Here is a 57671-nt window from a genome sequence, read left to right on the forward strand (position 1 = left end):
CGGCCAGCGGGTTGCCGTGCGGCGACCAGCCGAGCGCGAAGGCGATCACCGTCAGCAGGGCGATCTGCAGCAGCTCGGTGACCAGCACGGAGCAGGTCTTGGCGGCCAGCAGCGCCCAGCGCGGCAGCGGCGAGGCGCCCAGCCGCTTGAGCACCCCGTAGCGGCGCTCGAAGCCGGTCGCGATGGCCTGCCCGGTGAAGGCGGTGGAAAGTACGGCGAGTGCCAGGATGCCGGGGGTCAGGAAGTCCACCGACTTGCCCGCGCCGGTGTCCACGATGTCGACGCCGCTGAAGACGACGAGCAGCAGGGCCGGGATCACCACGGTCAGCAGCAGCTGCTCGCCGTTGCGCAGCAGCATCTTCGTCTCCAGCACGGCCTGCGCGCGGATCATCGCGGCGGTGCGGGCGGCGCCCGGCGCAGGTGTGAAGGAGCCGGCCGCGTACGCCGTCCCCGTGGTGGTGCCCGTGGTGGCGGTCATCCGCGCAGCTCCCTGCCGGTCAGTTCCAAGAAGACGTCCTCCAGGGTGCGGCGCTCCACCGAGAGCCGGTCGGGCAGCACGCCGTGCTGGGCGCACCAGGAGGTGACGGTGGCCAGCAGCTGCGGGTCGATCTTGCCCTCGATGCGGTAGCTGCCGGGCCCGAGCTCGGCGGCGGCGCTGTCCGCGGGCAGCGCCTTGAGCAGGGACGCCAGGTCGAGGCCGGGGCGGCCGGAGAAGCGCAGGGTGCCCTCGGCGCCGCCGCGGCACAGCTCCTCGGGGGTGCCGCGGGCTATCGACCGGCCGCCGTCGATGATCACCACCTGGTCGGCGAGCTGTTCGGCCTCGTCCATGAAGTGGGTGGTCAGCACCACGGTGGCGCCGTCGGCGCGCAGCTCGCGCACCAGGTCCCAGGTGGCGTGCCTGGCCTGCGGGTCAAGGCCCGCGGTCGGCTCGTCGAGGAAGACCAGTTCGGGGCGGCCCACCACGGCCATGGCCAGCGCGAGCCGCTGCTGCTGCCCGCCGGACAGCCGCCGGTAGGTCGTGCGGCCGCAGGATTCCAGGCCGAGGCGCTCCATGAGCAGCGCCGGGTCGATGGGGTGGGCGTGCAGCGCGGCGGTGTGCCGCAGCATCTCCTCGGCGTGCGCGCCCGGGTAGACGCCGCCGGCCTGGAGCATCACGCCGATCCTGGGCCGCAGCGCCGCGCCCTGGGTGACGGGGTCGAGCCCGAGCACCCGTACGGAGCCGCCGTCGGGGCGCCGGTAGCCCTCGCAGACCTCGACGGTGGTGGTCTTGCCCGCGCCGTTGGGGCCGAGCACGGCGGTGACGCTGCCTCGGGGCACGGCCAGGTCGAGGCCGTCGACCGCGGTCCTGGTCCCGTACCGCTTGACCAGACCGGTCACCTCGACGGCGGGCTCGTTTCGCATGCGGACGAGTCTAGGGAGCCGGGACGGGCGTTTCGGCGGCAGGGCGGAATTAGGTGACCCTAAGTGATGCAGCACACCGTGCCCGGCAGCGGAGCGGCTTGCTTGGCTCTGATGAATTACGCAACAATGGGGTTGTGAAATACGTCGGTGGTGCCGCTCAGGGGGCGGCGGAGGAGCAGACGACCGGGGAGCGGCGCACCCGCAACCGGGTCGCCCGATCCATCCTGGACCACGGACCGTCCACCGCGGCCGACCTGGCGCAGCGGCTCGGCCTGACCCAGGCCGCCGTCCGCCGCCATCTGGACGCGCTCGCGGCTGAGAATGTGGTGGAGCCCCGCGACCAGCGGGTCTACGGCCACCGCGGCCGCGGCAGACCCGCCAAGGTCTTCGCACTCACCGACTGCGGCCGGGACGCGTTTGACCAGGCCTACGACGTACTCGCCGCCGACGCGCTGCGCTGGATCGCCGAGTCCGCCGGAGGCGGGCAGGACGGCCAGGCCGCGGTTTCGGCCTTCGCCCGTGCCCGCGTCGCGGGGCAGGCGGAGCGCTACCGTGCGATTGTGGACGCGGCGGCCCCGGAGGACCGCACCCGGGCACTCGCCCGTGCGCTGTCCGCCGACGGGTACGCTGCCACCACCCGCAGCGCCCCCGGTTCCGCCGGTGAGCAGCTGTGCCAGCACCACTGCCCGGTCGCCCATACGGCCGAACAGTTCCCCGAGCTGTGCGAGGCGGAGGCCGAGGTCTTCTCCCGCCTGCTCGGGACACATGTCCAGCGGTTGGCCACCATCGCGCACGGCGACGGCGTGTGCACCACCTTCGTGCCGCAGGCCCCGCACCCGACCGGTCCCGATCAGACCGTTCGGCCGGCTCGACCCGATCAGACCCAGACCACCGACCAGGCATCTGCCAGCACGTCCGGGAGGAACCCCGCATGACTGCTCCCACGGAGACCACTCACCCGGAGCTCGAAGGCATCGGCACGTACGAGTACGGCTGGGCCGACTCCGACGTCGCGGGCGCGGCCGCACAGCGCGGCCTGTCCGAGGCCGTCGTCCGTGACATCTCCGCGAAGAAGTCCGAGCCCGAGTGGATGCTCAAGCTCCGGCTCAAGGGTCTGCGGCTGTTCGGCAAGAAGCCCATGCCGACCTGGGGCTCGGACCTGTCCGGCATCGACTTCGACAACATCAAGTACTTCGTGCGGTCGACGGAGAAGCAGGCGGAGTCCTGGGAGGACCTGCCCGAGGACATCAAGAACACCTACGACAAGCTCGGCATCCCCGAGGCCGAGAAGCAGCGGCTGGTCGCCGGTGTCGCGGCCCAGTACGAGTCCGAGGTCGTCTACCACCAGATCCGCGAGGACCTGGAGGAGCAGGGCGTCATCTTCCTCGACACCGACACCGCGCTGCGCGAGCACCCCGAGCTGTTCCAGGAGTACTACGGCACGGTCATCCCGGCCGGCGACAACAAGTTCGCCTCGCTGAACACGGCGGTGTGGTCCGGCGGCTCGTTCATCTACGTGCCGAAGGGCGTGCACGTCGACATCCCGCTGCAGGCCTACTTCCGGATCAACACCGAGAACATGGGCCAGTTCGAGCGGACGCTGATCATCGTCGACGAGGACGCGTACGTCCACTACGTCGAGGGCTGCACCGCGCCGATCTACAAGTCCGACTCGCTGCACTCGGCGGTCGTGGAGATCATCGTGAAGAAGGGCGGCCGCTGCCGCTACACGACGATCCAGAACTGGTCGAACAACGTCTACAACCTGGTGACCAAGCGCGCCGTCGCCTACGAGGGCGCCACCATGGAGTGGGTCGACGGCAACATCGGCTCCAAGGTCACCATGAAGTACCCGGCGGTCTACCTGATGGGCGAGCACGCCAAGGGCGAGACGCTGTCCATCGCCTTCGCCGGCGAGGGCCAGCACCAGGACGCCGGCGCCAAGATGGTGCACATGGCGCCGAACACCTCGTCGAACATCGTCTCCAAGTCGGTGGCCCGGGGCGGCGGCCGTACCTCCTACCGCGGTCTGATCGAGATCGGCGAGGGCTCGGCCGGATCGAAGTCGAACGTGCTGTGCGACGCGCTGCTGATCGACACGGTCTCCCGCTCCGACACGTACCCGTACGTGGACGTGCGCGAGGACGACGTGTCCATGGGCCACGAGGCGACCGTCTCCAAGGTCTCGGACGACCAGCTCTTCTACCTGATGAGCCGCGGCATGACCGAGTTCGAGGCGATGGCGATGATCGTGCGCGGCTTCGTCGAGCCGATCGCCAAGGAACTGCCGATGGAGTACGCCCTGGAGCTCAACCGGCTGATCGAGCTGCAGATGGAAGGCGCCGTCGGCTGACACGGCCCCCCATCACCCCGTCCGCCCCCTACCCCCGGGTTCCACCGGTGAGCGAGCCGAAGGTCGCGCCGGTGTCGAAAGGGAGAACGCGCGGAGGTCCCCGAGGAACGAGGGGATCGAGCACGATCGACCGTCGACACCGGATCCGAGCGACCGGAGGCGAGCGAACACAATGAGAGAGAGCTGTACGACAAGCCATGGCTGACAACACCCCTGCGGGCAGCACCACGGACGGTGCCATCACGGTGGGACAGCCCGCCGACGCCCGGGTCAGCGCGGCCCCGTCCTATGACGTGGCCGACTTCCCGGTGCCGCACGGCCGCGAGGAGGAGTGGCGCTTCACTCCGCTGGAGCGGCTGCGCGGCCTGCACGACGGCACCGCCGAGGCCACCGGTGGCCTGCGCGTCGAGGTGGCCGCGCCGGACGGTGTCACGGTGCAGACCGTGGACCGCACCGACCCGCGGCTCGGCAGGGCGGGCAAGCCGGTCGACCGGGTCGCCGCCCAGGCGTTCAGCTCCTTCGAGAAGGCCTCGGTCATCAGCATCCCCAAGGAGTCGATCCTGACCGAGCCGGTCAGGATCGCCATCCACGGCGACGGCGGCACGGTCTACGGCCACCAGGTCATCGAGGTCGGAGCCTTCGCCGAGGCCGTCGTCGTCATCGACCACACCGGTGAGACCACGATGGCCGCCAACGTCGAGTACCTGATCGGCGACGGTGCCAAGCTCACCGTGGTCTCGGTCCAGGACTGGGACGACAACGCCGTGCACGTCGGCCAGCACACCGCGCTGATCGGCCGCGACGCCACCTTCAAGTCGGTGGTCGTCACGCTCGGCGGCGACCTGGTGCGGCTGCACCCGAGGGTGGTCTACGGCGCCCCCGGCGGCGAGGCGGAGCTGTACGGCCTGTACTTCACCGACGAGGGCCAGCACCAGGAGCACCGGCTCTTCATCGACCACGACACCCCGCACTGCCGGTCCAACGTGGCCTACAAGGGCGCGCTCCAGGGCCAGGACGCCCACGCGGTGTGGATCGGCGACGTGCTCATCAGGGCCGAGGCCGAGGGCACCGACACCTACGAGCTGAACCGCAACCTCGTCCTCACCGACGGCGCCCGGGTCGACTCGGTGCCGAACCTGGAGATCGAGACCGGCGAGATCGTCGGCGCGGGCCACGCCTCGGCGACCGGCCGCTTCGAGGACGAGCAGCTGTTCTACCTGCAGTCCCGCGGCATCCGCGGCGACGAGGCCCGGCGCCTGGTGGTCCGCGGCTTCTTCGGCGAGCTGGTGCAGCAGATCGGCGTCGCCGACCTCGAGGAGCGGCTGATGGCCAAGATCGACGCCGAACTGGAGGCGTCCGTCGGATGACCACCACCGACTCGTACGTACGCGTCTGCGCGCTCGGCGACCTGGCGGAGGACACCCCGCACCGGGTCGAGATCGACGGTGTGCCGGTCTCCGTGGTCCGTACCTCGGGCGATGTCTTCGCGATCAACGACATCTGCTCGCACGCCAACGTCTCGCTCTCCGAGGGCGAGGTCGAGGACTGCCAGATCGAGTGCTGGCTGCACGGGTCGAGCTTCGACCTGCGCACCGGCAAGCCGTCCGGGCTGCCCGCCACGCGGCCCGTCCCCGTATACCCCGTCAAGATCGTTGGGGACGACGTGCTCGTCTCCGTCACCCAGGAGTCCTGAGTCACCCATGGCAACGCTTGAAATCAACGACCTGCACGTCACCGTCGAAGCCGACAACTCCACCAAGGAGATCCTCAAGGGCGTCGACCTGACCGTGAAGCAGGGCGAGACCCACGCCATCATGGGCCCCAACGGCTCCGGCAAGTCCACCCTCGCCTACTCGCTGGCCGGGCACCCCAAGTACACCGTCACCGGCGGCACCGTCACCCTCGACGGTGAGGACGTGCTCGCGATGACCGTCGACGAGCGCGCGCGGGCCGGCCTCTTCCTCGCCATGCAGTACCCGGTCGAGGTGCCCGGCGTCTCCGTCTCCAACTTCCTGCGGACCTCCGCCACCGCCATCCGCGGCGAGGCCCCCAAGCTGCGCACCTGGGTGAAGGAGGTCAGGGAGGCCATGGAGCGGCTGAACATGGACCCCTCCTTCGCCGAGCGCAACGTCAACGAGGGCTTCTCCGGCGGTGAGAAGAAGCGGCACGAGATCCTGCAGCTCGAACTGCTCAAGCCGCACATCGCGATCCTCGACGAGACCGACTCCGGTCTCGACGTGGACGCGCTGCGCGTGGTCTCCGAGGGCGTCAACCGGGTCCGCGAGGGCGGCGAGGTCGGCACCCTGCTGATCACCCACTACACGCGCATCCTGCGGTACATCAAGCCCGACTTCGTCCATGTCTTCGCAGCCGGCCGGATCGCCGAGTCCGGTGGTGCCGAGCTGGCCGACAAGCTGGAGGAAGAGGGCTACGAGTCCTATGTGAAGGGCGGCTCCGCGTGACAGTGAGCCCGTCGGCAGGCCGGGTCTTCCCCGGCCTCCTCGACACCGAGGCGATCCGCAAGGACTTCCCGGCCCTGGACCGGGTGGTCCACGACGGCAGGAAGCTGGTGTACCTGGACAACGCGGCGACCTCGCAGAAGCCGCGCCAGGTGCTCGACACGCTCAACTCGTACTACGAGCGCTCCAACGCCAACGTCCACCGCGGTGTGCACGTGCTCGCCGAGGAGGCCACCGCGCTGTACGAGGGCGCCCGCGACAAGGTGGCCGCCTTCATCAACGCGCCCAGCCGCGACGAGGTGATCTTCACCAAGAACGCGTCGGAGTCGCTGAACCTGGTGGCGAACATGCTCGGCTGGGCCGACGAGCCCTACCGGGTGGACCGCGACACCGAGATCGTCATCACCGAGATGGAGCACCACTCCAACATCGTGCCGTGGCAGCTGCTCTCGCAGCGCACCGGTGCGACGCTGAAGTGGTTCGGGCTCACCGACGACTTCCGGCTCGACCTCTCCGACATCGAGCAGGTCATCACCGAGAAGACGAAGATCGTCTCCTTCGTGCTGGTGTCCAACATCCTCGGCACCGTCAACCCGGTCGAGGCCATCGTGCGCCGCGCCCAGGACGTCGGCGCCCTGGTGCTGATCGACGCCTCGCAGGCCGCCCCGCACACCGCGCTCGACGTGCAGGCGCTCGGCGCCGACTTCGTGGCCTTCACCGGCCACAAGATGGTCGGCCCGACCGGCATCGGGGTGCTGTGGGGCCGCCAGGAACTGCTGGAGGACCTGCCGCCCTTCCTCGGCGGCGGCGAGATGATCGAGACGGTCTCGATGCACTCCTCCACCTACGCCCCGGCGCCGCACAAGTTCGAGGCGGGCACCCCGCCGATCGCCCAGGCGGTCGGGCTGGGCGCGGCCGTGGACTACCTGTCGGCGATCGGCATGGACAAGATCGCCGCGCATGAGCACGCGCTGACCGAATACGCGCTCGAAAGGCTGCTCCAGGTCCCCGACCTGCGGATCATCGGCCCGACGACCGCGCAGGACCGGGCGGCGGCGATCTCCTTCGTGCTGGGTGACATCCACCCGCACGACGTCGGCCAGGTGCTCGACGAGCAGGGCATCGCGGTCCGGGTGGGCCACCACTGCGCCCGTCCCGTGTGCCTGAGGTACGGAATTCCTGCGACCACGCGGGCGTCGTTCTATCTGTATTCAACCCCTGCCGAGGTCGACGCCCTGGCCGAGGGGCTTGAGCAGGTCAGGAACTTCTTCGGGTGATGGTGGTGCTGCTGTGAAGCTCGACTCGATGTACCAGGACGTGATCCTGGACCACTACAAGCACCCGCACGGGCGCGGCCTGCGGGACGGCCAGGCCGAGGTGCACCACGTCAACCCCACCTGCGGTGACGAGATCACCCTGCGGGTGCGGCTCGACGGCGGCGTGATCGGCGACGTGTCGTACGAGGGCCAGGGCTGTTCGATCAGCCAGGCCAGCGCCTCGGTCCTCAACGACCTGCTGGTCGGCAAGGACGTCGCGGACGCGCAGAAGATCCAGGAGACCTTCCTGGAGCTGATGCAGTCCCGCGGCCGGATCGAGCCCGACGAGGCGATGGAGGAGGTGCTGGAGGACGCCGTCGCGTTCGCCGGCGTCTCGAAGTACCCGGCGCGGGTCAAGTGCGCGCTGCTGAGCTGGATGGCATGGAAGGACGCGACGGCGAAGGCGCTGTCCGGCACCACACCCGAGGAGACCGCATGACTGACAGCACAGAGGTCGCTCTCAAGCCGGCCTCCGAGGAAGAGATCCGCGAGGCGCTCTACGACGTGGTCGACCCCGAACTGGGCATCGACGTCGTCAACCTGGGCCTGATCTACGGCATCCACGTCGACGACACGAACGTGGCCACCCTGGACATGACCCTCACCTCGGCCGCGTGCCCGCTCACCGACGTGATCGAGGAGCAGGCGCAGACCGCGACCGAGGGCATCGTCAGCGCCCTCAAGATCAACTGGGTCTGGATGCCGCCGTGGGGCCCCGACAAGATCACCGACGACGGACGCGAGCAGCTTCGCGCGCTCGGCTTCAACGTCTGAGCGCCGCCCCCGCGGACGGGGGCGAGCACTGCCAGGGGCGCGGGAGACCGCGCCCCTTCGTCATGCCCGGGTCCATGAGCCGCAGGTGCCCGTCCGCGGACGGCCGTTGACGGCATCCGCCGAAGTTGCGAAAGTTGTCGCAACATCAACCGGAGGGCGGTCCGCATGACCTCGGCGGCACCAGGCGGCGGCACGACCGCACGCGAGGAGATGCGGGCCTACGCGACGGGGCTGGCCGACGCGCTGCCCCCGTACGCGAGCCAGGGCGGCGCCCGGATCCGGCTCGGCGTCAACATCGCCCACCACGACGACACCGCGGCCGACCTGGAGGGATACGCCCGCCCGCTGTGGGGCCTCGCCCCGCTGGCGGCCGGCGGCGGCGACTTCGCGCACTGGGACCTGTGGGCGCGCGGCCTGGCCGCCGGCACCGACCCCGCGCACCCCGAATACTGGGGCGCCCCCGAGGGCATCGACCAGCGCACCGTCGAGTCCGCCGCCCTCGGCTTCGCGCTGGCGCTGGCGCCGGACAAGCTCTGGGACCCGCTCAGCGGCGAGCAGAAGGACCGGGCAGGCGCCTGGCTGGCCCGCTTCCTCGACGCCCGCACCCCCGAGAACAACTGGAACTTCTTCCCCGTCATGGTCTCCCTCGGCCTTGACCGGGTCGGCTACGCCCACGACCGCGAGGCCCGGCACGCGCGCCTCGACCGGCTGGAGACCTACGCGCTCGCCGACGGCTGGTACAGCGACGGCCCCACCGAGCAGCGCGACTACTACATCCCCTGGGCCATGCACTTCTACGGCCTGATCTACGCCGCGCTGGCCGGCGACGAGGACCCGCGGCGCAGCGCCCGCTTCCGGCAGCGGGCAGGAGAGTTCGCCCTCGGCTTCCGGCACTGGTTCGCCGACGACGGCTCCGCCGTGCCCTACGGGCGCAGCCTCATCTACCGCTTCGCGCAGGGCTCCTTCTGGGGCGCCCTCGGCTACGCCGACGTCGACGCGCTGCCCGCGGGCGAGGTCAAGGGCCTGCTGATGCGACACCTGCGCTGGTGGCGCGACCGCTCGGCGTCGACCTCGCCCGAGGGGCTGCTGACCATCGGCTACGGCTACCCGCAGCCCGCCGTAGCCGAGCAGTACAACGGGCCCGCCTCCCCGTACTGGGCGATGAAGGCCTTCCTGCCGCTCGCGCTGCCCGAGAGCCACCGCTTCTGGACCGCGCGGGAGCAGCCGCTGCCCGACCTGCCCGACACCCTCGTGCAGCCGCCCGCAGGGGCCGTCCTGCTGCGCTCCGGCGGCGACGTCACCCTGCTCAGCGGGCGCCAGCACAACACCTGGGCGCGCGGCGGGCCCGCCAAGTACGCGAAGTTCGCCTACTCCACCCGCTTCGGCTTCAGCCTGCCGGCCGGTGAACTCGGCCTGGTCCACGGGGCGTACGACTCGGTGCTCGCCGTCAGCGACGACGAGGGCGAGCCGGTGCACTTCCGGGTGCGCGAGACCTGCGAGGACCCGGCCGCCTCGGGCGCGGACGGCGCCAAGGAAGGGATCGAGGACGACGGCACGGTCCGCAGCACCTGGCGGCCGTGGGCCGACGTGGAGATCACCACCTGGCTGTCCGCGGCCGCGCCCTGGCACCTGCGCACCCACCGCATCCGCACCGGCCGGGCGCTGCACACCGCGGAGGGCGGCTTCGCCGTCGACCGCGAGGGCGGCCTCGGCGCCCGGGAGGAGGACGCCGGGCGCGCGCTCGCGGTCGGCGCGGGCGGCGACCTCAGCGGGCTGCTCGACCTCGGGCCCGACGCCGCCCGGCAGGGCCGCGTGATCGAGGCGCTGCCCGGCACCAACGTGCTGGCCCGGCGCACCGCCCTGCCGACCCTGCTGGCCCACCTCCCGCCGGGTGAGCACTGGCTGCGCTGCGCCGTCCTCGGCGCGGGCCCCGCGGAGGCGGCCGCGTGGCAGGCCGCGCCGCCTGAGCCGCAGTACTGACCGCTCAGCCGTCCAGCGCGTGGCCCGTGGTGGCGTCCACGTGGTCGGGGACCTCCTCGTGGCGGTCGCCGACCGACAGCGTGCCGGTCGGCTCGAAGACCAGGATCGAGGCGCCCGACGGTGACGAGGGCCGGTGCTCGGTGCCCCGGGGGACGGTGAAGACCGAGCCGCGGGGGAGCAGCACCGTACGCTCGCCTGCCGGCTCGCGCAGCGCGATGTGCAGCTCGCCGTCGAGTACCAGGAAGAACTCGTCGGTGTCGTCGTGGGCGTGCCACACGTGCTCGCCCGCGACCTTGGCGACCCGCACGTCGTAGTCGTTGACGCGGGTGACGATGCGCGGGCTCCACAGGTCGTCGAAGGAGGCCAGGGCGGTGGCGAGGACTGTCGGTTCGTTGCTCATGGTTCATCCTGACCCGGTCCGCCGGCGCTGCGGGAGTGCTAGGAATTGCACATGCCGCAAGAATCCTTGCACCGGGTCGTGGTCGTGGTCGACGACAACTCCAACCCCTTCGAGCTGAGCTGCGCCATCGAGGTCTTCGGCCTGCGCCGGCCGGAGCTCGGTCGCGACCTCTACGACTTCACCCTCTGCGCGGCGCGCCCCCGCACCCGGATGCGGGACGGCTTCTTCACCCTCGGCGCCGTCCCGGGCCTCGAGGCCGCGGACACCGCGGACACGCTGATCGTCCCCAACCGGCCCGACGTCGACGTGCCGCGACCCGCCGCCGTACTCGACGCGATCCGGCGGGCGCACCGGCGCGGCGCCCGCCTCATCGGCTTCTGCAGCGGCGCCTTCACCCTGGCGGAGGCCGGCGTGCTCGACGGGCGCCGCGCCACCGCCCACTGGCAGTGGGCCGACGACTTCAGGACCCGCTACCCGGCCGTACGGCTGGAACCCGACGTGCTCTACGTGGACGACGGGGACATCCTCACCGCCGCGGGCAGCGCGGCCGCGCTCGACCTCGGGCTGCACGTCGTCCGCCGCGACCACGGCGCCGAGGTCGCCAACTCGGTCAGCAGGCGCCTGGTCTTCCCCGGCCACCGGGACGGCGGCCAGCGGCAGTTCGTGGAGCGGCCGGTGCCCGACCTGCGCGACGAATCCCTCGGGCCGGTCCTTGCCTGGGCGCTGGAAAGGCTCGACACCCCCCTGACGGTCTCGGACCTGGCCGCCCGCGCGGCGGTCAGCCCCGCCACCGTGCACCGCCGCTTCCGCGCGCAGCTCGGCACCACCCCGCTGGCCTGGCTCACCGGCGAACGCGCCGCCCTGGCCTGCCGCCTCATCGAACGCGGCGAATCCCGGCTCGACCTCGTCGCCCGCGCCAGCGGCCTGGGCACCGCGGCGAACCTGCGCGCGGTCCTGCACCGCGCCACCGGCCTGTCCCCGTCCTCCTACCGCCGCCGCTTCGGCCCCGCCGCGGGCTGAGCGGACGGGCGTGGCGGCCGGGGCACCGCGGCCGCGGCGGGCCGGGTGCGCGCATCCGACGACGACGCGTTAGCGTCATCCGTATGAATGACTCCCGTGCCTCCGGCGCCATCGGCGTCGGACTTGCCACCGTCGCCGACGACGGCACCGTGCTCGACACCTGGTACCCCGCCCCGCAGCTCACCGCGGAGCCGGGCCCCGCGGGCACCGTGCGGCTGACCGCGGAGGAGGCCGCGCAGGCCCTGGGAAGCGCTGCTCCCGCCGCGCTGGGTCCCGACCCGCGCCGCGGCGTCGAGGTGGTCGCCGTCAGGACCGCCATCGCCTCCACCGACGACAAGCCGCTCGACGCGCACGACGCGTACCTGCGGCTGCACCTGCTCAGCCACCGCCTGGTCCGCCCGAACCAGCAGAACCTGGAAGGCCTGTTCGGCGTGCTGGCGAACGTCGCCTGGACCTCGATCGGCCCGGTCCCGGTGCCGAACCTGGCCGCCGCCCGCCTCGCCGCCCGCGCCGAGGGCCTGCACCTGGCCGTGTACGGCGTCGACAAGTTCCCCCGCATGACGGACTACGTCGCCCCTTCCGGCGTGCGTATCGCCGACGCCGGCCGGGTGCGGCTCGGCGCGCACCTCGCCGAGGGCACCACGGTCATGCACGAGGGCTTCTGCAACTTCAACGCGGGCACGCTGGGCACCTCCATGGTCGAGGGCCGTATCTCGCAGGGCGTGGTGATCGGCGACGGCTCCGACGTCGGCGGCGGCGCGTCCATCATGGGCACGCTGTCCGGCGGCGGTACGCAGATCGTCTCGGTCGGCGAACGCTGCCTGCTCGGCGCCGAGTCGGGCCTGGGAATCGCGCTCGGCGACGACTGCGTCGTCGAGGCCGGCCTCTACGTCACCGCCGGCACCCGGGTGACGCTGCCCGACGGCCAGATCGTCAAGGCCGTCGAACTGTCCGGCGCGGACAACCTGCTCTTCCGCCGCAACTCCACCACGGGCAAGGTCGAGGTGCTCCAGCGCACCGGCTCGTGGGGCGGCCTCAACGCGGTGCTGCACAGCCACAACTGAGGGCGCGGCCGTACGCGACGGCCCCGGGCGCGACGTCAGCCGTAGAGGCGCTGGAGTCCGTAACCGGGGCCGTAGTACTCCTCGAGCGCCGCGAGGTCCTCGTCCTTGCGGTCCTGCCCGTGCGCGATCCGCGCCCGGGACGGCGCCGCGTCGGGCTGCCAGCCCTCCGGCTTCCACAGCGAGCTGCGCAGGAACGCCTTCGAGCAGTGGTAGAAGACCTCGTCGATGTCCACCAGCACCGCGAGCGGCGGCCGGTGGCCCTTGACGGTCATGCGGTCGAAGAAGTCCGCGTCGCTCACCAGCCGGGCCCGCCCGTTGATCCGCAGCGTGTCGCCGCGGCCGGGGACGAGGAAGATCAGCCCGACGTGCGGATTGGCGAGGATGTTGTGGAAGCCGTCGGCCCTGCGGTTGCCCGGCCGGTCCGGTATCGCGATCGTCCGCTCGTCGAGCACCAGCGTGAAGCCCGCGGGGTCGCCCTTGGGCGACACATCGCACGAACCGTCCGCCGCTGAGGTGGCCATCAGCAGGAAGGGCGTGGCCGCGAGCCACGCCCGGTCCAGCGCGTCGAGCTCCCGCCGCACCTTCCCCGCGTCCCGGGCGGTCGGCTCCCCGAGCAGCTCACGCAGCTCGGCTTCCCCGGTGATCTCGCGCATCCCTTACCCCCTGGGTCCGTCGTTCTCCCTGCACCGACCATATCCGCGCTCATCCGTGCCGGTCCCGTGCGAGCGGGATTCCCACCTGCTCAGCGCCGCCGGGTGCCGCCCCGCAGGGACGACACGACGAGGCGGCCGTAGCGCGTGGTGAGCGCGGCGGCGGTCGCGCCGAGCGAGGCGGTCAGCGCGAGCACCAGGTGCCAGGGGCGGGAGTCGCCGAGCACCTGGAGGATGGAAAGGGCGGTGCCCAGCGGCAGCCCGAGCACGGTCAGCACGCCGAGCGCGCCGGCGATCTGCTGGCTCTCCTGGGTCTGCACCAGCCGCGAGTAGTCCGCGGCCTCCGCGAGGATCTGCTCGAAGCGCTCGGCCAGCCGGTGCTTGTCCTGGAAGGCGAGCAGCAGGCCGTTGGCCGGGCCGTGGGCGCTGAGGTGCTGGCGCCAGTAGGTGCTGCGGAACAGCGCGATGCGCTGTTCGAGGGCGGCGACCCGGCGCGCCAGCCCGGGGCCCTCGAAGACGGCGGACAGGTCGTCGGTGAGCTCGTCGATGTGGTTGCGCTGGGCGGTGCCGAGCAGCAGCGCGTCGAGGTAGACGGTACGGGCGTTGTACTCGGCCCAGTCGTAGAAGTCACCGGCGCCGGTGTCGGGCCGGTGGCCGAGGAACGCGGCGCCCTGGCGGAGCACGAGCGCGCTCCAGTCCGCGGATATCCGCCGCACCTCGGCCCGCATCTCCGGCACCGACTCGGGGGCCGCCGGGAGGTCGTCCGGCACCGAACGGGAGGCCAGTGAACGCAGGAACTCGTCCGCCACGGGTGGGAGTTCACCGCTCTCCTCGTCACGCAGGGCGAGCGGCCCGAGGCCGGGTCCAGGGGCCAGGAAGGTCACGGTGTACGGCCGCGACAGCGCGAAGGGGCCGGCCGGGGCGGTGGTGTCGGCGACCCCGGCGAGCAGCGCGGACGGCGCCATCGCGCCGCCGAGCGGGTCGGTCTGCCCGGCCTGCCTGCGGTGGCTGAGGGCCCGCAGCAGCGGCAGCACGGGTGTGCCGCCCTCGACGGTGAAGTGCAGCACCGCGAGGGCCTGCCGGGCGGCCCGCGCGGTGGGGGTGCGCAGCAGTTCCATGCCGTCCAGCCGCAGCGGGTCGGCCGTGTGCGAGGTCCACAGGTGCCAGCGGTGCTCGTACAGGGCGCGGGCGGCCGCCGGGGTGAACAGCCCGCGCCTGCCGTCCGCGTCGGCGACCTGCCGCCCCACCGTGAACGGCAGCGGCCCCGCCGCCCAGGGCGGATCCTCCGCGAGCCGCACCGGCAGCAGCACGGTGATGTGCTGCCGCTCACCCGCGGCCGCCCCCTGCGCCGCCGAAGCCAGCCGCCGCGCTTCCCTCGCACTCACCCCCTCACCCTCCCACCGCCGGCCGCGGTCCCGCGCCCTGTCCGCGCAACGGGCCCGCCCGGGCCGACTCCCGGTGCCGGGGCTGTCGCGCGGAGCCGGCGGCGGCGCGGGGCCGCGGCGGCGGCCTTGTCACCCCCGGGGGGACACCGCCCGTGGGGAATCCGGCGCTCCTGAGGGCCTACGCTGAGTGCGCGCGGCGGCGCGGTCCGCCGTCGTCCTGGAGCCCGCACGCCGAATGGGAGCTGTCCCGATGTCCGCAAGTCCTCTCGTCCTGCCGCCCGTACGGCTGCTTCCCGCGGACGAACTGGCGCAACAGGCGCTGGCCGTGCCGCTGCTCGACCGCGCACTACGGCTGGCCCGGTGGGCGGCGCCGGAGCGGGCGGTGGACGCGATGGGGGAGCTGCTCGACGCCGATCTGGTGGCCGCCGCGGAGGAGTTGGGGCTCGCCGAGGGGGACGGGGACGGCGAGGAGGACGGGCTGGGGGAGGCCGCGCAGGCCTGGGCCGTCGCCGTGGACACCGGACTCGTCGACCTGGAGATCGACGAGGAGGCCGAGGAGTCCACCCCGCCGGGCGAGGCGGCGGGCCGGGCGGTGCAGGGCGAGGCGTACGAGCGGGTGACCGCGGGTGACCCGCAGGACGTGCTGGAGCTGTGGCTCGCCGCGGCCGAGGCCGCGCTCGCCGAGGCCGCCTCGCCGGACCTGGAGCAGCTGCGCGACCTCGTGGACGACGGCGAGGGCCCGGCCGGGGAGGAGCCCGAGTGGGACCCGGACGAGGAGGCGGAATTCCTCGACACCGCGCTGGCCAACCTCTACACCCTGATGGCGCTCGACGACGGCACGCAAGCCGACCAGGGCGCCGTCCCGCTGCCGGTGCTTGCCGCCTCGCTCGTGGTGCCGGACGAGATGGAGCAGCCGAGCGACGCGGTCCTCGAAGAGGTCACCGAGGTCATGATGCGGCTCGACGACCACTTCCGGCTGCTCGCCCCGGCCGGCCTGCTCGACTACCAGCCGGTGGACGAGGCGCTGATCGAGGAGCACGAGGAGTCGGGGCCGCCCGAGCCGGGCGAGGAGCTGGACCCCGAGGAGATCTCCCGCTACGGGCTGGTGCGGCTGACCCCGCTCGGCGTGCACGGCCTGCGCCGGCTGCTCGTCGACGCGGGCGCGTCGGCGCCCGTGGTGGGCGACCTGGCGGGCGCGGGCGGCACCGAGCTGCTGGACGCGATGGCCGGCTACCCGGACCACGCGGCCCGCGCCGAGGCCGAGTCGTGGCTCGCCGACCGCAAACCGGTCGACGCGGCACGTGAGTTGCTGGCCGCGGGCCGCGGCGAGGACGAGGGCGCGCCGTCGCGGCGGCTGATGTGCCAGCAGACCCTCACCCTGGTGGGCGCGGAGGCCGAGCCCGCGCTGCGCGAGGTGCTCGACGACCGGCAGCTCGGCGGCCTCGCCCGGGTCTGGCTCACCGAGAGCGGCGCGTCCGACGTCCCCACCCCCGACGCCGACATGATCTTCTGGCTGACCATCGACACCCTGGCCGCCCAGCTGGCCGCCGACGACGACGTGGAACTGCTGTCCGACCTGGTGCGCGACCTGGTGGCGCGGCACGACGGCTTCTTCGACACCGCCTGGCGCGTGGAGCACCCGGCGACCGCCGACGTCCTGGAGGCGATGGGCCGGCTGCACCCGGACCGCAAGGCCGCCAAGGACGCCCGCAAGGCCGCCTTCAAGGCCCGCTCGCGGGACGGTTCCTGAGCACGGCGGACCGCGGGCGGCCGTGGGGCACACGGCGGCCGGGCGTACCGGCCACGGCAGGCGGGGCGACCCGGGCGCACGGTCCCGGCTGCCCCACCTGCCCCGTGTCTTGAATCCCCCTTTACGAGTTCTTGGGCCGACTATGGAGCCGCCCCTCGCCGTATCCGCTGCGTTCACCGGGAGTTGGCCGCCGGGCGGGAGTGTGGCCGCCGCACGCACGCGACGTCGCGACCCCAGGGAGCCACCGTGCCGCTCAGCCGCAGAGACTTCGTCCACCGTTCCGCGATCACCGGTGCGGGCGTCGCCCTCGCCGGCGCCGTCGACGTCCTGGCCACCGCACCCGGCGCGCTCGCCGCCGAAGCCCCGGCAGGGCACGGCGACCACCACGACGACGACCACGGCCACCAGCACGGCCACCAGCACGGCCACTGCCCGGAACTGGGCTACGGGCCGCTGATCGCCGACCCGGCAGGGCTGCTCGCGCTGCCGGCCGGCTTCGCGTACCGGATCGTCACCCGTACGGGGACGACCACGCTGGACTCGGGCGAGACCACCCCCTCCAACCACGACGGCACCGCCGCCTTCGCCGGTGAGCGCGGCGCCACCCTGCTGGTCAACAACCACGAGATCGGCGGCCCGCTGACCGCCGCCGCGCACCCCGTGCCGCACGTGGCGGGGCTGGTCTACGACCCGGCGGCGGCCGGCGGCTGCACCGTCGTGGAGGTGCCCAGGCACTGGCGCGGGGACGAGGCCGGCCGTGGCAAGGGCCACGCGGAGCCGGTCACCGAATGGGTCGGCATCGCCGGCACCGCCACCAACTGCGCCGGTGGCGCGACCCCTTGGGGCACCTGGCTGACCTGTGAGGAGACCGAGGACAGGGCCGGCTCCAACGGCATGACCAAGGACCACGGCTACGTCTTCGAGGTCGACCCGCACGACCGGCGCGCCAACCGCGACCCGAAGCCGCTCAAGGCGCTGGGCCGTTACGCGCACGAGGCCGTCGTGGTCGACCCCAAGCGCGGCCACCTCTATCTCACCGAGGACGCGGCCGGCCCCAACGGGCTGCTCTACCGCTGGACCCCGCCGCACGGCTTCCACCACGGCCGCGGCCGGCTCGCCACGCTCGGCGACACCGACGGCGTGCTCCAGGCCTTCCGCTGCTTCGACTCCGGCGGCCGCTTCGTGGACGACCTGTCGCGTGCGACGAAGATCGGCACCCGCTACGGCGTCGACTGGGTCGACGTGCAGGACCGCGACGCGAAGACCACCTCGGTGCGCAAGCAGTTCACGGAGGGCCAGGTCACCAGGGCGCGCAAGCTGGAGGGCATGTGGTGGGCGGACGGCGGCACCTATGTCGTCTCGTCCTTCGCCCGCGCGGAGAGCCCGGTCCAGCACGACGGCGCCGTGTGGTTCTACGACCCGTCCCGCCGCACCCTGACCCTCAAGGTGCTGCTCGGCGTCAACGCCACTCCGGAGCAGGACGGGCCGTTCGACGGGCCCGACAACATCACCGTGTCGCCGTACGGCGGCCTGATCATCGCCGAGGACGGCGTCGGCGTGCAGCACCTGTTCGGCGCGCTGGACGACGGCCGCACCTATCCGCTGGCGCGCAACGAGCTGAACATCGGCACCGAGGAGGAGCCGGAGTACAGCGAGTTCACCGGTGTGACCTTCTCGCCCGACGGCGACACGCTCTTCGCCAACATCCAGACGCCGGGCATCATGGTCGCCGTCACCGGGCCGTGGCGCCGGCAGACCGCCCGCCGCTGACCCGCTGACCTACGGGCCCCGCTGACCCGCGGGCCGGACGGCCGCCCCGGAGTGCGCCTCCCGGGGCGGCCGTGACGTTTTTCCGCGGCTTCAGCAGCCGTTGAGGACCGAGCTGAGCGCCGACTTCTCCGCGCTGTCCACGGTCAGCCCGTAGTAGTGCTTCACCTGCACCCAGGCGCGTGCGTAGGTGCACTGGTACGAGGCGCGGGGCAGCCACTCGGCCGGGTCGTCGTCGCCCTTGGAGCGGTTGGACGACGCGGAGACCGCGATGAGCTGGGGGCGCGTCACGTCGTTGGCCAGGCCCTGCCGCTGGGCGGTGGTCCAGGCCCAGGCGCCGGAGGCCCAGGCCTCGGCCAGCGGGACGACGTGGTCGATGTCGAAGGTCGACGGGTTGGTCGTCGTCGCACCGTCGTAGGCGCTGGTCCAGTTGCCCGAGGTGGACTTGCAGGAGCTGTCGGTCACCACGCCGCTGCCGTCGCGCTTGAGCACGTACTCGCGGGTGTCGCAGGTCCCCGAGATGGTGATCCAGGTCGGGAACAGGTCTCGGTTGTAGGTGGAGGCGTGGCTCTCCGCGGTCGCCGTCATCCCCGAGAGGTAACTGCGGGCGGTGGAGGCGGCGATGGGGGTGGGCAGCGCGGCCTGCGCGGTGCCGCTTCCGGCCAGCAGGGCGGTGGCGGCGAGCGCGGCGGCGCCGGCGATCGAGCCTATTCGGTACGCGAGACGGTTTTCGGGCATGGCTGAGCGCTCCCGTGGCTAGGGGTGGGGGTGGTGCGGGCATGCCTCACCAGCGTCCCGGCCAGGGGTCTATGCGGGTAGACGGTCAGCGGTAAAATTTAGGTGACCATGACATTTACAGGCATCGGGCAGGAGAAGTGCATGCCAACGGCCCGGCTCCGCGGGGGAGTCCGGGCCGTGGCGGGTCGTCGTCGGTCGTGGTCGGGCCGTGGCGGGAGGCGCTCAGAGAGCGGCGGCCCCCGGTTTGACCAGGGACTTGGCGGTGCGCGCGTCCACGAAGCTGCCGAGCGCGGTCATCTCCCACTCACCGGAGAACTGCTTGACCAGCTTCGCCATCAGCACTCCTGTGCGGGCCTCGCCGCTGGTGAGGTCGAAGCGCACCAGTTCCTCGCCCGAGGCGGCGTCCAGCAGGCGGCAGTACGCCTTCGCGACCTTGTTGAACTTCTGGCCCGAGTACGAGTTGACGGTGAAGAGCAGCCCGGTGGCCTCGGGAGGCAGCCCGCCGAGGTGCACGGTGATCGACTCGTCGTCACCCGAGCCGTCGCCGGTGAGGTTGTCGCCCGAGTGCTGGATCGCGCCGTTGAGCACGGTGAGCCGGCCGAAGTAGCAGGTCTCCAGGTGGTTGCGCTGCGGACCGTAGACGATCACCGAGGCGTCGAGGTCGATGTCCCGGCCGCCGAAGGCCGGCTCCCAGCCCAGGCCCATCCGGACCGAGGACAGCAGCGGCTTGCCGCCCTTGACCAGCGACACCGTCTCGTTCTTCCGCAGGTTGACCCGGCCCTTGTCCAGGTTGATCCGGGCGGGTGCCGCGGGCGGCGCCGCGGGGGCGGGCGGCGCGGCCGGCGGGGGCGGCAGGTGCGCGGCGGCAGGACCCGAGGGCGGGGCGGCCTGCGGGGCTGCCTGCTGGGCGGGGGCCGCGGCCGGCTCCTCGACGTTCACGCCGAAGTCGGTGGCGATGCCCGCGAGGCCGTTCGCGTAACCCTGGCCCACGGCGCGGACCTTCCAGGCGCCGCCCCTGCGGTAGACCTCCACCACCACGAGGGCGGTCTCGGGGCCGAGGCCGGACGGGGCGAAGGTGGCGATCACCGAGCCGTCGTCGGCATTGCGCACGGTGGCCGTCGGGACCGTGCCGGCGAACGCGCCGCCGCCGTCGAGGCTCGCCGTCACGACGATCTTCTCGATGCCGGCGGGCACCGCCTCGGTGTCCACCGTGATGGCGTCGGGACCCGACCCGCCACCCGAGCGGTGTGTCACCCCGGGGCCGCCCTGCGGCTGGTTGTAGAAGACGAAGTCGTCGTCGGAGCGCACCTTGCCGTCGGCGGTCAGGAGCAGGCCCGAGACGTCGAGCCGCACCGGTGCGGCCACGTCGACGGCCACACGGGGAACGGACAGCGGCACATTCGAGCCAGGCGTCATTGCGGTCATGTCCCGCTAACGACCGACTCGGCTTTGCGGTTCCATTACCCGGCCGCAAGGGGGGCGGCCCGCAACTCCAGGCCATCGGTGGACCGCGCGGGCAGCGCGAACGCCGAGGCGGCCTCCGGCGGGAGCGGGCGCAGGCCGAGCAGGCCGTGCACCACGGAGGCGGTCAGCGCGTGCCACAGCCCGGCGTGCCGCAGCATCGCGTGGTCGCCGCCGTGCACCACGAAGCGGCACACCTGCGCGCCCGCCGCTCGCGCGCGTACCGCGGCGTGCAGCGAGTCCCGCGGTGCGGTGATCCGGTCGGACGTCGCGTGCACGAAGACCAGCCGGCGGCCGGCCAGCTGGTCGACCGGGTCCTGCGGCGGGCACCAGGCGGCCAGGGCGACCACGCCGGCGACATCCGGCTCGGAGGCGATCCGCAGCGCGGCCCGTGCGCCCATCGAGTGGCCCAGGAGCACGGTGGGGAGGCCGCCGGTGCGCTGCCGCAGCGCGGCCAGCGCGGCCGCCGCGTCCTGCGCGGCGTCGGCGCGGTCGCCGTTCCATCCGCGGTGCCGGTAGCGGGCCTCGGCGACGACCAGCCCACCGCCCGCCGCGACGGCCTTCACGAACGGCCGCATCCGCCAGGAGGGCGGGTTGAGCCGGGAGGGGTGGCGCATGCCGTTCTCCGCGCCGCCGTGCAGCACCAGGACGGCGCCCTTCGCGTCGGGCGCGGCCGCGCGCATCACGATCCGGGGATCCATCCCCGTACGGTGTCACACTCGCGGTGCCCGCACCGGGCGGTGCCCGCGGGCCCCCGGGCCCGGGTCAGTGGGGCCAGAGCGGGGGAGCGGTGCAGAAGGCGCCGCCCAGGTTGGCGTGGGCGGGGTCGGCGGGGTCCAGGGGGCCCTGGGCGGCGAGCAGCGCGGGGGCGAAGGCCTCGGAATCGTCCTGGGGCTCGTAGCCCAGCGCGCGGGCGGGTCCGAGGTCCCACCACAGCCGCGTGTTGGCCGAGCTGCCGTAGACCACCGTGTGCCCGGTGACGTCCGCGGTCAGCGCCGCGTCGAGCAGCCTGGCACCGTCCGCGGGGCTCATCCAGACGGACAGCATCCGGACCGTGGTGGGCTCGGGGAAGCACGACCCGATCCGGATCGACACGGTGTCGATCCCGTGCAGGTCGGCGTACAGCTGGGCCAGGTCCTCGCCGAAGCACTTGGACAGCCCGTAGAAGGTGTCGGGGCGCCGGGGCGTGTCGATCGGGATGAGCGGGTCGTCGCCCTGCGGGCGCGGGGTGAAGCCGACCGCGTGGTTGCTCGAGGCGAAGACGATCCGCCGCACCCCTTCCTCGCGGGCCGCCTCGTAGAGGTTGTGGGTGCCCTCGATGTTGGCCCGCAGGATCTTGTCGAAGGTGGACTCCAGCGAGATGCCGGCGAGGTGGACGATGGCGTCGACCCCGCGGACGGCCGCGCGCAGCGCGTCGCGGTCCGCGAGGTCCGCGGTGATCGCGTCCGGCTCGCCGTCGATCGGCAGCATGTCGAGGAGCCGGAGCCGGTAGCCGTGGGCGGGCAGCAGCGCGCGCATGAGGGTGCCGAGACCGCCGGCGGCGCCGGTGAGCAGAATGGTGCGGGGAGTGGGCATGGGGAGGTCTCCTCGGTCTCACCGGCCCCGGGGGGCCACGGGCATGGCGTGCGCGGGCGGTCGCCGCCGGTGCGGTCGGCCGGCGGCGGTGCCGCGGGGAGTATATCCGTGGCTCGGGTTCAGGTATATGGACGAGGGGGATCCTTCGTGCACGCGTCTGACCTGTGCTCGTCGGCTTGACCCGCGTACGGATGCTCGCTTAGCGTGGCAGCGTTCATGAATATAGACGTGAATCATATGCGCGCACAGACCGGACCTTCAGGGGGAACCCGATGACCTCACCCTCACTCGCCGAGCGTCTCGACGGGCTGCTGTTCTTCCCCGTGACGGCCTTCGGCCCCGACGGCGGGCTGGACCTGGACGCCTTCAGGGCGCACGTGCGCGCGGGCGTGGACGCGGGCGCCGCGGCCGTCTTCGCCTGCTGCGGCACCGGGGAATTCCACGCGCTGACGCCGGAGGAGTTCGGCGCGTGCGTGGCCGCGGCGGTCGAGGAGACCGCGGGCCGGGTGCCGGTGGTGGCCGGCGCGGGCTACGGGACGGCCCTGGCGATCCAGTACGCAGGGATCGCCGAACGGGCGGGCGCCGACGGGCTGCTGGCGATGCCGCCCTACCTCGTCGTGCCCGACCAGGAGGGCCTGCTGCGGCACTACACCGCGCTGGCCGCCGGCACCGGGCTCGACGTCATCGTCTACCAGCGCGACAACGCTGTCTTCGCGCCCGCCACCGTCGTCGAACTCGCCAAGGTGCCCAACATCATCGGCCTCAAGGACGGCCTCGGCGACCTGGACCTGATGCAGCGCATCATCAGCGCGGTCCGCACCGAACTGCCCGGCGACGGCTTCCTCTACTTCAACGGCCTGCCCACCGCGGAGCTGACCGGGCTCGCCTACCGCGGTCTGGGCGTGACCCTCTACTCCTCCGCCGTCTTCGCCTTCTCGCCGGAGATCGCCCTCGCCTTCCACCAGGCGCTCACCACCGGCGACGACGCCGTCGTCGACAGGCTGATCGACGGCTTCTACCGCCCACTGGTCGACCTGCGCAACCAGGGCCGCGGCTACGCCGTCTCGCTGGTCAAGGCGGCCGTACGGCTGCGCGGCCTCGACGTCGGCGAGGTCAGGCCGCCGCTGTCGGAACCCTCCGCGGCGCATGTGAAGGAACTGGCCGAACTGATCGAGCAGGGCCTCGCACTGCTGGGAGAGCGCTGACATGCGGGCCTCCGCCTTCGTCTACCCCTGGGACGTGATCGGCGACCCGGCCGCCGCCGGGCGGATCGCGGAACTCGGCGTGCAGCAGGTCACGCTGGCCGCCGCCTACCACTCCACCCGGGCGCTCACCCCGCGCCACCCCCGGCACCGGGTGGTCACCGCCGCGTACGCCGCCGCGCTCTACCCGCCGGACGGGAAGCGCTGGCAGGGACGCGAACTGCGGCCGTACCCCGCGGGCGGATGGGCCGGGGCGGATGACGCCTGGGCCGCCGCCGCTGCGGAACTGCGGGCGGCCGGCCTCGACGTGCACACCTGGGTGGTGCTCGCCCACAACTCCAGGCTCGGCGCCGAGCACCCGGACACCAGCGTCGTCAACGCCTACGGCGACCGCTACCCGTGGGCGCCCTGCATCGCCCGGCCGGCGGTCCGCGAATACCTGCTGGACCTCGCGGCCGAAGCCGCCGTACGCCCCGGCGCGGGCGGCACGGAACTGGAGTCGCTCGGCTGGTACGGCCTGGCGCACCTGCACGCCCACGACAAGATCGGCGGTGTGCCGCTCGGGGACGCCGCCCAGTACCTGATGTCGCTGTGCTTCTGCCCGTCCTGCCGGGACGGCTACGCCGGTCTCGGCGCCGACCCGGAGGAGCTGGCGGCGGCCGTCCGCGGCGCGATGGAGCCGGTGTGGGCGGACGGCAGCGACGCGGCGGGGCTGCCCGGCATCGAGCGGCTGCTCGGCGCCGAGCGGGCCGCGCTGACCCTCGCGTGGCGTACGGAGACGGCGGCCTCCCTCCAGGAGCAGGCCGTCGCCGCGGTCCGTGCGGCCGCCGCCCCCGGCTTCCAGGTGCTGATGCACGCCGATCCGGCCGTCCACCGCTGCGGGGCCAACGCCGGTGTGCGGGCCGACCGGATCCTCGGGCACGTGGACGGCCTGGTGCTGCCCTGCCCCGGCGGCCCGGCGGGCGCCGCGGGCCGCGAGGCGGTGCTCGCCCCGGTCGCCGCGCACGCGGGTCCCGGCACCGTCGTGGCCGCCAACTTCGCGGTGGTGTCCGGCATGGGCGGCAGCCCCGGCACGCTCGCCGCCGACGCCGCGCACGCCGCCGGGCTCGGCGCCACCCAACTGCGGCTCTACCACGCGGGACTTGCCTCGGACGCCGACCTCGCGGCGGTGCGCGCGGCCCTGCTCGCCGGTTGACCGGAGCGCGGCGATCATGGGGGTACCGCCGCGCCCCGGAGCATCACCGGCCGGTGAGGCAGGGGGGTCGTGCATACCCAAGTCGCCACCGGGGCATGGGAGGTTGCCGTGTTCCCCGGATTTATTTCCGGGATATTTCCCGGCGCCGGGGCGGGACGGCTCAGAAACCGCCGCCGACCGTCACCGTGGCGCCCGATCCGTAGCCGGCCGTCACCGTGTAGCGGTCGCCGTCGGTGCCGCCCTGGCCCTGGTCGTGGTTGAACTGGCCGGAGAAGGTGTACGTGCCGGGGCCCAGGGTCTGCCCGGCGTCGAGCGTCCAGCGGTAGACCAGGTCCTGGCCCTCCACCGTCGTGCGGGGCGCGGTGCGGTCCGACACCGACGTCCACGAACCCGTGCTGGTCTCGCCGTTGTGCACGGCGATCCGCAGCTCCACGGTCAGCGACGTCAGGACCTGACTGGTGGTCAGCTCGATGTCGCTCTGCGTCCAGTAGTCGTTGCTCGCGGCCGCGATGCCGCCGTTGGACGACAGCGGCCCGCTGCTCGCCGCCGGCGCGGACCCGCCGGCCGGTGCGCCGGGGGTGCCGGTCGCGGTGCCGTGGGTGCCGGCCGGCGGCGGCTGCGAGGTCGGCGCCGCCGGGGGAGTACGTCCGGCGGCCGTGCTGTGCGGCGCGGAGGTCTTGTGGCGCCCCGAGGCCGTACCGCTGTGCCGTGTGACCGGTGCCCGCGGGACCGCGCTGCCCGAGGTGCCGGAGGCGGCGGGGGGCGGCTGGGTGGTGCCGGTGTCGCCCGAGGTGACGACGGAACCGCCCGGCTGGCTGCCGCCGGTCACGGCGCCCACCGCCAGGCCCCCGATGCCGATCGCACCCGCCACCGCCGCGGTCACCGCGGTCACCCGCATCCAGGGTGCGGCGGGCGGCCGGTCGTGGCCCCTGGCGCCGGACTCGTGCGCGCCGCCCCCCACGCCGTCCTCGGCCATGGCGTGCTCGACCCTGGCCAGCATGCGTTCCCTGTCGGGCCGGTGGGCGTCGGCCGCGTTCCGCAGCCGCTCCGGCAGATCGGTCATCACATTCCCCGTCCCGTACGAGTACGAGCACGAGTCACAGGACCCGCCGCACCCAGCAATCGCTGTGCGCCCGGGCCGATTTCACCCGCAGCGCCGTTTGCCGCGCCGGCCGGGCCGTCCGGTTGCCCGGCGCGCGGCAGGCGTTCAGGACCGGCGGGATCCTGCACGGCCGCCGATCCGGCTCCCTGCACCGTACCGGCATCGGCCGGCCAGGGTTCGAGCAGCCTTTCCAACTCCGCGATGCCGCGGGACGTCTGGCTCTTGACCGTGCCGACCGAGATGCCCAGCGCCGCCGCCGTGTCACGCTCCGACAGGTCGAACGCGTGTCGCAGCACCACGCACGCCCGCTTGCGGAACGGCAGCCGCTGCAGCGCCTCGCGCAGGTCGAGCACCGCCGGCAGGTCGGGCCCCTCGGTGCGCTCCGTGCGCTGCGACCAGAACTGCGCGACCCGGCGCCGCTCGCGCACCGCGCTGCGTATACGGGAACGCGCCAGGTTGGCCACCACGCCGCGTGCGTACGCCACCGGGTGGTCGGCTGTCCGCACCCGGTCCCAGCGCCGCCACAGCGCCACCAGGGCGTCCGCCGCCAGGTCGTCAGCGGCGTCCGCCTCCCCCGTCAGCAGGTGTGCCAGACGGGCGAGTTCGGCGTAATGCCGTTCGAAGAACGCGTGGAACGCGGCGGCATCGTCGTCGACGGCAGTGCCCACGGTCACCTCTTCCTGCCCGGACCTCCCCGCCACGGCGCGGCGAGAGCGTAGCAGCGGGGAAAGGCTCTGGGCAGAGGTCCGGAATCACAACTTCCCGGCGGTAACCGCTGGTGAACGCGGTGTGATCAGGAGATTGCCGGTGGCATCAGCCGCCGGCACGTACACAGCGCTGGACCCGGGTCACCAGCCGGAGGTCGAACTCGCCCTCGGACGTCTCGGGTCGCGAGCGCAGATAGGCCCTGATGCGGTCCTTGACCGCCTCGCGCTCGGCGTCCTCCATCACCAGCAGGTGCGAGTGGGTCGCCACCGTCGCGACCAGCGATTCGGCGGTACGCCGCAGCGTGTGCGGGAAGTCGGCGTCCTGCGCGGCGGAGAAGGCCGGGTGCGGCTCGATCCTGCGGGACGGGTTCGCGGCCCAGCCGAGGAAGGACACCTGGCTCGGCGAGACCTCGCCGAGCCCCGCGATCCACTCGACCCGGTCGTCGTCGGCGTTGGACAGCGTCGCAAACGGGCCGCCGGGCCGCAGCACCCGGGCGATCTCGGGCAGCGCGCGCTCCTGGTCGAACCAGTGGATGGCCTGACCGACCAGCACCGCGTCCACGGACGCGTCCGGCAGCGGGATCCGCTCCGCCGTGCCGACCAGCGCGGTGGCCTGCGGCACGTCGCGGCGCAGTTCGGCGAGCATCGCCCGGTCGGGTTCCACCGCCGTCACCCGGTGGCCGAGCGCGATCAGGACACGGCTCAGCTTGCCGGTGCCCGCGGCCAGGTCCAGGACGTCGAGGCCCGCGTCCGGCTCTCCTGCCGCGGGCGCCAGCGCCCACGCGACGGCCTGCGCGGGGTAGTCGGGGCGGTGCGCGGCGTACTCGGCGGCCGCCGCCCCGAACGAGGCGCTGCGCTTGGCGTACAGCTCCGGGTCGTACCCGGTTCCATCGTTGCCCATGCTCCGACCCTACGGCGGGGCTCCGCAGCCGCCCCCGAGGGGCCCGGTCACAGGCGCCTGGTGGCCAGCAGGAGGCGGTCGCGCGCGTCGAAGAGGGCGTCCTTGATCATCTGCTCGTGCCCTGAGGTGAGCCGCGCCACCGGCACCGAGCAGCTGACGGCGTCCCGCGCGGGCGTCCGGTAGGGGACCGCGATGCCGAAGCAGCGCAGCCCCAGCGTGTTCTCCTCGCGGTCCACCGCGAAGCCCTGCTCGCGGATGACCGAGAGCTCCTCGATCAGCTTCTCCCGGTCGGTGTGGGTGTGCTCGGTGAGCGGTTCCAGCGTCTCCGGCAGCAGCTTGCGCACCTGCTCGTCCGTGTAGGTGGCGAGCAGCGCCTTGCCGAGCGAGGTCGAGTGCGCGGGCAGCCGGCGGCCCACCCGGGTGAACGGGCGCAGGTAGTGCTGCGACTGCCGGGTCGCGAGGTAGACCACGCTCGTGCCGTCCAGGCGCGCCAGGTGGATCGTCTCGCTGGTGTCGTCGGACATCCGGTCCAGCGTGGGCCGGGCGGCGGCCACCACCTCGTCGCCGTCGATGTAGGACGTGCCGACCAGCAGCGCGCGCACCCCGATGCCGTACCTCGTGCCGGTCGCGTCGGTCTCGATCCAGCCCAGGTCGACCAGCGTGCGCAGCAGCATGTAGAGGCTGGACTTGGGGTAGCCGACCGACTCCTGCACGGACGCCAGGCTGTGCATGCCGGGCCGGCCCGCGAAGAACTCCAGCAGTTCCACCGTGCGGACCGCGGACTTGACCTGGGAACCGGCTCCCTCGGCAGCACCCATTGCGCTCGACCCCTCTTGTTCGGCCGGGAGGCCCGGACGTAGGCTCCCCTGAGATTCACATGTGAAGACGTCGTTCAGTATATAGAACGACGACGGTATGCAGTACGGAAATGTGGAGGTTATTCCGGTGGCAGTACCAGTCTGGAGCGTCGACCCCCGTAGCGGGAAGCAGCACGAGCAGGTCGCCGTCGAGGCCACGGCGGAGGATGTCGACGCCGCCGTCCGCGCCGCCGCCGCCGCGATCCCGGCCCTTGCCGACCGCAGCGTACGCTCCCGGCTGCTGCGGGCCGCTGCCGGGGCGCTGGAGGAATCGGCCGCCGAGGTCGTCGCCGCCGCCGACGCCGAGACCGCACTCGGCGTGCCCCGCCTGACGGGCGAGCTGGCAAGGACCGCCTACCAGCTGCGCGCCTTCGCCGACGTCGTGGACGAGGGCGCCTTCCTCGACGTGATCATCGACCACGCCGACCCGGCCGCGCAGCCGATCCCGCGGCCCGACCTGCGCCGGATGAAGATCCCGCTGGGCGTCGTCGCCGTCTACGCCGCGAGCAACTTCCCGCTGGCCTTCTCCGTCCCCGGCGGCGACACCGCCAGCGCGCTCGCCGCGGGCTGCCCGGTCGTCGTCAAGGCTCACCCCGACCACCCGGCCACCTCCGCGCTCTGCGCCGAACTGCTGCGCGGGGCCGCCGTCTCGGTCGGACTGCCCGCCGACACGGTGGTGCTGCTGCACGGCTTCCAGGCCGGTGTCGAGCTGGTCCGCCACCCGCTGGTCGCCGCCGCGGGCTTCACCGGCTCCGTGCCCGGCGGCCGCGCCCTCCACGACGCGGCCGCCGCCCGCCCGCAGCCGATCCCCTTCTACGGCGAGCTGGGCAGCCTCAACCCGGTCGTCGTCACCGAGGCCGCCGCCGCCGAGCGGGCCGAGCAGATCGGCAGCGGGCTCGCCGGGTCCTTCACCCTGGGCGTCGGGCAGTTCTGCACCAAGCCCGGCCTGCTGCTCGCCCCGGCAGGCCAGGACGGCGACCGGCTGCTGGCCGCGCTCACCGCGGGTGCGGCCGACGCGCCGGCCGGCGTGCTGCTCGACGCCCGCATGCGGGGCAGGTTCCTCGAAGGCGCCGCCGCCCGCGCCGCGCTGCCCGGCGCCGCCACCCCGGTCGCCGCCGCAGGCGACGGCGACACAGGGGTACGTCCCGGCTTCGTCACCGTCGCCGCCGCCGACCTCGCCGACCTCCTCCTCGAAGAGTGCTTCGGGCCGCTGACGGTCGTCGTACGGTACGGGTCCGCCGATGAGCTGGCCGGTGTACTCGACCGGCTGCCGGGCAACCTCACCGCGACCGCGCACCTCGGCTCCGCCGAGGCCGAGGAGGAAGGCGGCGCCGCGGCCGCCCTGCTCTCCCGGCTCACCGCTGTCGCCGGACGCGTCCTGGTCAACGGCTGGCCCACCGGCGTCGCCGTCGCCCCCGCCCAGCACCACGGCGGGCCCTACCCGGCCACGACCTCGACGTCCACCTCGGTCGGCGGCACCGCCATCGAGCGATGGCTCCGCCCGGTCGCCTACCAGGACACGCCTGCGGCCCTCCTCCCCGCCGAGCTGCGCGAGGGCAACCCCCTGGGCGTCCCCCGCCGCGTCGACGGAGCCCGCGCATAACGGCTGCGGCCCCTGCCGCCGCCGGGGGAGGGCGGCCCTGTCGCGTCCAGGGGCTGCCCGCCCCGCGAGCCGGACGGGCGGCGCGGCGGACGGGTCCCGTGCCGTAGGGCCGGCGCCCGCGCACGGGGCCTGCGGCCCCGCTGGTGGCGGTGGACCGTGCCCGCGGGTCCCCGCGCCGGGTGGGCCAGGCCCGCCGGGGGAGAGCCGCGCGGGCGGCCCGCGCGGCTGGGCGCCGTCACACGGTGTGCCGGGGGCCGCGCAGGGCGACCGCCGTGGCGACGGCCGTCAAGGAGACCAGCCCGGCCGCGATCAGCAGGCTCAGCCGCATGCCGGACAGGAAGTGCGCGCGGTCCGCGACCAGTGAGCCGAAGAGCGCCACGCTCAGCGCGCCCGCGACCTGGCGGCCCGCATTGAGGACGCCGGCCGCCAGCCCCGCTCGTTCGGCCGGCACCGCCCCCATCGCCGCCGCGGTCAGCGGCGGCACCGCGAGCGCCCCGCCCAGGCCCAGCGGGACCATCGCCGCGGCCAGCAGGCCGGCCGGTGTCCCCTGACCGACGGGAAGCAGCAGCAGGAGCCCGGCCGCCATCAGCGCCTGGCCCGCGATCATCGGCACCCGCGGCCCGTAGCGGTTGGACAGCCGCCCCGAGATCACGTTGACGCTGGAGATCAGCACCGTCATCGGCAGGAACATCAGCCCGGCGGTGAGCGCGGACATCCCCCGCAACTCCTGGAAGAACAGGCCGAGCACGAAGAACATCCCGAAGAAGCCCACGCTCAGCGCCGATCCCGCCGCGATCGAGACGGTGACGACGGGATTGCGGAAGAGCCCGAGCGGCACCACCGGGTGCGGGTGCCGGGACTCGATCACGAAGAAGGCCGCGCCCGCGACCGCCGCCACGCCCGCGGCGGCCCAGCCGGCCCTGCCGCCCTCGATCACCGCGAAGGTCAGTGCGGCCAGCGCGAGCACCGCGGTGAGCTGCCCCGGCACGTCCAGCGGCGCCGGGCGGCGGGCGGCCTGCCGGGCGCGGGATGCGAGCAGCAGCGTGAGCACCGCGAAGGGCAGGTTCACCAGGAAGATGCCGCGCCAGTCCCACGCCGTGGTCAGCGCCCCGCCGGCGACGGGTCCCAGCGCGACGGCCGAGGAACCGCCCACCGCCCACAGCGAGATCGCCCGGGCCCGCCCGGCGGCGTCGGGGTAGGCCTGCCTGACCAGGGCTAGCGACGACGGCAGCACGACGGCCGCCGCCGCCCCCTGTAGCACCCTGGCCCCGATCAGCACCCCGAGCCCGGGGGCGGCGCCGCAGGCCAGCGAGGCGGCGGCGAAGACCGCGACGCCGCCGGTGAAGGCCCGCCCGGCCCCGATCCGGTCGGACAGCGCGCCGGTGGACAGCATCAGCGCGGCGAAGGCCAGCGTGTAGCCGTCCACCACCCACTGCAGCGCGGAGAGTCCGCCGTGCAGGTCGCCGCCGATCGCGGGCAGCGCCACGTTGACGACCGAGGCGTCGAGGGTGATGAGGAAGAAGCCGAGCAGCGCCGCGGCCAGGGTGCGGCCGGCGGACGCGGGTCGCCCGGCGGGTGCCACGCCCCTGGTGGGGGAGGGGAGTTGCCCGGCGGGTGCGGTGAGGTCCTGTGACATGCCCATCAGCCTGGCCGCGCCCGGCGTCGTACAGTAGTGGCCGCAATGCCAAACACCCGGAGGTTCTGGCCATGCCTGTCGCCGCCCACCGTCCGCACCGCGTCGCGGTCATCGGGGCCCAGCCGGTGTCGATGTTCAACCTCGCCGTGCCCGACATGCTCTTCGCCAAGGTCGAGGTGGACGGCAGGCCCGGCTACGAGGTCGAGCTGTGCACCCCGGAGCCGGGCGTGGTCGGCACCAGCGGCGGCGCGGACGTGGTCATCCGCAGCGGTCTCGAAGCGCTGGACCGTGCCGACACGGTGATCGTGGCGGGCACCGGCTCCAAGGCCGAGCCCGACCCGCGGGTGCTGGCCGCGCTGCGCGACGCCGCGGCCGCGGGCAAGCGGGTCGCCTCGATCTGCACCGGCGCCTTCCTGCTGGCCGAGGCGGGCCTGCTCGACGGCCGCCGGGCGACGACCTACTGGACCTACACCCGCGAACTGGCGGACCGCTACCCGGCCGTGGACATCCAGCCCGACGTCCTGTTCGTGCAGGACGGCCAGTTGCTGACATCCTCCGGCTACGCGGCCGGCATCGACCTGTGCCTGCACATCATCCGCACCGACTACGGCGCCGCCATCGCCAACAGCGTCGCCCGCCACGCCCTGGTGGCTCCGGTACGGCCGGGCGGGCAGGCGCAGTTCACCGAGACACCGCTGCCGGCGGAGAAGGGCACGTCCTTCGCCGACACCCGCGCCTGGGCGATGACCAGGCTCGACCAGCCGCTCACGCTCACCGACCTGGCCCGGCACGCGGCGGTCAGCGTCCGCACCCTCACCCGCCGCTTCCACGCCGAGACCGGTCTCAGCCCGCTCCAGTGGCTGCTGCACCAGCGCGTCGAACGGGCCCGCGAGCTGCTGGAGACCACCACCTTGCCGGTGGACCAGGTCGCCAGGGCCAGTGGCCTGGGCACCGCGGACTCGCTGCGCCAGCACCTGCTGCGCCGCGTCGGCCTGACGCCCAGCGACTACCGCAGCGCCTTCAGCAGGGTGACCGCGGCCTGACCGCCGCCCGCCGGTGCCGACCTCGTACAGTGCCGTCATGGGCGACGTGCTGCACATCAGGGGCCGGATCCTGGCCGGACCGGACGACGTACGCGACGAGCTGTGGGTGGTCGGCGGCCGGATCACCTACCTGCGGCCGGCCGCGGAGGCCGTCGCGGTCGACGGCTGGGCGCTGCCGGGCCTGGTCGACGCGCACTGCCATGTCGGCCTCGACGCGCACGGGGCCGTCGACCACGACACCGCGGAGAAGCAGGCGCTCGCCGACCGGGAGGCCGGTGCGCTGCTGCTGCGGGACGCCGGCTCGCCCAGCGACACCCGCTGGACCGACGAGCGCGACGACCTGCCGCGGATCATCAGGGCGGGACGGCACATCGCCCGCACCCGCCGCTACATCCGCAACTACGCCCACGAGATCGAGCCGGGCGACCTGGCCGCGTACGTACGCAGGGAGGCCAGGCGCGGCGACGGATGGGTCAAGCTGGTCGGCGACTGGATCGACCGCGACAAGGGCGACCTCGCCCCCTGCTGGCCGGCCGACGCGCTGGCCGAGGCGATCGCGGCCGCCCACGAGGAGGGCGCCAGGGTCACCGCGCACTGCTTCGCGGAGGACTCGCTCGCCGACCTGGTGGCCGCCGGCATCGACTGCGTCGAGCACGCCACAGGGCTCACCGACGACACGGTGCCGCTCTTCGCCGAGCACGGTGTCGCCATCGTGCCGACCCTGGTCAACATCGCGACCTTCCCCCGGCTCGCGGACTCGGGCCAGGCCAAGTTCCCCCGCTGGTCGGACCATCTGCGCCGGCTGCACGCCCGCCGCCACGAGACGGTGCGCAACGCCTACGACGCGGGCATCGCCGTCTACGCCGGAACGGACGCGGGCGGCAGCCTCCCGCACGGGATGATCGCCGCCGAGGTCGAGGAGCTGGTCACCGCGGGCCTGCCGGTCGAGGCGGCGCTGTCCGCGGCGACCTGGGGCGCCCGCGAGTGGCTGGGCCGGCCGGGCCTGACCGAGGGCGCGCCCGCCGACCTGGTCGTCTACGAGACCGACCCGCGCGCGGACGTGCGGGTGCTGGCCGCACCGCGCCGGATCGTGCTGCGCGGCACCGTGGTGGGCTGACCTGGCGGCGATTGCGCAGGCGGGGGCGGGTCGTGCGGTACGCCGCCGCCGCCGTGTGCGGGCGTGCTGTTGACCGGCCCGTGACGCCGCGCCCGCACCGGGCGTTGAGCATCCTCCGCGCGGACCTGGCGGCACGGTACGTCAACCCGGCCGCGGCCGGTCATCCCGCCGGACGGGTGGTGCGGGGGAACGGCCGTGCCAGGTGATTCGAAGACGCGCACGGAAACCACCCTTATGGGTGAACTGGCAGCGCGTAGCCGCGGATTCACTCTCAGTGCGTAAACATTGCTGCCTTAGCGCCCCGGCAGCTGTCCCCAACTTCCACCTGCGGCCGGGGAATCCATCTTTTCCGCATGCCACCCGTGGGGGTCCCACACCGTGTACCGCACCAACAACCACCGCCTGCCCGTCCGCCGTCCGGCCGCCGCCATCGGCGCGGCCGTCGCCCTCGCCGCGGGCGCCGCGGCCTTCGCACCCGCCGTGCAGGCGACACCCTCGGGCGCCGCGGGCGGCGGCACGTCCAGCGCGGTCGTGCTGCGCGCCGGGCTGGACGTCTCGCTGCTCGGCAGGACCGTCGACGTCCCCGTGAACGTCTCGCTGAACGACGTGCACGCGCCCGCCGACGCACGACAGACCACGCTCACCGTGAAGGTCGGCAGCGGCGTGGAGCACGGCCACGGCGTCAGCATCCTGCGGGCCGACGTCGCCACGGCGAACGCCACCGCCGACGCGCACAAGGCCGAGGGCTACGCCGACGTCGTCCACGCCCAGGTGCATGTGCCGGGGCTGCCGCTGCTGGCCCTGGTCAAGGTCGACACCATTACCGCCAAGGCCACCTGCCAGGCCGGCCACCGGCCCACCGCGCATGCCGAGTTCGCCGGTCTCACGGTGCTCGGAAGGCATATCGCGGTCAGCGCGACCGGCACCACGGACCTGGCGGTGCCCGGGGTGGGCCGGGTCAGCCTGGACCTCAGCAAGACCTCCACCACCTCGGACACCGCGGCGGCCACCGCGCTGCGGCTCAAGGTCCGCCTCAACCCGCTGGCGCTGGGAGTGGCCCAGGTCAGCGGCGAGGTGACGCTGGCCCAGGCGGCCTGCAAGACCCCGCACAAGGGCGGCTCCACGTCGGGCGGCTCGACCACCGGTTCGACGACCGGTTCCACGACGGGTTCGACCACTGGCTCCACGACCGGTTCCACCACTGGCTCGACGACGGGCTCCACGACCGGTTCCACGACCGGTTCCACGACGGGTTCGACCACTGGCTCGACGACCGGCTCCACCACCGGTTCGACGTCGGGCTCCACGACCGGGTCCACCACTGGCTCGACCACCGGCAGCACCACCGGCTCCACCTCCGGCGGCAGCACGGCCGGTTCCACCTCCGGCTCGACCACCGGTTCCACCACCGGCAGCGGCACCTCAGGCTCGACGGGATCCGGCGGTTCCACCGGCGCGTCCGGCTCGGCAGGCACCTCAGGCGCCCTCACCCAGACCGGCCCCGACACCGGCAACCTGGCCGAGACCGGAGCCAGTTCCAGCACGCCCTACCTGGCGATCGGCGCCGCGGGCCTGGTGGCCGCGGGCGGTGCCACGTATCTGCTGACCGCCCGGCGCCGCAGGACCGCGGGCGCCGCCGATTCGCAGGACTGACCGGACGGAGACCGACCCGTAGCAAGGTCACAAGGGGGGAACGAAAGGCAGGAGGGCGGCGCCGTACCACACGCGCCGCCCTCTAGGCTTTGCCCTGACCGGCAACTCGTCCGAGGTCCTGATGAGTTGACGTACGTGTATCCCAGTTCGGCGCTGGGGGCCAAGGACACAGCGGGCGCTGAGCGCACAGGCGGGCGGGGCGGGCATGACGGACGGGCTTTTCGCGGGACGATACGAACTGGCCGAGTTGCTCGGCGCAGGGGGTATGGCCCGTGTCCACCGGGCCCACGACACCCGGATGGGCCGCACCGTCGCGGTCAAGACGCTGCTGCCCGACCTGGCGGGCAATCCTGACGCCCGGCGCCGCTTCGCCCGCGAGGCCCAGGCGGCCGGCGCGCTCAACCACCCCGGCATCGTGACCGTCCACGACCAGGACGAGGTCCGCGACGGAGACGAGGTGGTGCCGTTTCTCGTCATGGAGTACGTGCGCGGCGGCACGCTCTCCCAACTGGTCCGTCAGGCGTCCCACTTCAGTCCGGAGCGGGCGGCGCGGATCACCTGCGACATCCTCGACGCGCTCGCCCACGCGCACAGCCGCGGCACCGTCCACCGCGATGTGAAGCCCGCCAACGTGATGGTCACCTCGGAAGGCGTCGTCAAGGTCGCCGACTTCGGCATCGCCCGGGTCCTGGACGCCGACGCGCGGCTGACCACGACCGGGTCGGCGATCGGCACCCCCAGCTACATGTCGCCCGAGCAGATCAACGGCGCCGAGGTCGACGCCCGCAGCGACGTCTACGCCGTCGGCTGTGTGCTGACCGAACTGCTCACCGGCAGACCGCCGTTCACCGACGGCAACCCGCTCAACCTGATGTACTGGCACGTCCACACCGCGCCCCCGGCACCCTCCAGCCGCAACTCCGGGGTGCCGCAGGAGCTGGACGCGCTGGTGCTCACCGCGCTCGCCAAGGACCCGGCGGCCCGGCATTTCGACGCGGCGGTCTTCCGCGACCGGCTGCGCTCCTGGCTGACCCTCGCCGGCCACGCCGCGCTGCTGGCCGGGCCCGCCGTGCCGCCCGAGGGTGACAGCGCGACCCGGCCGCTGGGCGGCGCGGGCGCCGACCCGCGGGCCACCTACGGCGCCGGGCTCCCGTCCTTCCCCGCCGCCGCACCGGCCGCGGCGCAGCCCGGCACCCCGCCCGCGCCGCACACCCCGCCCGCTCCCGCCACGCCGAATCCGTTCGGCGCCGCCCCGGAGTCGACCCCGCCGCCGGCGGTGGCCGTCGAGCACCCGGCGTACGCGCTCAAGCCGCAGGTGCCGCTGCCGCCGCCCTACCAGCCGAACACCCCGCCGCCGATCAACGGCACAGGCGGCAGCGGGCAGTTCGACCCGGCACGGCGCAGGAAGCGCCGGTGGATAGCCGCCGGGTCCGGGGTGGCCGTCGCCGCCGTCGCCGTGTCCGTGACACTGGCCTTCGCCCCGCTCGGTAGCAAGAAGGACAAGGCAGACCCGACGCCGCCCACCCAGCGGCCGACGACGACGCTCGGCCAGAGCACCGCGCTGAGCAGGCACGGCGGCAAGGAGGGCTCGGGATTCGGCGGCGGTCTCGACGGCGTGGTGCACCCCTCGGACAAGAAGGGCGGCACCCTGAAGATCGCCCAGTCCAACCCCGAGGAGGCCATGCTCGACCCGGCGGCCGTCTACACCCAGCCCTCGTGGAATCTGCAGCGCCTCTACCTGCGCAAGCTGGTGGACTACGCGCCGCAGCCGGGAGCCGGCGGCCGCGAACTCGTCCCTGACCTCGCGACCGACACAGGCAAGGTCAGCTCGGACGGCCGCACCTGGACCTTCCGGCTCAAGCCGGGGCTCACCTTCGAAGACGGCTCGCCCCTCACGTCCAAGGACGTCAAGTACGGGGTCGAGCGCACCTTCGACCGTACGCTGTTCAGCGCCGGTCCCAGCTACCTGGTGGACCTCCTCGACCAGGGCCAGCACTACCCCGGCCCCTACCGCGACTCCGACCCCGACAAGCTCGGGCTCCGCTCGGTGACCACCCCCGACGCCTCCACCGTCGTCTTCAAACTCGCCAAGCCCTACGCGGACTTCCGCTACGTACTGGCGCTGCCCCTGGGCGCGCCGGTCCCCCGGAGCGCCGACACCGGCGACGGCAAGGACTTCCAGAAGCACCCGATGGGCAGCGGCCCCTACCGGGTCGACAACTACGACGCGGGCAAGTCCGTGCACATGGTCCGCAACACGCACTGGAACCCGGCCACCGACCCCATCCGCTCCGCGCTGCCCGACACCATCGACGTGGAGCTGTACACCAGCCAGGAGACCGTCGACCAGGCCCTGCTGTCCGGCAGCGTCGACCTGGACCTGAACGGTGCGGCGCTGTCCGATTCCGGCGAGGCCAAGGTGCTCGCCGATCCGTCGCTGAAGGCCGGCGCCGACCTGATCTCCACCGGGATCACCCGCTACCTGAGCCTCCAGACGAGCGTGCCCCCGTTCGACAACGCGGCCTGCCGCCAGGCGGTGCAGTACGCCGTGGACCGGTCCGCGATCCGCACCGTCTACGGCGGGGCGAACGGCGCCGATGTCGCCAACACGATGCTGCCGCCGGTCGTCGACGGCTACGACCCGCAAGCCCACCCGTTCGGCTCCGCCGACGGCAAGCCGGACCTGGCCAAGGCCCGGCAGGAGCTGACGGCGTGCGGCAAGCCCGGCGGATTCGACGTCACCCTCGCCGCCTCGAACAGTTCGCCCACCTCCCAGGCGGCCCAGGAGGCCCTCCAGCACTCGCTCGCCGCGGTCGGCATCAAGGCCAAGATCGTCCAGCTCCCCGCGGGCACCTTCTACGAGACGCTGTACTCGCCGGCGAAGGTGAAGCAGGCGGGCTGGGGCATGATCCTCAGCGCCTGGGCAGGCGACTGGCCCACCGGTGGCGGCTACCTGCGCGCCCTGATCGAGCCGGGCAGCATCTACAACTACGCGGCGCTCGACGACAGCGACCTGAACGACCTGGTCGAGCAGGCGGACGCCGCCGCCGACCCCGCCGACGGGGCCACCAAGTGGAAGGCCGTCGACGCCGCCGCCACCCGCGACTCCACGCTGGTGCCGCTGATCCACCAGCGGCACCTGGTCTACCGCGGCAGCCGGCTCACCAACGCCTACGAACAGCAGGTGTTCGGCGGGCTCGACGTCACGGCGCTGGGAGTTCAGCCGTAGCGGTGGCCAAAGCGTTGGCGAAACCGTCGGTGGTACGCCGGTCGCGGACCGCCACCCGCAGCCAGTCGGGGCCGAGTCCGGGAAAGGTGTCAGCCCTGCGCACCGCGTAGCCCAGCGCCCGCAGCCGCGTCCTGACCTGCCCCGCGGCCGGCATCCGCAGCAGCACGAAGGGCGCGGCGGGGGAGTCGCCCGCGACCCGCACCGCGGGGAAGTCCCGCAGCCGGGACAGCAGGTACGCCCGGTCGGCGGCCGCCTCCACCGCCGCCGCGGCCGCCTCGGCGAGCGCGTCGGCGCCCACGCACGCCCGCGCCGCCGCCAGCGCGGGCGTGGAGACCGCCCACAGCGGCTGCGCCCGCTCCAGCGCGGCGATCGGCTCCCGCGCACCGAGCACGTAGCCGATCCGCAGCCCGGCGAGCCCCCAGGTCTTGGTGAGGCTGCGCAGCACCAGCAGCCCCGGCACGTCACGGGCCGCCGCCAGCGACTCCGGCTCGCCCGGCACCGCGTCCATGAAGGCCTCGTCCACCACGAGCGTCCGCCCGGGCCGCGCCAACTCCCGTACCAGGGACGCCGGATGCAGGACCGAGGTCGGATTCGTCGGATTGCCGAGCACCACCAGGTCGGCGTCCGCGGGCACCGCCGCCGGGTCCAGCCGGAAACCGTCGGCGGCCGCCAGCAGCACCCGGTGCACCGGGTGGCCAGCGGCCCGCAGCGCCGCCTCCGGCTCGGTGAACTGCGGGTGCACCACGACCGCGTGCCGCGGCCGCAGCGCCCTGGCGAGCAGGACGAAGGCCTCCGCCGCGCCCGCCGTCAGCAGTACTTCCCGCTCGTCCGCCCTGCCGTGCCGCAGCGCGACGGCCCGCCGGGCGGCCCGGCCGTCCGGGTAGGCGGCAAGTCCGCTCAGCGAGGCGGCGATCCGCTCGGCGAGCCACGGCGGCGGGGTGCCCGCGCGGACGTTGACCGCCAGGTCGACCAGGCCCTCGCCCACCTCTGCGTCGCCGTGGTGGGCCAGGTCGTACCCGCCGCCGGCGGCCTGCGCGCCGCGCTCAGTGGGTGTGAGCATGGTGGTGACCGTGGCCGTGCGGGTGGGACGGGTCCTCCGGGTGGTGGTGCGGCTGCTGCGGCTGACCCACCCGGTCCTCGAACCCCGGCATCCGCACCCGGTAGACGCAGCTGTCGCAGTTCATCCGCAGATCGCCCTCGACGGTCTCGCGGTAGCGCTCCATCACCAGCTCCGCCAGCTCGTCCGCGGGGCCGATCACGTCGGCGCACCGCACGTCGACGCCGTCCTGCCCGGCCGCCCACCCCGCGGCCTGCTCCCGCACCCGGTCCGGCAGCACCCCGCTGAACAGGAAGTACGGCAGCACCACGACCGTACGCGCGCCCAGCAGCCGGCAGCGTTCGAGGCCCGCGGGCACCGAAGGCTCGGCCAGCGACACGAAAGCGGTCTCCACCGCCGCGTAGCCCCTGCCCTCCCACAGCAGCCTCGCCACCTTGAAGACCTCGGCGTTCGCATCCGGGTCGGTCGAGCCGCGCCCGACCAGCAGCACCGTCGCGCCCGCCCGGTCGGCGCCCGCGAGAGCCTCGTCGACCCGCCGCTCCAGCACCGCGAGCAGCCCGGGATGCGGCCCCAGCGGCCGCCCGTACGCGTACGACGTGCCAGGGTGCCGCTGCTTCTCCCTGGCCAGCGCCGCCGGGATGTCGCCCTTCGCGTGCCCCGCCGAGACCAGCACCAGCGGCACCGCGGCGAAGTCCCGCACCCCCGCGGCCGCCATCCGCGCGACCGAGTCGGCCAGCGGCGGCGGCGACAGCTCGATGAAGCCGCCGCCGACCGGCAACTTCGGGTGTGCGGCGCCCAGTTGCGCCACGAAGGAGCGGAAGGCGGTCGCGCCCGCCTCGTCACGGGTGCCGTGACCGACGAGGAGGAGTGCGGGAGGCTTCACTGGGGGTTCTCCTTGGCTTCGTGTGCTGCGGCGGGGGTGTAGAGGAGCGCGTTGAGCGCGGCGGCGGCCACCGCGGAACCGCCCTTCTCCGAGATGTTGCTGACCGCGGGCAGGCCCGACGCCCGCAGGTGCGCCTTGCTCTCCGCGGCGCCCACGAAACCCACCGGCAGGCCGATCACCAGCGCCGGAGCGGCGTCCAACACGAGGAGTTCCTCCAGCGCGGTCGGTGCGCAGCCGATCACCCACACCGCGCCGGGGCCGACCTCCTCGTAGGCGAGGCGGACCGCGTGCGCGCTGCGGGTCAGCCCGTGGCCCGCCACCGCGTCCGCGAGCCGGCACACCGCCCGGCGGCCGGTGATCCCCGCGGCGACCATGGCGACGTCCGCCACGATCGGGGCGCCGGCGTGCAACGCGGTGTGCGCCGCGGCCAGTTCCGCCTCGTCCGCGACCAGGTCGTCGGCGTAGCCCAGGTCCGCGCTGGAGTGGATCACCCGCTCCAGCACCGCCCGGTGCAGCCGGGGCAGGGCCGAGGTGTCCAGGCGGGAGCGCAGGATGCGGAAGGACTCCTGCTCGATGGGGTGGACGGTGCGGTTCACGCGTCGCCTCCGGTCCGGGGGCCGGCCTGCCAGCGGTAGCCGCGCGGCGTCACCATCCGGCCCGCGACGATCCGCGAGGCGGTGTTGCCGACCGTGACCACCGAGACCATGTCCACCGTGGAAGGGTCCACGTCGGCGAGCGTGCTCACCGTGACCTCCTCGTCCGGGCGGGACGCGGCCCGCACCACACCGACCGGTGTCCCCGGTTCGCGGTGTTCCGCCAGCAGGGCCAGCGCCTTCGGCAACTGCCAGTCGCGGCCCCGGCTGCGCGGGTTGTAGAAGGTCACCACGAGGTCGGCTTCCGCCGCCGCCCGCACCCGGCGCTCGATCACCTCCCACGGGGTGTGCAGGTCCGACAGGCTGATCGAGACGTGGTCGTGGCCGAGCGGCGCGCCGAGCAGGGCCGCCGCCGCGAGGGCCGCGGTCACCCCGGGCACGCCGATCACGTCGATGTCGTCCGCGGCCTCCGCCAGCGCCGGTGAGGCCATCGCGTACACGCCCGCGTCACCGCTGCCGATCAGCGCGACCGCGTGCCCCGCGCGGGCCTCGGCCACCGCGGTGCGGGCCCGCTCCTCCTCGGCGCCGAGGCCCGAGGCCAGGATCCTGGTGCCGGGCAGCAGCAGGTCGCGGATCTGCGCGACGTACTGGTCGAGGCCGACGATCACCGAGGCCCGCCGCAATTCCGCCGCCGCGCGGGGCGTCAGCAGGTCCCTGGAGCCAGGCCCGAGGCCCACGACCGCCAGCCGGCCGCGCGGCCTGCGCCGTGCCAGCGCGACGGTGGCCATCGCGGACTTCCGCTTCTCCAGGGCGAGTCCGCCGCCCGGGCCGGCCGCGCTGAGGGCCGCCGCCTCGGCGACCGACGGTGTGCCGACGGCGGCCAGCGGGGCCGCCGAGGGGTTCGGCACGGCGACCTCCGCGAGGACGGCCGCCGCGAACGTGACCAGCGGCACCCCCAGCAGATCCGCCGCCGCCACGATCCCGGCCTCGCCGGCCTTCGCCTCGACGGTGGCCATCGTCCACACGCTCGCCTCCGCGATCCCCGCCTCCGCCAGGCACTCCCTGACCAGGGCGATCACTTCCCCCGCGGTGACCCCCCGGCTCCCGCCGACGCCCACGGCCACGGAGGGCGGCCGCACCACGACGGCCCGCTCCCCGCCCTCGACCACCCGGTCCGTCACCCACACCACGTGGGCTCCCGCCGGGCCGGGCAACGACGCGGCGCTTTCCGGCCGCGCGGGCTCCGCGCCACCGGCGGTCCCGGCGTCGCCCGTGTCGCCCTCGCCGGTCCCTGCGGGCGCGGAGGCGGGGGCGGCGGCGGAGCCGGGCTGCGGGGTGCTTCCGCCCGGGGGCGGGGTGGTCGGCAGCGGGGGGAGCGGCCAGGCGGAGTCCTCGTGCAGGTGGACGGGAATGCCGTCGAGCAGGGCGCGGGTCACCGCGGGGATCGCACCCTCTGCGGGGTAGGGCAGGGTGTCGAGCGCGGGCGTGCCGGTCGCGTCGGTCGCGGTGGTGATGACCGGTGTCGTCGTCAGCACCGTGGACACCGCCTCCGCCAGGGCGTTGGCCCCGGCGGCATGGCCGCCCAGCAGGGCGATCGCGTGCCGGTGCGCCTCGTCCACCGTCACCACCGCGGGGTCGGACTCCTTGCCCGCGAGCAGCGGGGCCAGCAGCCTGACCGCCGCACCGGTGGCGAGGAAGACGACCAGCTCGTCGCATTCGGCGAAGGCGGTCGCGAGCAGGTCGCGGACGGGGGCGCCGTCGTAGCGGCGGGTGTTCCACGGCCACGCGGCGGCGAGCCGGTCGCAGCCGGTCCTGCCCGCCGCGGTGGCGGAGATGAGGCCGATCACGCGAAGACTCCTTCGGTACGGGACGCGGGCCGCTCGGCCCACAGGACGAAGACGGGGTTGGCCGCCGCGAGCCGAGTGACCCCGCCGGGCAGCGGTGCGAGCCGGGAGGACTGGAGCAGGACGCCGTCCGCTTCCAGGCCCGCCGCCCCGAGCGCGGCACGCACCTCGGCGACCCGGTCCACCGCGGCGAGGGTCACGACCACCGCGCGCCGGGCGCGCCGGGCACACGCGGCCACGACGGCCGCCACGTCGGACCCGCCGCCGCCGACGAAGACCGCGTCGGGGTCGGGCAGTTCGGCCAGGACGCCGGGCGCGCCGCCCACCACCGCCGCCACGTCCACCCCGTGGACCGCGGCGTTGGCCCGCACCCGGTCCACCGCCTCCGCGGACTTGTCGACGGCGATCACGGCCGCGCCGAACCGCGCGCACTCCACGGCCACCGAACCGGACCCGGCCCCGACGTCCCACACCAGTTCACCGGTACGCGGCCCCAGCCGTGCAAGGGCCAGCGCCCGTACCTCGAACTTCGTGACCATGGAGTCCCGGTGCGCGAACTCCTCCTCGGGCAGCGCCCATCGCGCGGGCGCCACCGCGGGCCCCGCGACCGTCACCGCTGCCGACGGCACCGGGTCCGGCCGCAGGCACAGCACCACACTGACCGTGTCGCCCCAGTCCCGCCCGGCCGCCTCCCGCGGTGAGACGGCGACCACCGTCTCACCGCCGGTGCCGAGCCCGGCCGCCACCACGAGGGTGCGGGCCACTCCGGTACGCGCCAGGGCCGCACCCAACTCCGCGGGGCCGGCGCCGGGCCCGGTCAGCACGGCCGCCTTCGGATGCGCACGGCACACGTTGACCGCGGTGCGCAGATCCCGCCCGTGCGCGCTGACCACCACCGCGTCGTCCCAGCTCAGCCCGGCCCGGGCGAAGGCGACGGCGACCGAGGGCGCCGACGGCCGCACGTCGAGCGCCGCCGCGCCGAACCGCGCCCCCAGCGCCCTGACGATGCCGAAGAAGCCGGGGTCGCCGGAGGCCAGCACCGCCACCGGGCGGCCCTCGGCGACGTAGGATCCGATCACGTCGAGTGCGGGAGCCAGCGGCCCGAGGACCAGCCGCGCAGCCCCGTGCGGGATTTCCGTCGCGTCGAGGTGGCGCGCGGCGCCGACCACCAGGTCGGCGGCGCCGATGACCGCGGGCGGGCCGCCCGTTCCGGTGCCGACGACCGTGATCACCGCGTCAGCCACGGGACTTGCGCAGTTCGCGCCGCGCGTCGGGGTCGGCCCGCCGGAAGCCGTGGAAGTGCCCGGGGTGGTAGAGATGCGACCGGGTGCCCGACGCGGACAGCGCGGGACCGACCAGGAAGAGCGTGTGCTTCCACAGCCGGTGCGCCTTGACCGTCTCCTCCAGCGTCGCGATCGTGCAGTGCAGCAGCAACTCCTCGGGCCAGCTGACCTGGTGGGCGACGATGACCGGCGTGTCCGTGGGGTAGCCGCCTTCGAGCAGTTCCGCGGCGAGCTGCCCCGACCTGGCCGCGGACAGGAAGACCGCCATCGTCGTACCGTGCCGGGCGAACTCCCGCACCTCCTCGCCGGGCGGCATCGGGGTCTTGCCGCCGCCCAGCCGGGTCAGCACCACCGACTGGGCGACCTCGGGGATCGTCAACTCCCGCCCCGCCACCGCCGCGACCGCGGAGAACGAGGACACGCCCGGCACGATCTCCACCTCGATGCCGATCTCCGCGCAGCGGTCGACCTGCTCCTGCGTGCCGCCCCACAACGCCGGGTCGCCCGAATGGATGCGCGCGCAGCGCAGGCCCTCGCGCCGGGCGCGCTCGTAGACCGCGACGACGTCCTCCAGCGACATCGTCGCCGAGTCCAGGATCTCCGCCTCCGGCCTGGCGTGTTCGAGGACGGCCGCCTGCACCAGGCTCGCCGCCCAGATGACGATGTCGGCCGCCGCGATGGCGGCGGCCGCCCGGAAGGTGAGCAGGTCGGCGGCGCCGGGCCCCGCTCCCACGATCGTGACCTTGCCGCTCATCGTGTCCATCCGTTCGCTTCTCCGCTCGCGCGGCGCCGGCCGGGGCCGGGCGCCGGGTGACGTCCGATCGCCGTGATCACAGCTTTCCTCCTCTGCCGTCCCGCCGCGCGGGCGCGATCAGCGTCGACAGATACGGCAGCGGGCCGTCCAGCAGCCGGGCGGCGGGGCGGATCGACTCCCCGGGCAGGCCCAGCGCGCTGCCCCAGACCGCGCCCTCGGTCCTGCCGGTCGCGTCGAGCGCCGCGGCGACCTCCGCCGCGAGCCGGCCGAACTTGTAGGCCACGACCGTGCCTGGGCCTTCGAGCGCGGCCTTGAGCACCGCGGCCCCCGCGGTCACCGGCACCAGGGTCAACGGCTCGGTGCCCTCGGTCAGTACGGCCCCGCTGCGGGCCGCCAGGTCCTGCATCGCGGTGATGCCGGGCACCGTCGCGACAGCCGTCCCCGGCAGCAACTCGCCGATCGTGTGGGCGAGGTAGGTGAAGGTCGAGTAGACGTTCGGGTCGCCGATCGTGGCGAAGGCCACCGAGCCGTGCACGCGCAGGAGTTCGGCCACCCGGGCCCCTGCCGCGTCCCAGGCGGCCTCGCGGCGGGCCCGGTCGGTGCGCTCGTTCAGCGCGAAGACCACCCGGACGACCCGGGAGGCGTCCACGTAGTGCAGAACCGTCGCCTCGGCGCGGCCGGTCTCGCCGGTGTCCAGCACCGGCACCACCACCGCACCGGCCGCGCGCAGCGCGTTCACGCCCTTCACCGTCACCAGTTCCGGGTCGCCGGGGCCCACCCCGACCCCGGTCAGTCGCAGGTCCATGCGGCACACCTCTCGACGAAACGGGTCGCGAGCGACGGCTCCGCGGCCCAGTGCAGATGCAGATAGGAGGCGTGCACGGACCCGTCCACGAACCCCTCGGTCCTGCGCTCCGGGTGCGTGAAGCCCCACGCGGCCTCCGTGCCCCGCGGCGGGTCCACCGCGGTGCGGTGGAATTCGTGCCCGCGCAGCCGGGTGCCCGGCGCCGCAAGCGGGCTGTCGGTCAGTGCCACGGCCTCGCGGTAGCCGAGGGTGAGGCGGCCGGTCATCGTGCCGGTGACCGGCAGGCGGCCGCACATCTCCTCGCCGTCGAGGTCGCGGGCCAGGTAGAGCAGGCCCGCGCACTCCGCGGCCAGGGGGCCGCCGAAGCCGGCGACCTCCTTGCGGAGGGCGGCGTTGGCGGACAGCTCCCGCGCGTGCAGTTCGGGGAAGCCGCCGCCGAGTACCAGGCCCGCGGTGCCGGCGGGCAGCGACTCGTCCCTGAGCGGATCGAACTCCACGACCTGCGCGCCCGCCGCCCCGAGCAGTTCGGCCTGCTCGGCGTACCGGAAGGTGAACGCGGCACCTGCGGCCACGGCCACGACGGGCTTGCGCGCCGCGTTTCGTGCGGCTTTGTCCACCGACCCGCTCGTCGTCGAAGGCCGGACAGGCCGGGCCCGCTCGACCTCCCGCGCATGCGGCCCGCCCGGCTTCCGGGGACCGGGCTCCGGAGCGGGGCCCGGGGTCCGGGAAGGGGTGTGGTCGGGAAAGGAGGCACCGCGGGCCGCCACCTCGGCGGCCGGGTCCCACGGCTCCACCTGGAGGGCGGGGGCGCTGCGCGCCAGCGCGAGGAGGCCCGGCAGGTCGCAGGCCGCACGCACGCGCGCGGCCGCCGCGCGGACGAAGAGCCGTGCGGCATCGTCGCGTTCCGCGGCCGGCACGAGTCCGAGGTGCCGCGAGGGCACGACGAGGTCGTCCCCTCGCCCGAGCGCTCCGAGGCACGGCACCCCCACCTCCTCCAGCGCGTCCCGCAGCACCCGCTCGTGCCGCGCGGAGCCGACCTTGTTGAGGACGACCCCGCCGATCCGCAGCCGCGGGTCGAAGGACGCGAAGCCGTGGACGAGCGCGGCCACCGAGCGCGCCTGCGCCGACGCGTCCACGACCAGCACCACGGGCGCCCGCAGCAGGGTGGCGACCTGCGCGGTGGAGGCGAGTTCGCCGTGCCCCGAGGCGCCGTCGAACAGGCCCATCACCCCCTCCACGACCGCGAGTTCGCAGCCCGCGGCGCCGTGCAGGAAGAGCGGGGCGATCCGCTGCGGGCCGCACAGGTACGGGTCGAGGTTGCGGCCGGGGCGGCCGGTGGCGAGGGCGTGGTAGCCCGGGTCGATGTAGTCGGGGCCGACCTTGTGCGGGGACACGGCGAGGCCGCCGTCCGCGAACGCGGCCATCAGGCCGGTGGCGACGGTGGTCTTGCCGCTGCCCGAGGCCGGCGCGGCGATGACGAGGCGGGCTACCACTCGATGCCCCTCTGCCCCTTCTGGCCGGTGTCCATGGGGTGCTTGACCTTGGACATGTCCGTGACGAGGTCGGCGGCGTCGACCAGCGCGGGCGGCGCGTTGCGCCCGGTGATCACGACGTGCTGCGCGCCGGGCCGCTCCCGCAGCACCGCCACGACCTCGGCGGTGTCCACCCACCCCCAGTGCATGGGGTAGGCGAACTCGTCCAGCACGTACAGCCGGTAGGTCTCCGCGGCCAGGTCACGCTTGACCTGCTCCCAGCCCTCGCGGGCGGCCTCCTCGCTGCTCTCCATCGAGCGCTGCACCCACGACCAGCCCTCGCCCATCTTGTGCCAGGCCACCGTGCCGCCCTCGCCTGAGGCGCCGAGCACCCGGAGCGCCCGCTCCTCGCCGACCTTCCACTTCGCGGACTTGACGAACTGGAAAACCCCGACCGGCCAGCCCTGGTTCCAGGCCCGCAGCGCGAGGCCGAAGGCGGCCGTCGACTTCCCCTTGCCGACCCCGGTGTGCACGATCGTCAGCGGCCGGTTGCGGCGCTGCCGGGTCGTCAGGCCGTCGTCGGGTACCACACTCGGCTGTCCCTGCGGCATCAGGCGGCCCTCCGTACATCCTTGACCAGGGCGGACACCGTGTCGGCCCGCAGCTCCTCCAGCGTGACGGCGACCCCGGCCAGGTCGGCGGCAAGCGCGCCCGCCAGGCCGAGGCGTACCGGCCCAGACTCGCAGTCCACGACCACCGCGGCCGTGCCGGAGGCGGCCAGCAGCCGCGCCGCGCGGGCGCCGAGCGCCACCGGTTCCGGGCCTCCTGTGGCCCGCCCGTCGGTCACCACGACCAGCAGCGGGCGCCGCGACGGATCGCGCAGCCGCTCGATCCGCAGCACCTCGTGCGCCTTCAGCAGGCCCGCGGCCAGCGGCGTACGGCCCCCGGTCGGCAGCTTCTCCAGCCGTGCCGCCCCGGTGTCGACCGACGACGTCGGCGGCAGCACCAGTTCCGCGCCGGTCCCCCGGAAGGTGACGAGGCCGACCTTGTCACGCCGCTGGTAGGCGTCGAGCAGCAGCGACAGCACCGCGCCCTTCACCGCCGACATCCGCTGCCTGGCCGCCATCGAGCCCGAGGCGTCGACCACGAACAGCACGAGGTTGCCCTCACGGCCCTCCCGCACGGCCTGCCGCAGGTCGTCCCTGCGCAGCACGAGTCCCGGCCCGCTGCGGCCCCTTGCCCGCTGGTGGGGCGCCGCCGCCTGCACGGTCGCGGCCAGGTGCAGCCGGCCGAGGGCGCCGTCGGGGCGCCGGGCCCCGGTCGTACGGCCCTGGGCGGTCCGCGCCCGCGAACGCCGGCCCGCCGCGCCCTCGCCGAGTCCCGGCACGGTCAGCGTCCGCGCCTTGAACGGCTCCGCGGCCGGCGTGGCGGGCTGCTCGCGCGGCCCCTCGCCGCCGGCCGGCTGCGGCCCCTCGCCGCCGGCCGGCTGCGGCGCGTCGCCCGCGGGGCCGTCCCCTGCGCCCTGCGGCGCCGGGTCCCGCGGTCCGTCCCGAGGCGGTTCCGGCTGCCCGCCGCCCCCGCCGCCCCCGCCGTCCGGGCCGGGATCGGGGTCGGGGTCGCTGTCCCCGCCTCCGTCCCCGTCGCCGCCATCGTCCGCGGACCCGGGCTCGGACCCCGACCCGGGCTCGGGCTCGGACTCCGCCCTGGCCTGCTCCAGCGTCTCGTCGAGCTTGCCCTCGTCGAGTCCCGGCGCGTCGAAGGGATTGCGCCGCCGCCGGTGCGGCAGCGCCAGCAGCGCCGCCTGCCGTACATCCTCGGCCAGCACCACCGTGCGGCCCGCCCACGCGGCCAGCGCCGTCGCGGTGCGGGCCATCACGATGTCCGCGCGCATGCCGTCGACCTCGAAGGCCGCGCAGGTCGCGGCGATCTGCCGCAGTGCGGCGTCGCCGAGCCGCACCTCGGGCAGCAGCAGCCGGGCGGCGGCGATCCGCTCGCGCACCTCCTGCTCCTGCGGCGCCCAGCGCGCCGCGAATCCCGCCGGGTCGGCGTCGTAGGCCAGCCGCCGCCGCACCACCTCGACCCGCTCGTCGGTCTCGCGGGACGCCGCCACCTCGACGGTCAGGCCGAAGCGGTCGAGCAACTGCGGGCGCAGCTCGCCCTCTTCCGGGTTCATGGTGCCGACCAGCAGGAAGCGGGAGGCGTGCCGTACGGAAACGCCCTCGCGCTCCACGTAGCTCGCGCCCATCGCCGCAGCGTCGAGCAGCAGGTCGACCAGGTGGTCGTGGAGCAGGTTGACCTCGTCGACGTAGAGCACCCCGCGGTGCGCCGCGGCGAGCAGGCCGGGCTCGAAGGCCTTCACGCCCTCGGCCAGGGCGCGTTCGATGTCGAGGGCGCCGACCAGGCGGTCCTCCGACGCGCCGACCGGCAACTCCACGAGCCTCGCCGGGCGTTCGGCGCCGCCGTCGGCGTGAGCCGGGTGCGGGCCGTCGGGGCACTCAGGGTCCGCGGCCCCCGGCTCGCAGGAGAACCTGCACCCCGGTACGACCCGCAGCCCCGGCAGCAGCGCCGCCACCGCCCGGACGGCCGTGGACTTGGCGGTGCCCTTCTCACCCCGTACCAGGACGCCGCCCACGGCGGGCGACACCGCGTTGAGCAACAGCGCGAGCCGCAGGTCCTGCTGCCCGACCAGTGCGGTGAACGGATACGCGGCGCTCACGTGTCCCCCTCCTTGCGGCTCCGTGCCGCGCGTCGTCCTGCCGGTCGCGGCCGCGTGAGAGGGGCGGCCTCCCTCGGGCATGCGCGCGGGCCGCGCAGGGGCAGCCCGTGACGCCCTGGGCGGACGGGGCGGGGGTCGGGCAGAGCCGCCTCGTCCGGCGTTCGCGGACGCGCCGGGCGGGCGAAGCCGGGCTTGCGCGGTGCCGGCCAGTCCTGCCTTCGAGGACCGGGGGCCGGGGCGGGGCCACGGCCGGGGAGAAAGCACGCTGCAGACGGGTTCATCAGGCGTCGCCCTCCAAGTCGCCCTCCAGGGCCAGGTAGGTGTCACGCAGCCGGGCGAGCGTGTCCGGGTCGGGCGCCGCCCACAGGCCGCGGTCGGCCGCTTCGAGCAACCGCTCCGAAATGCCCCGCAGCGCCCACGGGTTGGACTTCCGCATGAATTCCGCGTTCTCCGCGTCGAAGACGTACTCAGACGCCAGCCGCTCGTACATCCAGTCGTCGACCACCCCCGCGGTCGCGTCGTAGCCGAAGAGGTAGTCGACGGTGGCGGCCATCTCGAAGGCGCCCTTGTAGCCGTGCCGCCGCATCGCCGCCATCCAGCGCGGGTTGACGACCCGCGCGCGGAAGACCCGGTGCGTCTCCTCACCGAGGGTGCGGGTCTTGACCTGGTCGGTCAGCGCGCTGTCGCCGACGTACGCCTCGGGCGAGGACCCGGTGAGGTGGCGGACCATGGCCACCATCCCGCCGTGGTACTGGAAGTAGTCGTCCGCGTCGACCAGGTCGTGCTCGCGGGTGTCGACGTTCTTGGCCGCCACCTGGATACGGCGGAAGGCGGCCTCCATGTCGCCGCGTGCGGGCCGTCCGTCCAGGCCGCGCCCGTACGCGAAACCGCCCCACACCGCGTAGACCTCCGCGAGGTCGGCGTCCGAGCGCCAGTTGCGGGCGTCGATCAGCGGCAGCAGGCCGGCCCCGTACGCGCCCGGCTTCGAGCCGAAGATCCGGGCGGTGGCCCGCCGCCGGTCGCCGTGCAGGGCGGTGTCCTGGTCGGCGTGCGCGCGGACGTGGTTGACGTCGGCGGGTTCGTCCAGTTCCGCGACCGCCCGTACCGCGTCGTCCAGCAGGGACACCACGTGCGGGAAGGCGTCGCGGAAGAATCCGGAGATGCGGACGGTGACGTCGATCCGCGGCCGGCCCAGCTCGTGCGCCGGGACGATCTCGAATCCGGTGACGCGGCGCGACGCGTCGTCCCACACCGGGCGGCAGCCCAGCAGCGCGAGGATCTCCGCGATGTCGTCGCCCTGGGTGCGCATGCACGACGTACCCCACACCGTCAGGCCGACCGACGCCGGGTAGCTGCCGTTGTCGGCGAGGTGCCGGGCCAGCAGCGAGTCGGCGAGCGCCGTGCCGACGTCCCAGGACAGCCGCGACGGGATGGCCTTGGGGTCGACGGAGTAGAAGTTGCGGCCGGTGGGCAGCACGTTGACCAGGCCCCTGGTGGGGGAGCCGGACGGTCCCGCGGGGACGTAACCGCCGCGCAGCGCCCGCAGGATGTGGTCGATCTCGTCGGTGGTGCGGGCCAGCCGGGGGACGACCTCCGCCGCGGCGAAGTCCAGCACCCGCACCGCCGCGGGGACCGCCGCCCCGCCGAGCACGTCGTCCACGGCCTCCGCGGCCGCGCCGGCGGCCCAGCCGCGCAGCTCCATGGTCTCGGCCAGCCGCCTGGCCAGCTGCTCCAGCAGGTCGACGGCGTCCGACGCGGTGCGCGCGGGCCCCTCCGCGAGCAGGGTCAGGGCCGCGGGCACCGCTGCGGGCGCGCCCGGCTCGGCCAGCAACTCCTTCTCGACCAGCCCGAAATGCTCGGCCAGCGCGGCCCGCAGTCCGGGCAGCGCGTCACCCGCGCCGCCCCACACCTGCGCGGAACGCAGCACCGCGAGCACCAGGTTGACCCGCGCCTCGCCGACCGGGCCGCCGCCCAGGATGTGCAGGCCGTCGCGGATCTGCACATCCTTGATCTCGCAGAGCCAGCCGTCGACGTGCAGCACGAAGTCGTTGAAGTCGCCCTCGCCCGGCTGCTCGTCGACATGCAGGTCGTGGTGCAGCTCCGCCGTCCGCACCAGCTCCCAGATCCGGCTGCGGATCGCCGGGGCCTTCGCCGGGTCCAGGTCGTTGACCAAGGCGTACTCGTCGAGGAGCTGTTCGAGCTTGGCGAGGTCGCCGTAGGAGTCGGCGCGGGCCATCGGCGGCACCAGGTGGTCCACGACGGTGGCGTGGCCGCGCCGCTTGGCCTGGGTGCCCTCGCCCGGGTCGTTGACGATGAAGGGGTAGACCAGGGGGAGTTCGCCGAGCACCGCGTCGGGCGCGCAGCCCGCGGACAGCCCGAGTCCCTTGCCCGGCAGCCACTCCATGGTGCCGTGCTTGCCGAGGTGCACGATCGCGTCGGCGCCGAAGGTGTGCTCCAGCCAGCGGTAGGCGGCCAGGTAGTGGTGCGAGGGCGGCATGTCGGGGTCGTGGTAGATGGCGATGGGGTTCTCGCCGAAGCCGCGCGGCGGCTGGATCAGTACGACCACGTTCCCGAACCGCAGCGACGCCAGCACGATGTCGTCGCCGTCCACGTAGAGCGAGCCCGGCGGTTCGCCCCAGTGCCGCAGCATCCCGGCCCGCAGGTCCTCGTCCAGGGTCGCGAACCACCGCTGGTAGTTTGTGAGCGGCACCCGGGTGGGAGAGGCGGCCAGCTGCTCCTCGGTCAGCCACTCCACGTCGTGGCCGCCGGCCGCGATCAGCCGGTGGATCAACTCATCGCCCCCGGCCGGGTGTTCCCCCGTCCGGTAGCCTGCGTCGCGCAGCGCCTCCAGCAGCCGTACGGCCGAGGCGGGCGTGTCGAGGCCCACCGCGTTGCCCACCCTGGAGTGCTTGGTCGGGTAGGCGGTGAAGACCAGCGCCAGCCGCTTGTCCGCGTTCGGCTTGTGGCGCAGGGCCGCGTGCCGGACCGCGATGCCCGCGATGCGCGCGGCCCGCTCCGGGTCCGCGACGTAGACCGGCACATCGCCCTCGCCGGTCTCCTTGAACGAGAACGGCACCGTGATCAGCCGCCCGTCGAACTCCGGGATCGCCACCTGCATCGCCGCGTCCATCGGCGACAGCGCCGCGTCGGACTCCTGCCAGGCCTTGCGGGACGAGGTCAGGCACAGGGCCTGGAGCACCGGCACGTCGAGATCCGCGAGGGCGCCGATGTCCCACGCCTCGTCGCTGCCGCCCGCCGACGCGTCGGCCGCCACGGTCCCGCCGGACGCCAGCACCGTCGCCACGATCACGTCGGCCCGCCCCAGCAGCTCGTAGAGCCCGGCGTCGGCAAGGCGGAGCGAACCGCAGTAGACGGGCAGTGCGTTGGCGTCGCGCGCCTCGATCGCCGCGCACAGGGTGTCCACGAAGGCGGTGTTGCCCGACAGCTCGTGCGCCCGGTAGAAGAGCACCGCGACCGTCGGGCGGTCCGTCCGGTGGGCTGGCTCGCCGTGCACTCCGAACTGCGGCATCGCGCGCGGCGCTTCGAAGCCCTCGCCGCTCATCAGCACCGTGTCGGACAGGAAGCGCGCCAGCTCCGCCAGGTTCTCCGGGCCGCCCTCGACCAGGTAGCGCAGCGCCTCGGCGACCACGCCCGCCGGCACCGTGGACAGCGCCATCAGCTCGGCGTCCGGGACGCTCTCGCCGCCCAGCAGCACCGCCGGGACTCCCGACGCGGCGATCACCGCCAGGCCCTCCTCCCAGGCCCTGCGTCCGCCGAGCAGCCGCACCACGACCAGGTCGGCGCCCTCCAGCAGCGCCGGCAGCCCGCCTTCCGGGTCCACTCGGGACGGGTTGCCGATGCGGTAGACGGCGCCGCCGGGCCGTGCGGCCATCGCGGCGCGCGCGGCCAGCAGGTCGGTGTCGGCGGTGGACAGCAGCAGAAGGGTGGTCATGGTGCCCCCGGTGGGACGAAGGGGAGTCCGGCGGGAGCGCCGTCCTCGATGAGCCGCAGCAGCGCGGCGGTGTCCAGGTGCTCTTCGACCAGGTCGCCGAGCCGGTCGAGTTGTGCCTCGCGGAGTGCGGCGAAGCCGGTGTCGGGCGCCGGTACGAAGCGGCGGCCCGCGGCGGCGGCGACCCGGCGCAGGAAGGCCCGGCGGAAGCCGTCGCTCTCCAGCGAGCCGTGCCAGTGGGTGCCCCACACCGCGCCGACCCGGCAGCCGTCGAGGAAGTCCTCGTCGCCGCCGAGGACTTCTGCCACCCCGTGGTGGATCTCGTAGCCCTCCACCGGTTCGCCGTAGGCCGTGCCGGTGGGCCGGGCCAGCGTCTTGGCGGCCGCGAAGCGGATACGGGCGGGCAGCAGGCCGAGGCCGGTGACCGTACCCGCCTTCGACTCGACGTCGTCCTCGATGCGCTGCGCCAGCAACTGGAAGCCGCCGCAGATGCCCAGCACCGGGCGGCCCTCCGCCGCCCTGCGCCGCACCGCGGCGGCCAGGCCGCGTTCGCGCAGCCACTCCAGGGCCCTGACCGTGCCGCGGGTGCCGGGCAGCACCACCAGGTCGGCGTCCGCCACGTCCTGCGGCCGGTCGGTGAAGCGGACCAGAACGCCGGGCTCCGCCGCGAGCGCGTCCAGGTCGGTGAAGTTCGACATCAGCGGCAGCGCCACCACCGCGACCCGCAGCACGTCCTCGCCGTGCGGGCGCCCCACCTCGGACTCCCTGACCCGCAGGCCGTCCTCCTCGTCGATGCCGAGGCCGCGCGCGTACGGCAGGACGCCCAGGGTCGGGCGTCCGGTGAGCTGCCGCAGCATGTCGAGGCCGGGTTGCAGCAGGCCGACGTCGCCGCGGAACTTGTTGACCACGTAGCCGGCGATCAGCGCCTGGTCCTCGGGCGCGAGCAGCGCGGTGGTGCCGAAGAACGACGCGAAGACGCCGCCCCGGTCGATGTCGCCCACGACGAGGGCCGGGATGCCGGCCCTGCGCGCCAGACCCATGTTGACGATGTCGGTGCGGCGCAGGTTGATCTCGGCCGGGCTGCCGGCCCCCTCGCAGATCACCGCGTCGTACGAACGGCCCAGCTGCGCCAGGCAGTCCGCGACGATGTCGAGCAACTCGCCCTGGCGGCCGCCGTGGTAGCCGCGTGCCGACATCTCACCGACGGCCTTCCCCAGCAGCACGACCTGGCTGCTGCGGTCGCTGCCGGGCTTGAGCAGCACCGGGTTCATCAGCGCGGACGGCTCCACGCGTGCGGCCTGCGCCTGCATGGCCTGCGCGCGGCCGATCTCGGCGCCGTCGCGCGTGACGAAGGAGTTGAGCGACATGTTCTGGCCCTTGAAGGGCGCGACCCGCACGCCGCGGCGCACCAGGAAGCGGCACACCCCCGCGGTGACGACGCTCTTGCCCGCGTCCGACGCCGTGCCCGCGATCATCAGCCCGCGCATGGGGGTGTCACCCCCGCCTCGTGCCGTGCCGCCCGCGGCGGGAGAGCCGGCGGGAAAGGGCGTCCGGCAAAAAGCGGCGCCCGTGCCTGAGCCGCCGCAGGGGAGGTGCGCGCCGCCCGCGGCGGCAGGAGCGGGAGGAACCGGGGGAGGAGGAGCGGCGGGAGCACCGTCAGCGCGAGCGAGAGGCCGCAGACGCGGCGGGACAGGGCGACGGCGCGCGGGATGTCGGCCGCCGTCGGCGCCGGGAAGGCGGCACCGAGGACGGGGCGGTGCTCCGTGCGGCCGCCGTAGGACAGGGTGCCGCCCAGGCGGAGCCGCAAGGCCCCGGCGAAAGCGGCCTCGACGGGTCCCGCGTTGGGGCTGGGATGCGCGGCGGCGTCGCGGCGCCAGGTGCGCAGCGCGTCACGCGGATGCGGGCCGGCCAGCGCCGCGAGTGCCGCGGTGAGCCGGGCGCCGGGCCATCCCAAGGTGTCGTCGAGCCGGGCGGCGGCCCAGCCGAAGCGCAGATGCCGCGGCGAGCGGTGCCCGACCATCGCGTCGAGCGTGTTGACCGCCCGGAAGCCGGCGAGCCCCGGCAGCCCGAGGACCGAGCCCCAGACCAGGGCGCCCACCACCGCGTCCGAGGTGTTCTCCGCGACCGACTCCACCACGGCCCTGGCGATCTGGCCCGCGTCCAGGTTCTGCGGGTCGCGCCCGCACAGATGCGGCAGCCTGGCCCTGGCGGCCTCCAGGTCCCCGGCGTCCAGCGCCGCGGCGACCGCCCGCGCCTCGCGGGCCAGCGAGGTGCCGCCCAGCACCGACCAGGTGCAGGCCGCGGTCAGCCCCGCGGACAGCGCGGCGGAGGGCCGCACCGCCCGCCCGGCGAGGGCCGCGGCGCCCGCCACGGCCCCGGCGCACAGCGCCGTGTACGCCGCGCCGCTGAGCCTGTCGTCCCGCCACGTCCGGCGTTCGAGCGCACCGGCCGCGCGCCCGAACGCGGCGACCGGATGGCCGCGGCGCGGGTCACCCGCGACGAGATCGCCGAGAAAGCCGAGCGCGGCGCCGTACGCGTATACGCGATCGGCACGCATCAGCTCAGACCGCCGTCACACCCCGGGGGGACGGCTTGCAGGAACACGTACCGGGAGGGAAGAAAATGGCGCCGGGCATGGCAGGAGTCCTCACTCAGGGTCCGCGCCCTGGTTCGACGTGACCGGCGGTGAGAGTCTCCTGGCTCCCGGATCTACGCACTCCCGGTCTTCCAACCGGCGAACCGGCCGTGACGTACGGGTTGGGAGTGCACTCCCCGGTGACAGTGGCGGGACCGCGCCGGATTCGCACCGGACTTCCTCTCCTGCCGCCGTATGGCCCCCGCAGTCCACCACGTGCGGCTGACCCCGTCAACCAGCCCTTGACCTGCGGCGACGGAGTGTGGTGAGGTCCACACCCCGCCGCGGGCGCCGGCTACTTGGCGACGATGAGCCAGATGCCCCAGGCCACGGCCGCCGTGCACGCGGCGAAGCAGGCGTACGCCCCGCTCCTGGCGAGCACCGCGCCCGGCCGGGACACGCCGACCACGCCGAGGGTGAAGACGCCGACCAGGCCGACGGTGGACAGCAGGGTGACGGCCAGGACCGTGCCGAGGGCGTGCCAGTCGATGCTCATGCGGGGCTCCTTCGGGTGGTCACGCGGTCGCGGTGGACGGGGCGGCGGGTCCCGAAGGCCCGGCGGGCCCGGCGGGAGCCGGCGCCTGGACGACGCCGGCCGGCGGCTGGATCACCGCGGCGATGGCCGCGGTCACCGCGCCCTGCGGCTCGGCGGGGAGGTCGTCGTTGACGTTGGCGTGGGTGACCGGCCGGCGGCGGGAGGCGGTACGGATCGTGGCGCAGATCGCCAGACCCGCGACGGCGACCGTGGCCACGCCCCAGCCGCCCTGGTCGGCCAGCAGCGCCGCCGCGGCGGCGACGAGGCCCGCGGCGGGCAGCGTCAGGGCCCACGCGGCGACCATCCGCCCCGCGGTGCTCCAGCGCACCACCGCGCCGCTGCGGCCGAGTCCCGCGCCCATCACCGCGCCCGAGCACACCTGGGTGGTGGACAGCGCGAAGCCCAGGTGCGAGGAGGCCAGGATGGTCGCCGCGGCACCGGTCTGCGCCGCGAAGCCCTGCTGCGGCTGGATGTCGGTGATGCCCTTGCCCATGGTGCGGATGATCCGCCAGCCGCCTATGTACGTGCCCAGTGCGATCGCGGCGCCCGCGGAGCAGATGACCCACAGCGGCGGGTCGGAGTTCGGGGCGACGACGCCGCCGGTGATCAGCGCGAGGGTGATGACGCCCATGGTCTTCTGCGCGTCGTTGGTGCCGTGGGCGAGCGAGACCAGGCCGGCGGAGGCTATCTGCCCCGCCCGGTAGCCCTTGGCGGTGGCCTTCGGGTCGGCGTGGCGGCCGAGCCGGTAGCTCAGCCGGGTGGCCAGGGTCGCGGCGAGGCCCGCCACGATCGGCGCGGCCAGCGCCG

Annotated in this window: 48 protein-coding genes, 1 pseudogene and 1 riboswitch (2 of these 50 cut by a window edge); of the genes and pseudogenes, 20 read left to right on the forward strand and 29 right to left on the reverse strand. The window is 74.2% G+C overall.

The window, feature by feature from the left end:
* Positions 1-478: the 5' portion of an ABC transporter permease gene (locus ACGFMP_RS27260; protein ID WP_393675647.1), read on the reverse strand. It extends 326 nt beyond the left edge of the window; only the first 478 of its 804 coding nucleotides appear in the window; its start codon is at positions 476-478; its stop codon lies off the left edge, out of view.
* Positions 475-1401, reverse strand: coding sequence for an ABC transporter ATP-binding protein (locus ACGFMP_RS27265; protein WP_393675648.1), 927 nt, complete (start codon positions 1399-1401; stop codon positions 475-477). Before ACGFMP_RS27265 ends, ACGFMP_RS27260 begins: the two co-directional genes overlap by 4 nt.
* Before the next feature lie 134 nt (positions 1402-1535).
* Here ACGFMP_RS27265 and ACGFMP_RS27270 point away from each other — a divergent pair, with 134 nt between their 5' ends.
* From ACGFMP_RS27270 to ACGFMP_RS27310, 9 genes are all read left to right on the forward strand, one after another.
* Positions 1536-2336, forward strand: a complete 801-nt coding sequence (locus ACGFMP_RS27270; RefSeq protein ID WP_393675649.1) for a helix-turn-helix transcriptional regulator — start codon at positions 1536-1538, stop codon at positions 2334-2336.
* A complete protein-coding gene (gene sufB, locus ACGFMP_RS27275; RefSeq protein ID WP_393675650.1) occupies positions 2333-3754 on the forward strand; it encodes a Fe-S cluster assembly protein SufB in 1422 nt (473 codons plus the stop codon). The genes ACGFMP_RS27270 and sufB overlap by 4 nt, the downstream gene beginning before the upstream one ends.
* 197 nt (positions 3755-3951) lie before the next feature.
* A complete protein-coding gene (gene sufD / locus ACGFMP_RS27280; RefSeq protein ID WP_393675651.1) occupies positions 3952-5121 on the forward strand; it encodes a Fe-S cluster assembly protein SufD in 1170 nt (389 codons plus the stop codon).
* On the forward strand, positions 5118-5447 hold the full coding sequence (locus ACGFMP_RS27285) for a non-heme iron oxygenase ferredoxin subunit (protein ID WP_393675652.1): 330 nt from the start codon (positions 5118-5120) through the stop codon (positions 5445-5447). Before sufD ends, ACGFMP_RS27285 begins: the two co-directional genes overlap by 4 nt.
* A gap of 7 nt (positions 5448-5454) precedes the next feature.
* Positions 5455-6216, forward strand: a complete 762-nt coding sequence (sufC, locus tag ACGFMP_RS27290; RefSeq protein WP_393675653.1) for a Fe-S cluster assembly ATPase SufC — start codon at positions 5455-5457, stop codon at positions 6214-6216.
* Positions 6217-6218: 2 nt separating this feature from the next.
* Positions 6219-7490: a cysteine desulfurase gene (locus ACGFMP_RS27295; protein ID WP_393675753.1), complete on the forward strand. Its 1272-nt coding sequence runs from the start codon at positions 6219-6221 to the stop codon at positions 7488-7490.
* 13 nt (positions 7491-7503) lie between these two features.
* The gene (gene sufU, locus ACGFMP_RS27300; RefSeq protein ID WP_393675654.1) at positions 7504-7968 is read left to right on the forward strand and encodes a Fe-S cluster assembly sulfur transfer protein SufU; all 465 of its coding nucleotides are present in this window, start codon (positions 7504-7506) and stop codon (positions 7966-7968) included.
* Complete coding sequence (locus tag ACGFMP_RS27305) at positions 7965-8303, forward strand: metal-sulfur cluster assembly factor (RefSeq protein WP_073497066.1); 339 nt, start codon at positions 7965-7967, stop codon at positions 8301-8303. Before sufU ends, ACGFMP_RS27305 begins: the two co-directional genes overlap by 4 nt.
* Positions 8304-8468: 165 nt before the next feature.
* On the forward strand, positions 8469-10283 hold the full coding sequence (locus ACGFMP_RS27310; RefSeq protein WP_393675655.1) for a DUF2264 domain-containing protein: 1815 nt from the start codon (positions 8469-8471) through the stop codon (positions 10281-10283).
* A 4-nt stretch (positions 10284-10287) separates the two neighbouring features.
* Here ACGFMP_RS27310 and ACGFMP_RS27315 read toward each other — a convergent pair whose 3' ends face one another.
* On the reverse strand, positions 10288-10683 hold the full coding sequence (locus ACGFMP_RS27315) for a cupin domain-containing protein (protein WP_393675656.1): 396 nt from the start codon (positions 10681-10683) through the stop codon (positions 10288-10290).
* A gap of 51 nt (positions 10684-10734) precedes the next feature.
* Between ACGFMP_RS27315 and ACGFMP_RS27320 the strand changes: the two genes are divergently transcribed.
* Both ACGFMP_RS27320 and dapD read left to right on the forward strand, forming a co-directional pair.
* Positions 10735-11703 carry a helix-turn-helix domain-containing protein gene (locus ACGFMP_RS27320; protein ID WP_393675657.1) on the forward strand — a complete coding sequence of 323 codons (969 nt, stop codon included), beginning with the start codon at positions 10735-10737 and terminating at the stop codon, positions 11701-11703.
* Between the two features lie 83 nt (positions 11704-11786).
* Complete coding sequence (dapD, locus tag ACGFMP_RS27325) at positions 11787-12767, forward strand: 2,3,4,5-tetrahydropyridine-2,6-dicarboxylate N-succinyltransferase (protein ID WP_393675658.1); 981 nt, start codon at positions 11787-11789, stop codon at positions 12765-12767.
* Positions 12768-12802: 35 nt separating this feature from the next.
* On the opposite strand, the gene ACGFMP_RS27330 is transcribed toward dapD, so the two are convergent.
* Positions 12803-13420, reverse strand: coding sequence for a pyridoxamine 5'-phosphate oxidase family protein (locus tag ACGFMP_RS27330; RefSeq protein WP_393675659.1), 618 nt, complete (start codon positions 13418-13420; stop codon positions 12803-12805).
* Between the two features lie 89 nt (positions 13421-13509).
* Complete coding sequence (locus ACGFMP_RS27335; protein WP_393675660.1) at positions 13510-14802, reverse strand: hypothetical protein; 1293 nt, start codon at positions 14800-14802, stop codon at positions 13510-13512.
* Between the two features lie 250 nt (positions 14803-15052).
* On the opposite strand from ACGFMP_RS27335, the gene ACGFMP_RS27340 reads away from it, so the two are divergent.
* Both ACGFMP_RS27340 and ACGFMP_RS27345 read left to right on the forward strand, forming a co-directional pair.
* On the forward strand, positions 15053-16552 hold the full coding sequence (locus tag ACGFMP_RS27340) for a hypothetical protein (protein ID WP_393675661.1): 1500 nt from the start codon (positions 15053-15055) through the stop codon (positions 16550-16552).
* Positions 16553-16798: 246 nt separating this feature from the next.
* Complete coding sequence (locus ACGFMP_RS27345) at positions 16799-18322, forward strand: alkaline phosphatase PhoX (RefSeq protein WP_393675662.1); 1524 nt, start codon at positions 16799-16801, stop codon at positions 18320-18322.
* A gap of 90 nt (positions 18323-18412) precedes the next feature.
* Here the strand turns inward: ACGFMP_RS27345 and ACGFMP_RS27350 are convergent, their stop codons facing one another.
* The 4 genes from ACGFMP_RS27350 to ACGFMP_RS27365 form a co-directional block, all read right to left on the reverse strand.
* Positions 18413-19057, reverse strand: coding sequence for an HNH endonuclease family protein (locus ACGFMP_RS27350; protein WP_393675663.1), 645 nt, complete (start codon positions 19055-19057; stop codon positions 18413-18415).
* A gap of 222 nt (positions 19058-19279) precedes the next feature.
* Entirely contained in the window at positions 19280-20482 is a 1203-nt protein-coding gene (locus ACGFMP_RS27355) for a TerD family protein (protein ID WP_393675664.1), read from the reverse strand.
* A 35-nt stretch (positions 20483-20517) separates the two neighbouring features.
* Positions 20518-21219: an alpha/beta fold hydrolase gene (locus tag ACGFMP_RS27360; RefSeq protein WP_393675665.1), complete on the reverse strand. Its 702-nt coding sequence runs from the start codon at positions 21217-21219 to the stop codon at positions 20518-20520.
* 64 nt (positions 21220-21283) lie between these two features.
* The gene (locus ACGFMP_RS27365; RefSeq protein WP_393675666.1) at positions 21284-22093 is read right to left on the reverse strand and encodes an NAD-dependent epimerase/dehydratase family protein; all 810 of its coding nucleotides are present in this window, start codon (positions 22091-22093) and stop codon (positions 21284-21286) included.
* 272 nt (positions 22094-22365) lie between these two features.
* Here ACGFMP_RS27365 and ACGFMP_RS27370 point away from each other — a divergent pair, with 272 nt between their 5' ends.
* Both ACGFMP_RS27370 and ACGFMP_RS27375 read left to right on the forward strand, forming a co-directional pair.
* Complete coding sequence (locus ACGFMP_RS27370; protein ID WP_393675667.1) at positions 22366-23298, forward strand: 5-dehydro-4-deoxyglucarate dehydratase; 933 nt, start codon at positions 22366-22368, stop codon at positions 23296-23298.
* Between the two features lies 1 nt (position 23299).
* Complete coding sequence (locus tag ACGFMP_RS27375; RefSeq protein WP_393675668.1) at positions 23300-24490, forward strand: hypothetical protein; 1191 nt, start codon at positions 23300-23302, stop codon at positions 24488-24490.
* Positions 24491-24650: 160 nt separating this feature from the next.
* Here the strand turns inward: ACGFMP_RS27375 and ACGFMP_RS27380 are convergent, their stop codons facing one another.
* From ACGFMP_RS27380 to ACGFMP_RS27395, 4 genes and pseudogenes are all read right to left on the reverse strand, one after another.
* A complete protein-coding gene (locus ACGFMP_RS27380) occupies positions 24651-25553 on the reverse strand; it encodes a hypothetical protein (RefSeq protein WP_393675669.1) in 903 nt (300 codons plus the stop codon).
* Positions 25554-25693: 140 nt separating this feature from the next.
* Positions 25694-26260, reverse strand: a pseudogene (locus ACGFMP_RS27385) (SigE family RNA polymerase sigma factor); the annotation flags it as partial.
* Between the two features lie 145 nt (positions 26261-26405).
* Positions 26406-27200, reverse strand: a complete 795-nt coding sequence (locus ACGFMP_RS27390) for a class I SAM-dependent methyltransferase (RefSeq protein WP_393675670.1) — start codon at positions 27198-27200, stop codon at positions 26406-26408.
* 47 nt (positions 27201-27247) lie between these two features.
* Complete coding sequence (locus tag ACGFMP_RS27395; protein ID WP_393675671.1) at positions 27248-28018, reverse strand: IclR family transcriptional regulator; 771 nt, start codon at positions 28016-28018, stop codon at positions 27248-27250.
* A gap of 127 nt (positions 28019-28145) precedes the next feature.
* Between ACGFMP_RS27395 and ACGFMP_RS27400 the strand changes: the two genes are divergently transcribed.
* Complete coding sequence (locus tag ACGFMP_RS27400) at positions 28146-29660, forward strand: aldehyde dehydrogenase family protein (protein ID WP_393675672.1); 1515 nt, start codon at positions 28146-28148, stop codon at positions 29658-29660.
* A 235-nt stretch (positions 29661-29895) separates the two neighbouring features.
* Here the strand turns inward: ACGFMP_RS27400 and ACGFMP_RS27405 are convergent, their stop codons facing one another.
* Positions 29896-31296, reverse strand: a complete 1401-nt coding sequence (locus ACGFMP_RS27405) for an MFS transporter (protein WP_393675673.1) — start codon at positions 31294-31296, stop codon at positions 29896-29898.
* A 71-nt stretch (positions 31297-31367) separates the two neighbouring features.
* On the opposite strand from ACGFMP_RS27405, the gene ACGFMP_RS27410 reads away from it, so the two are divergent.
* From ACGFMP_RS27410 to ACGFMP_RS27425, 4 genes are all read left to right on the forward strand, one after another.
* The gene (locus ACGFMP_RS27410; protein ID WP_393675674.1) at positions 31368-32339 is read left to right on the forward strand and encodes a GlxA family transcriptional regulator; all 972 of its coding nucleotides are present in this window, start codon (positions 31368-31370) and stop codon (positions 32337-32339) included.
* Positions 32340-32376: 37 nt separating this feature from the next.
* A complete protein-coding gene (locus ACGFMP_RS27415) occupies positions 32377-33456 on the forward strand; it encodes an amidohydrolase family protein (RefSeq protein WP_393675675.1) in 1080 nt (359 codons plus the stop codon).
* A 378-nt stretch (positions 33457-33834) separates the two neighbouring features.
* Positions 33835-35109, forward strand: a complete 1275-nt coding sequence (locus tag ACGFMP_RS27420; protein WP_393675676.1) for an SCO1860 family LAETG-anchored protein — start codon at positions 33835-33837, stop codon at positions 35107-35109.
* A gap of 205 nt (positions 35110-35314) precedes the next feature.
* The gene (locus ACGFMP_RS27425; protein ID WP_393675677.1) at positions 35315-38338 is read left to right on the forward strand and encodes an ABC transporter substrate-binding protein; all 3024 of its coding nucleotides are present in this window, start codon (positions 35315-35317) and stop codon (positions 38336-38338) included.
* Here the strand turns inward: ACGFMP_RS27425 and cobC are convergent.
* The 15 genes from cobC to ACGFMP_RS27500 form a co-directional block, all read right to left on the reverse strand.
* The gene (cobC, locus tag ACGFMP_RS27430) at positions 38313-39398 is read right to left on the reverse strand and encodes an Rv2231c family pyridoxal phosphate-dependent protein CobC (RefSeq protein WP_393675678.1); all 1086 of its coding nucleotides are present in this window, start codon (positions 39396-39398) and stop codon (positions 38313-38315) included. The two genes, ACGFMP_RS27425 and cobC, sit on opposite strands and share 26 nt — an antisense overlap.
* A complete protein-coding gene (locus ACGFMP_RS27435) occupies positions 39382-40278 on the reverse strand; it encodes a sirohydrochlorin chelatase (RefSeq protein ID WP_393675679.1) in 897 nt (298 codons plus the stop codon). The genes cobC and ACGFMP_RS27435 overlap by 17 nt, the downstream gene beginning before the upstream one ends.
* Positions 40275-40874 carry a precorrin-8X methylmutase gene (locus tag ACGFMP_RS27440; protein ID WP_393675680.1) on the reverse strand — a complete coding sequence of 200 codons (600 nt, stop codon included), beginning with the start codon at positions 40872-40874 and terminating at the stop codon, positions 40275-40277. The genes ACGFMP_RS27435 and ACGFMP_RS27440 overlap by 4 nt, the downstream gene beginning before the upstream one ends.
* Positions 40871-42718: a precorrin-3B C(17)-methyltransferase gene (cobJ, locus tag ACGFMP_RS27445; RefSeq protein ID WP_393675681.1), complete on the reverse strand. Its 1848-nt coding sequence runs from the start codon at positions 42716-42718 to the stop codon at positions 40871-40873. Before cobJ ends, ACGFMP_RS27440 begins: the two co-directional genes overlap by 4 nt.
* A complete protein-coding gene (cbiE, locus tag ACGFMP_RS27450; protein ID WP_393675754.1) occupies positions 42715-43947 on the reverse strand; it encodes a precorrin-6y C5,15-methyltransferase (decarboxylating) subunit CbiE in 1233 nt (410 codons plus the stop codon). The genes cobJ and cbiE overlap by 4 nt, the downstream gene beginning before the upstream one ends.
* Before the next feature lie 4 nt (positions 43948-43951).
* Positions 43952-44761: a precorrin-4 C(11)-methyltransferase gene (cobM, locus tag ACGFMP_RS27455; RefSeq protein ID WP_393675682.1), complete on the reverse strand. Its 810-nt coding sequence runs from the start codon at positions 44759-44761 to the stop codon at positions 43952-43954.
* 67 nt (positions 44762-44828) lie between these two features.
* Positions 44829-45557, reverse strand: coding sequence for a precorrin-2 C(20)-methyltransferase (gene cobI, locus ACGFMP_RS27460; RefSeq protein ID WP_393675683.1), 729 nt, complete (start codon positions 45555-45557; stop codon positions 44829-44831).
* Entirely contained in the window at positions 45542-47050 is a 1509-nt protein-coding gene (locus ACGFMP_RS27465; protein WP_393675684.1) for a cobyrinate a,c-diamide synthase, read from the reverse strand. The genes cobI and ACGFMP_RS27465 overlap by 16 nt, the downstream gene beginning before the upstream one ends.
* Positions 47044-47640 (reverse strand): cob(I)yrinic acid a,c-diamide adenosyltransferase, encoded by a 597-nt coding sequence (gene cobO, locus ACGFMP_RS27470; RefSeq protein WP_393675685.1) that lies wholly within the window; start codon positions 47638-47640, stop codon positions 47044-47046. Before cobO ends, ACGFMP_RS27465 begins: the two co-directional genes overlap by 7 nt.
* Positions 47640-49745, reverse strand: a complete 2106-nt coding sequence (locus ACGFMP_RS27475; RefSeq protein ID WP_393675686.1) for a putative cobaltochelatase — start codon at positions 49743-49745, stop codon at positions 47640-47642. Before ACGFMP_RS27475 ends, cobO begins: the two co-directional genes overlap by 1 nt.
* A gap of 280 nt (positions 49746-50025) precedes the next feature.
* Positions 50026-53697, reverse strand: coding sequence for a cobaltochelatase subunit CobN (gene cobN / locus ACGFMP_RS27480; protein ID WP_393675687.1), 3672 nt, complete (start codon positions 53695-53697; stop codon positions 50026-50028).
* On the reverse strand, positions 53694-55181 hold the full coding sequence (locus ACGFMP_RS27485) for a cobyric acid synthase (RefSeq protein ID WP_393675688.1): 1488 nt from the start codon (positions 55179-55181) through the stop codon (positions 53694-53696). The genes cobN and ACGFMP_RS27485 overlap by 4 nt, the downstream gene beginning before the upstream one ends.
* Entirely contained in the window at positions 55169-56251 is a 1083-nt protein-coding gene (locus tag ACGFMP_RS27490) for a cobalamin biosynthesis protein (RefSeq protein ID WP_393675689.1), read from the reverse strand. Before ACGFMP_RS27490 ends, ACGFMP_RS27485 begins: the two co-directional genes overlap by 13 nt.
* Positions 56252-56383: 132 nt before the next feature.
* Positions 56384-56513: riboswitch (cobalamin riboswitch) on the reverse strand.
* Between the two features lie 111 nt (positions 56514-56624).
* Positions 56625-56825 carry a hypothetical protein gene (locus ACGFMP_RS27495; RefSeq protein ID WP_393675690.1) on the reverse strand — a complete coding sequence of 67 codons (201 nt, stop codon included), beginning with the start codon at positions 56823-56825 and terminating at the stop codon, positions 56625-56627.
* Between the two features lie 19 nt (positions 56826-56844).
* Positions 56845-57671, reverse strand: the 3' portion of a protein-coding gene (locus ACGFMP_RS27500) for an anion permease (protein ID WP_393675691.1). The gene runs 415 nt beyond the window's last position; only the last 827 of its 1242 coding nucleotides appear in the window; the start codon falls outside the window, past its right edge — the gene reads right to left on this strand; its stop codon occupies positions 56845-56847.

It is taken from the genome of Streptomyces sp. NPDC049040 (assembly GCF_043197715.1).
GTDB lineage: Bacteria > Actinomycetota > Actinomycetes > Streptomycetales > Streptomycetaceae > Actinacidiphila.

Coding starts and splice junctions, on each gene's coding strand:
- ACGFMP_RS27265 (WP_393675648.1), bottom strand. CDS start 1,401: ATGCGAAACGAGCCCGCCGTCGAGGTGACCGGTCTGGTCAAGCGGTAC.
- ACGFMP_RS27490 (WP_393675689.1), bottom strand. CDS start 56,251: ATGCGTGCCGATCGCGTATACGCGTACGGCGCCGCGCTCGGCTTTCTC.
- sufD (WP_393675651.1), top strand. CDS start 3,952: ATGGCTGACAACACCCCTGCGGGCAGCACCACGGACGGTGCCATCACG.
- sufC (WP_393675653.1), top strand. CDS start 5,455: ATGGCAACGCTTGAAATCAACGACCTGCACGTCACCGTCGAAGCCGAC.
- ACGFMP_RS27390 (WP_393675670.1), bottom strand. CDS start 27,200: ATGGGCAACGATGGAACCGGGTACGACCCGGAGCTGTACGCCAAGCGC.
- ACGFMP_RS27310 (WP_393675655.1), top strand. CDS start 8,469: ATGACCTCGGCGGCACCAGGCGGCGGCACGACCGCACGCGAGGAGATG.
- ACGFMP_RS27305 (WP_073497066.1), top strand. CDS start 7,965: ATGACTGACAGCACAGAGGTCGCTCTCAAGCCGGCCTCCGAGGAAGAG.
- ACGFMP_RS27365 (WP_393675666.1), bottom strand. CDS start 22,093: ATGCCCACTCCCCGCACCATTCTGCTCACCGGCGCCGCCGGCGGTCTC.
- ACGFMP_RS27375 (WP_393675668.1), top strand. CDS start 23,300: ATGCGGGCCTCCGCCTTCGTCTACCCCTGGGACGTGATCGGCGACCCG.
- ACGFMP_RS27340 (WP_393675661.1), top strand. CDS start 15,053: ATGTCCGCAAGTCCTCTCGTCCTGCCGCCCGTACGGCTGCTTCCCGCG.
- ACGFMP_RS27360 (WP_393675665.1), bottom strand. CDS start 21,219: ATGGATCCCCGGATCGTGATGCGCGCGGCCGCGCCCGACGCGAAGGGC.
- ACGFMP_RS27370 (WP_393675667.1), top strand. CDS start 22,366: ATGACCTCACCCTCACTCGCCGAGCGTCTCGACGGGCTGCTGTTCTTC.
- ACGFMP_RS27485 (WP_393675688.1), bottom strand. CDS start 55,181: ATGCGCGGGCTGATGATCGCGGGCACGGCGTCGGACGCGGGCAAGAGC.
- ACGFMP_RS27395 (WP_393675671.1), bottom strand. CDS start 28,018: ATGGGTGCTGCCGAGGGAGCCGGTTCCCAGGTCAAGTCCGCGGTCCGC.
- cobM (WP_393675682.1), bottom strand. CDS start 44,761: ATGGACACGATGAGCGGCAAGGTCACGATCGTGGGAGCGGGGCCCGGC.
- ACGFMP_RS27320 (WP_393675657.1), top strand. CDS start 10,735: ATGCCGCAAGAATCCTTGCACCGGGTCGTGGTCGTGGTCGACGACAAC.
- ACGFMP_RS27355 (WP_393675664.1), bottom strand. CDS start 20,482: ATGACCGCAATGACGCCTGGCTCGAATGTGCCGCTGTCCGTTCCCCGT.
- cobO (WP_393675685.1), bottom strand. CDS start 47,640: ATGCCGCAGGGACAGCCGAGTGTGGTACCCGACGACGGCCTGACGACC.
- dapD (WP_393675658.1), top strand. CDS start 11,787: ATGAATGACTCCCGTGCCTCCGGCGCCATCGGCGTCGGACTTGCCACC.
- ACGFMP_RS27330 (WP_393675659.1), bottom strand. CDS start 13,420: ATGCGCGAGATCACCGGGGAAGCCGAGCTGCGTGAGCTGCTCGGGGAG.
- cobN (WP_393675687.1), bottom strand. CDS start 53,697: ATGACCACCCTTCTGCTGCTGTCCACCGCCGACACCGACCTGCTGGCC.
- ACGFMP_RS27315 (WP_393675656.1), bottom strand. CDS start 10,683: ATGAGCAACGAACCGACAGTCCTCGCCACCGCCCTGGCCTCCTTCGAC.
- ACGFMP_RS27285 (WP_393675652.1), top strand. CDS start 5,118: ATGACCACCACCGACTCGTACGTACGCGTCTGCGCGCTCGGCGACCTG.
- cobI (WP_393675683.1), bottom strand. CDS start 45,557: ATGGACCTGCGACTGACCGGGGTCGGGGTGGGCCCCGGCGACCCGGAA.
- ACGFMP_RS27410 (WP_393675674.1), top strand. CDS start 31,368: ATGCCTGTCGCCGCCCACCGTCCGCACCGCGTCGCGGTCATCGGGGCC.
- sufB (WP_393675650.1), top strand. CDS start 2,333: ATGACTGCTCCCACGGAGACCACTCACCCGGAGCTCGAAGGCATCGGC.
- cobC (WP_393675678.1), bottom strand. CDS start 39,398: ATGCTCACACCCACTGAGCGCGGCGCGCAGGCCGCCGGCGGCGGGTAC.
- ACGFMP_RS27495 (WP_393675690.1), bottom strand. CDS start 56,825: ATGAGCATCGACTGGCACGCCCTCGGCACGGTCCTGGCCGTCACCCTG.
- ACGFMP_RS27425 (WP_393675677.1), top strand. CDS start 35,315: ATGACGGACGGGCTTTTCGCGGGACGATACGAACTGGCCGAGTTGCTC.
- ACGFMP_RS27405 (WP_393675673.1), bottom strand. CDS start 31,296: ATGTCACAGGACCTCACCGCACCCGCCGGGCAACTCCCCTCCCCCACC.
- ACGFMP_RS27380 (WP_393675669.1), bottom strand. CDS start 25,553: ATGACCGATCTGCCGGAGCGGCTGCGGAACGCGGCCGACGCCCACCGG.
- ACGFMP_RS27415 (WP_393675675.1), top strand. CDS start 32,377: ATGGGCGACGTGCTGCACATCAGGGGCCGGATCCTGGCCGGACCGGAC.
- ACGFMP_RS27350 (WP_393675663.1), bottom strand. CDS start 19,057: ATGCCCGAAAACCGTCTCGCGTACCGAATAGGCTCGATCGCCGGCGCC.